Raw genomic sequence first — 57,671 nt, forward strand, 5'->3', positions numbered from 1 at the left:
GGGCTGGGCGATGATGCGGCTGCTGGCCTGGTGGGCGCGGCCTTTAGTGATGCGGCCCAGCGGATAACTGAACGGCTCAGAGTTGACAGCTGCGGGCTGCTGGTAGAGGGGCTGCCCAGCGGCCGTGAAAAAGCTGATGGGGTTGGTGTGGCGGTTGGCTTCCGGGTCGCAGGGGGCGAAACGGCGCACGATACGGGTATCGGTGTAGCCTAATTGCGCCAGACGTTCGTTGAGGGGGCGCTGGCCGAGGGACTCGTAGAGCCGATTGTAGGCATTGTTGTCGCTGACGAGCAGCATCCGCTTGATGTAGTTGCCGACGGTGTTGAGCTGGTCGGAGTCGGCGGCGGGGGTGTAGGGCGCGGCGGTCTGGCAGCGGAAGGCGGTGCCGGTGGCCATGGGGCTGCGCCGGGTGAGGCCGGGCCGGGCCAGCTGGTTGAGCTTTTCGAGGGCCAGTGCGGCGGTGGGCAGCTTCACGAGGCTGGCCGGGTTGAAATACTGGCGGGCGTCAAGCTGGAAGTTGTGCTGGACGAAATGCGGCTGGTTGTGCTCGTCGCGGTTGATCTGGGTGTAGATGATCTGCAGCTCGTATCCGCGGGGGTTGTCGGCGATGCGGGCTAGCTGGGGGTCGGTGTGCAGCAGGCTGTCGAGTAGCGGGCTGTTGGCGGATTGCCGGGTGGCTGAGTTGGGCGCAACTGCGGTTGGCGAGCCGGTAGCGGATTGCGCCAGCGCAAAGCATGGCCATGTGAGGCAGTGCAGCAGCATACAGCACCGGAGTACACCTATTATATAAGAGTGGCTCATCTTCGAAAATTACGCAATCAGTGAGATAGACATTAGCTGCGCGAAAACATACTCTGTATAAGTAGGCCTCATAAGCAGGCTTCTTCTCCCCTACCCCACAGCGAAGCTGGCAATGGAGTGTTGGCCGGTTGGCTGCAGGCGCAACTCAATAACGAAACAAGCCACGGCAATGGCCGTGGCTTGCGTGGGAAAGCAATTTGATGGTTTGCTGGGGCCTGCGCGCTACAGCGTTGTTTTGCGGCGGGCCAGCAGCAGGTTGGAATCGTTCTGGCGCCAGTTGTAGCCGGTGCCGAAAGGCAAGGGGCGCGGCCGGGTGGTGGTATCGGTGTAGACGCGGGTCAGCTCGGGCTGGTAGTGTTTGGCAAAAAGGTTGATGGGGCGCTTGTAGGTGCCGTAGTAGGTGAAGCGCCAGTCAGCGGCCGGAATGTACTTCATGGCAATGCCGGAATCATCCTGGAGTAGATAGTTGCTGCGGGCGAGAATCAGGTTGCGGATTTTGCTGAAATAGGGCTTGTGCATGAGGTAGGTGGCCGATTTCACGTAGGTGGCCAGTGGCCCGAGGCCGGCCACGTACTGCACCACGGCTTCCTTGTTGGTGCCCATTTTCCAGTCGCTGATGTCGGCAGAGAAATACTGCACCTTCTGCTCTTTGCCGGCCGGGCTGAGCATGGTCAGCTCGACGCCGGGAATGACCTTGGGGCCGGGCCGGCGGATAACGGTGCTGTCGGCGGCAGTCAGCTGGCCTTCGGTGGAGAGCTGCACGTAGCGCACCTCCTGAATCTGGTGGCCGGTGCGGGCCGCAAACAGCATGATGAGCGGCAAAGCCCCATCCAGCTCCACCGATTTGAGGTCGACGGCCATGTCGTTGGTGCGGAAGAAGCTGAAGTTCAGCACCGACCACAACGACGCCTTGAGGGCTGGAAACAGCCGGTGGTTGCTGAGCGTGGCGCGGCGCGGCACGGAGCCCACCGGCTCCAGCCCCACCAGCACATAGGTGCTGCTGTTCGGAAACATCGTCACGACGTTGAGCAGGTCGGGGCCGCTGAAGGGGTAGAACACGGAGGGGCTGGCCGTTCGCACTGAATCCAGCTCGGTGGCGGCCCACTGCTCGATTTTGGTGGTGCGGGTGGCGTGGTAGCTGGTCCAGCTCTTTTCCGCATCGGTGGCGAAGGCCTGCCAGGTAGGATGGGCGGCGAGTGGCTGCAAGTCGCTGGATTTGCTGACCGACTGGCCGGCGAGGTAGGCCGCTACGTCGTGCACGTAGGCGGTATCGGGGCGCGCGGGGGTGGCGGGCGGGGTGGCGGGCGGGGTGGCGGCTACGGTGGTGTCAGGGCGCGGCGGGGGCGCGGGGGCTGCGGTTTCGGCGGTTTCGGCGGGGGCTTTCTTCTGCTCGGAGCAGGCGGCGAGGAACAGCAGCGCGGCAGGCAGCAGGAACCGGGGGGCGGGAATTGGCATGAAACAGAGTGGGGAGTGAGGAGAGCGGCAAGATACAGAGCCGGCTTGTCTCAGCGCGAGTGCCCGGGCGCAACGCCGAAACGCTGACGGACCGGCGCTAATTGGCCGTTTCGACGCCGTAGGGATTGTGCTGGCGAATCTCCAGAAACCGGTCGGGGACGGCCAGCGGGGCGAAACCGAACTGCTCGTACAGCCCGTGGGCGTCGAGGGTGGCCAGCAGGCGGCGCCGCAGGCCCTGCAGCTGCGGGTGCGCCCACACCACCTGCATCAGCCATTTTGATAAGCCCTGGCCGCGGTGCGCCGGCAGCACAAATACGTCGCAGAGCCAGGCAAACGTGGCGTAATCCGTGACGATGCGGGCAAAGCCGGCCAGCTGGCCCTCGGGCGTGTAGAGCCCAAACGGCAGCGAATTGGCAATGGCCCGCTCCACGGTATTCAGCGGAATGCCTTTGGCCCAATAGGAGTCGTGGTCCAAGTAGCGGTGGATGGCGGCCACGTCGAGGCGGGCGGGGTCGGTGCTGATGGTGAAGCCGTCGGGGCGGGACTCGGTGAGCAACATGGCGAGGCAGGGGAATGGAAACGGAAAGCCGGCGGAGGCAACCTCAGCCGGCGAGCGGTGTTTTCAAAGCTACAAACCAACAGGCAGCGGCCGTTTAATCCGTAATCGGCCGGGGCGCGTATGGAAATATACCACGTTCACCTTCAGACTCTTTATCATGAAACGCACTGCTACTTTCCTGCTGATTGCCGGCCTGGCGGCTCCGGTCATGGCCCAGCAAAACCCGGCGCTGGCCACCTACACGGTGGGCACCACCACGCTCACGCTGTCGGCCGTCGCTAATAACCTGGATACGCCCTGGGAGTTGCTGTGGGGGCCCGACAACTTCCTCTGGATGACGGAGCGCGGCGGCCGCATCAGCCGCATAAACCCCAACACCAGCCAGGTGCTGCCGCTGCTGACCGTGGCCGACGTGACCGAAACCGGCGAAAGCGGCTTGCTGGGCATGGCCCTGCACCCCGATTTCACCACTTCGCCCTTCGTGTACATCGTGTACAACTACACCGACGGCGGGCTGCTCAAGGAAAAGCTGGTGCGCTACACGTATTCGGCCTCGGCGGGCACCCTGAGCAGCCCGCTGGTGCTGCTGGGCAACATTCCGGCCGTGACCACGCACAGCGGCTCGCGCCTTCTCATTTTGCCTGACCGCACCCTGCTGATGACCACCGGCGACGCCCAGCAGCAGCCCGAAGCTCAGAATCCGGCGTCGCTCAACGGCAAGATTCTGCGCCTGAACCTCGACGGCACCGTACCCACCGACAACCCCACGCCCGGCAGCCTGGTCTACACGCTGGGCCACCGCAACCCGCAGGGGCTGGTGCGCGCCGCCTCGGGCCGCCTCTACAGCTCGGAGCACGGCCCCAACAACGACGACGAAGTGAACCTGATTGAGCCGGGCCGCAACTACGGCTGGCCCAACGTGGAAGGCTTCTGCAACCTGCCCGCCGAGCAGGCATTCTGCACCGCCAACAACGTGCGGCCGCCGCTGGTTGCCTACACGCCCACCATTGCCGTGGCGGGCATCACGGCCTACAACAGCCCGGCTATTCCGCAGTGGGCCAACTCCCTGCTGATGGTGAGCCTGAAGGCTGGTAAACTCACCAACCTGCAGCTCAACGCCGCCGGCGACCAGGTAGCCAGCCAATCCGACCTCTGGACCGGTACCTACGGACGGCTGCGCGCCATCTGCGTGTCACCGCAGGGCAAGGTGTACCTGACCACCAGCAACCGCGACGGCCGTGCCACGCCCGGCGCCACCGACGACCGACTGCTGGTGCTGGAAAACCGGGCCTTTATGCCCAACTCCACCCGCAATGCGCAGTCGGCGGCCCTGAGCGTGTGGCCTAACCCGGCCGCGCAAACCGCCACCGTGCGCCTGCCGGCCCCGGCCAGCGCCCCGCTCACCTTGCACGATGCCCTGGGCCGCCTCACCCAAACCGTACCGATGACGGGCCGCGCCGAAGCCCAGCTGGATTTGCGCCGCGTGGCGCCCGGCCTCTACACCGTCCGGACGGCGCTGGATGGCACGCCGGTGCAGCGCAAGCTGATGGTCAAGTAACGTGCCAGGCCTATAAGCCGGCGGCGGCCCTGGTTTCCAGGGCGGCTGCCGGCTTTGGCGTTTGCAGGGCGCTGATAATCATGTGCCGGGGTTCGGGAAGGAAGCTGAAACATTTTTCGCGTGAAACAGTATTCATGGTGCCTTAAAAATATTTTTAGGCAAGCCTAAAACGTATCTTTACGTTTCATTGCCCTTTTTCCTTTTATGCCTCCAACAGTACAATCTCCTCCCGTACAGCAAAATCCTCCGGTGGCGGAAGCCGGCTGGCGGCGGGCCCGCACGTCGTTGTCGTTGAGCGAAGTGCACGGCAGCATCAAGGTGCCACCCGCCAGCGCCTCGTTCTGGCGCAAGCTGATGGCCTTTTGGGGGCCGGGCCTGATGGTGGCCGTGGGCTACATGGACCCCGGCAACTGGGCCACCGATATTGCCGGCGGCTCGCAGTTTGGCTACACGCTGCTGTCGGTAATCCTGATTTCCAACCTCTTCGCCATGCTGCTGCAGCACCTGGCCGCCAAGCTCGGCATCGTGACCGGGCGCGACCTGGCGCAGGCCTGCCGCGACCATTACTCCAAGCCGGTGGCCATGGTACTGTGGTTTCTGTGCGAAGTGGCCATTGCTGCCTGCGACCTGGCCGAAGTCATCGGCTCGGCCATTGCCCTGAATTTGCTGTTTGGCCTGCCGCTGCCCTGGGGCGTGGTGCTCACCATTCTGGATGTGCTGGTAGTGCTTTACTTTCAGAACAAGGGTTTCCGCATCATCGAAAGCATCGTGGCGGGCCTTACTGTGGTGATTTTTGGGTGCTTCCTGTACGAAATCATCGTCTCGAACCCCGACTATTTCGGGATTCTGGGCGGTCTGGTGCCGCAGCCGGAAGTCGTGACCAACCCCAAGATGCTCTACATTGCCATCGGGATTCTGGGCGCTACGGTGATGCCACACAACCTGTACCTGCACTCCAGCATCGTGCAGACGCGGGCCATCGAGCAGACGGAGCCCGGCAAGCGCATGGCCATCAAGTTCGCCACCATCGACTCGACGGTGGCGCTGTTTCTAGCGTTTTTCGTGAATGCGGCCATCCTCATTACCTCGGCGGCAGCTTTTCACCGCAACGGCCTGCAGGACGTAGCCGACATCGGCGACGCGCACAAGCTGCTGGCGCCGGTGCTGGGCGCGGGCGCGGCCAGCGTGGTATTTGCGGTGGCGCTGCTGGCCTCGGGCCAGAACTCCACGCTCACGGGCACGTTGGCCGGCCAGATTGTGATGGAAGGCTTCCTCGACCTGAAGCTGCGGCCCTGGCTGCGGCGCCTCATCACGCGCGGCATTGCCGTGGTGCCGGCGCTGATTGTGACCATCCTGTACGGCGAGAAAGGCACCGGCGAGCTGCTGGTGCTCAGCCAGGTGATTCTGAGTCTGCAGCTGAGCTTTGCGGTGGTGCCGCTGGTGCTATTCACGAGCAGCAAGGCCAAGATGGGCGTGTTCGTGAACCGGCCCTGGGTGCAGATAGTAGCTTGGCTGGTGTCGGGCATCATCATCGTGCTGAACATCTACCTGCTGTACAAGACGTTCTTCGGCTAGCAAAAAGCGCGGCAGCCACGTCGGCTCCGCGCTTTTTTGTGTTTTCCGTTTTAGATAAGTCTAAAAATAAATAATAGTCTTCACTAAAAATGAAACACTTCTTCCTCTTTCTCTACTTCTGCCTTGGTGTGCTGCTGGCTGCCCAAGCCCAGACCGGCAGCATCCGCGGGACGGTGCGGGCCGAGGGCAAGGTGGTGCCGTTTGCCAGCGTGGGGCTGAAGGGCAGCAGCCTGGGGGCTTCGGCCGATGAAAACGGCGCGTTTGTGCTGCCGAAAGTGGCGCCCGGCAGCTACCGGCTGGTGGCCAGCGCCGTGGGCTATCAGCCCGCCGAGCGCAGCGTAACGGTGGTAGCCGGCCAGCCGGCCACTGTCAGCATTGCGCTGGCGGCCAGCAGCAGCACGCTGGGCGAGGTGGTGGTGAGCGGCACGCTGGGCGAAGTCGTGCGGAGTGAGTCGGCGGTGGCGGTGGAGCTGTACACGCCACGCTACTTCCAGAAAAACCCCAGCCCCTGCTTGTTCGAGAACCTGACGATGGTGAACGGCGTGCGGCCCCAGCTGAACTGCAACGTGTGCGGCACCGGCGACATCCATATCAACGGGCTGGAAGGGCCCTACACGATGGTGCTGATTGACGGCATGCCCATTGTCAGCTCGCTGAGCACGGTGTATGGGCTGAGCGGTATTCCGAGCAGTTTGGTGGAGCGGGTAGAAGTGGTGAAAGGCCCGGCCTCGACGCTCTACGGCTCGGAGGCGGTGGGCGGGCTCATCAACGTCATCACCAAAAACCCGGCGAAAGCGCCCCGCTTCTCGGCCGACATCTTCGGTACCTCGCACCAGGATCTGAATGTAGACTTGGCCACGTCGGCCAAAGTGGGCGCGGCCTCTACCCTGCTCAGCACCAATCTCTACGGCTACAACCAGCGCCGCGACGTGAACCAGGACGGTTTCACGGACGTGCCCACGCAGCAGCGGGTATCGGTGTTCAATAAGTGGAGCTGGCAGCGGCCCGAGCAGCGTGCGGCCAGCCTGGCGGCCCGCTACTACTACGAAGACCGGTTTGGCGGCCAGCTGAACTGGCGGCCCGAGTTCCGGGGCGGCGACAGTGTGTATGGCGAGAGTGTGTACACCAGCCGCTACGAGCTGCTGGGCCAGTACCAGTTGCCGGTGGCGGGCCAGAAGCTGCTGCTGAGTGGCTCCTTCAACCAGCACCGCCAGAACTCGGCCTACGGCACCACGCGCTACAACGCCACCCAGCGCGTGGGCTTCGGGCAGCTGACCTGGGCCAAAAGCCCCAGCATCCGGCACAACCTGCTGCTGGGCGCGGCCTTCCGCAGCACCTGGTACGACGACAACACGCCAGCCACCGGCTCCGAAACCCGCAACCAGCCCGACCTGATTCACCTGCCCGGCGTGTTTGTGCAGGACGAGTTCCGGCTGACGCCCGACGCCACGCTGCTGGCCGGCCTCCGCTACGACTACAACCCGCGCCACGGCAGCATCGTCACGCCGCGCCTCAACTACAAGTGGGGCACCGTGGATGGCAGCCGCGTGCTGCGGGTGGGCGTGGGCAACGGCTACCGCGTCGTGAACCTGTTCACGGAAGACCACGCGGCCCTCACGGGGGCGCGGGAGGTGGTGGTGCCGGAGGCCCTGCGGCCGGAGCGGAGTTGGAACGCCAACCTCAACTACACGCGCTTCTTCAGCACCAAAGCCGGCACGTTTTCGCTGGATGGCAGCGCGTTCTACACCTATTTCACCAACAAAATCAGCCCCGACTACGACACCGACCCCAACCAGATTGTGTACCGCAACCTCGACGGCTACGCCATTTCGCGGGGTGTCTCGCTGAACACCGATGTTACGTTCACGAAGCCACTGAAGCTGCTGGCGGGCATCACACTGATGGACGTTTTCCGGATGGAGCGGCCGGTAGGTGGTGGGGCGCTGCGGCGGGTGGCGCAGCTGCACGCGCCGGTGTTTTCGGGCACGTATTCGGTCAGCTACAGCTTCACGCAGCTGGGGCTTTCGGTGGATTATACGGGCCAGGTGAGCGGGCCCATGCGCCTGCCGGTGCAGCCCAACGACTTCCGGCCCGGCCGCTCGCCGTGGTTTTCCTTGCAGAACCTGCAGGCCACCAAGCGGCTGGGGCCGCACCTGGAGGTGTACGGCGGCGTGAAAAACCTGCTCGATTTCCTGCCCCGCCACGCGCTGCTGCGCGCCTTCGACCCCTTCGACAAAACCGTGGACCAGAACAACCCAAACGGCTACACCTTTGACACCAGCTACAACTTTGCGCCCCTACAGGGCCGGCGCACATTTCTGGGGCTGCGCTACAGCTTGTAGGGCGAGGCCAGCAAACTGGCGTTAGTGTAAGGGCTGCCTGCATCACAAAGCGCTAACTTGCGCGGGCTGCGCTTTTTTCCGCTACTATGCTGCTTACTCTTACGCTGGCTTTGGGCCTCACCGGCCCCGTTACCGCCCCCGACACGCTTAAACGTGCCGGCCAAGCCAACACGGCCGGCCAGACGCCACAGCGGCAGCTACGCCCGCTCAACGCCGACCGGCCCGGCGTTACGGAAAGCCCCAACACCATCGACCCTGGCCATTTTCAACTGGAAACCGACTTGGTGCGGCTCATCAACAGCAAGCCGGGCCAGGAAACCCGTTCCCGGACTCTTCGCCTGAACGCCTTTGCCATCCGGGCGGGTCTCACCGACCACACGGAAGTGCAGGTGTTCGTGGACCCCTACACGGTGGAGAAGCAATGGGCGCCCGGTGAGCCGATGGCGCGGAGCGCGGGCTTCGGCGACATGGCGGTGCGCGTGAAGCACAATTTCATCGGCGACGATGACGAAACCGAAGCGTTGGTAGTAGCAGCCATCGGCTTTGTGCGCCTCCCGACTGGCGGTAGCGAAGGCGCCGGCGGTTTTGAGTACGGTATTCTGGTGCCGGCCACCTACAATTTTCAGCACGAATGGCATGTCAGCGCCCAGGCGGCTTCGTTTCTGAGCTACGACCGGGACGCCAAACAACACGCCGTTGAATTGGCTCCCTCCTTTGCCGTCGACCACGGCTTTAACGACTGGCTGGCGGCTTTCGCCGAATTCTCCACAAGCCGCAATATGAAAACCCGGCAATGGACCTCGGCGGTGAACGTCGGGCCGATTTTCCACGTCAGTGAGCGGGTGCAACTGGATTTCGGCCGGCGCTTTGCCCTCAGCCGCAGCGCCGACCGGGAGTACTACCTGGGTTTCGTGATAGAGCGATGAGTAATGCCACCAACGAACAGCAGCCCGCTGAAACATGGTTTCAGCGGGCTGCTGTGCAGATGCTCTTCGTCTATACCAAGCCTTTCAACCGCTCGAACTGGTTGCCGAGGATGGCTTTGTCGTCGGCTTCCAGCCAGTCGTGCAGGACGGTGGCGTAGAGGCTGCGGAAGTCCAGCTGGTGGCGCAGGTCGCCTTCGAGCAGGTTCTGCAGGTCGGGGGCGTTATTGAGGATGCCGCGTTGTTTGAGGCCGCCGCCCAGCAGCAGCACGTTGTTGGCGGTGCCGTGGTCGGTGCCGTTGCTGGCGTTCTGGCTCACGCGCCGCCCAAACTCCGAAAACACCAGCACCAGCGTATCGTCGAAGTTGCCGGCTTTCTGCAAGTCCTCGGCAAACGAGCCCAGCCCGTCCGACAAATCACCCAGCAGCTTGCCCTGCTGCTCCTGCTGGCGCACGTGCGTGTCGAAGCCCGTGAGCGACACGTAGAACACGCGCGAGCCCACGCCGGAATTAATCAGCTCGGCGGTGGTTTTGAGGTTGCGGCCAAACTCGCTGTTCGGGTACGCCACCGACGACTTGTACACCTTGCTGGTCTGGTACAGATAGTCGGCCGACGATGAGGTTTCGGCCAGCGTCTTGTAGAGGTAGTCCAGCTCCGACACCGCGCCGGCGGGCTGCCGGCCGCTCACCTGCTTGATAAACTGGTTCTGCGTCAGCTGATGAAACTTGTCCGGATTCTTCAGCGCCAGGCCCTTGCGCAGGTCGCCCTTCATGGCCAGGCTCAGCGTGTCGTCCACTTCCAGGCCGTTGTAGGCGGTGGGGCAGCTCGGGCAGTTCGAGTCGAGGTAGCGGCCGAGCCAGCCGGTGCTCAGGTACTGGTCGGAGGCCGAGCCGCTCTGCCAGATATCCATCGAGCGAAAGTGCGACCGGTCAGGGTTGGGGTAGCCCACGGAGTTGAGCACGGCCAGCTGGCCCTGGTCGTATAGGCCCTTGAGGCGCGTCATGGCCGGGTTGAAACCCAGGTCTTTGTCGAGGGCCAGAATGCCGCTCGTCTCCCGGATGCCGAGCGTGGGGCGGGCTTTGTAGTACAGGTCGTTGCGGTACGGAATGACGGTGTTTAGGCCGTCGTTGCCACCGCCAAGCTGCACCACCACCAGCCGACGGCCGCGGGCGTCGCGCAGGTCTTTGAGGCCCTGGCGGTCGAGCGCGTGCAGAAAAGAAGGCACAAACAGCAGGCTGCTGGCCAGCACGGAGGTTTTAAGGAAGTCGCGGCGGGAAGTCATAGTATTGGGGCTTATCTAACCGTCATGCAGAGGCGCAACTGAAGCATCTCGCGTGCCGACGTTGGAATAATTTGATTACTCACGAGCGAGATGCTTCGGCTGCGCCTCTGCATGACGTTCTTTTGGCGTGTTTACATCAACTGATATTCCGGCAAGCTCAGCAGGCTCGTCACCATCGTGCGGAGGCGGCCTTCGACGGGGGCTTTGTCGGCGGCCTGCTGAATGACGGCCAGGTTTTCGGGGCGGATGGGGGCCTGCAGCACGAAGCGGCTGAGCTCGGCGGCCTGCTGCGGGGCCGGCGTTTTGGCGAGTAGGGCCTGCACCGGCGCCAGCTTCACGGTGGTTTTCACCTGCTGCTGAAACGTCCGCTCGGCTTTGGTGAGGTTGGGCGCAATGTCGTTTTCGTCCTGCTTGAGCGCCACATTGAACTCGGCATTCTTCAGCAGCACCGACGGCAGCTGCAGCCGGTACAGCAGCGACGACGAGTCAATCCAGTTGCGGCCCCCGGGCCAGCCGGCCACGTTCGGCGGCTGAAACAGCGTCTGGCCCAGCGCCTTCTGAAACACGATGAGCGGCTTGTCGTCCACCAATTGCAGGCCCATCGTGCGCTTGATGCCCGCCAGCAGCTCCACCGGCGACTTGATGCGCGTGCCCACGTTGGCTGGCTCATAAAACCACTCCGCCGTAAACATCTGCTCCAGCAGGGCGCTGATATCGTAGCCGCTCTTGAAGAACGCCTGCGCTAGCGGCTGAATGTGGGCCGGGTTGGGCGTGTCGTTCACGAAGAAGCGGTAGAGCTTGGTGGCAATGAACTCGGCCGTGCGCGGCTGCTCCAGGATGATGGCCAGCACCTGCTCGCCGGTGAAGTTGCCGGTGCGCCCCAGGAAGGTTTTGGAGCCGTCGTCGTGCTGGTTCTCCCGGAACACGAACTCGCCCTGGGCATTATAGCCCCAGCCCGTAAAGGCGCGGGCGGCCTCCTTCACGTCGGTTTCCGAGTAGTTGCCGCGGCCCATCGTAAATAGCTCCATCACCTCGCGGGCGAAGTTTTCGTTGGGGCGCTGCTTGCGGTTTTGCTGGTTGTTAAGAAACTGCAGCATGGCCGGCTCCTTGCTCACGGCCAGCAGCAAGTCGGAGAATTTACCCAGCGCCAGCTGCCGGATGGTGTTGTTGAGGTGCAGGGCCGCATCGGGCCGGCGCACCCGGCAGGCAAAGTGGCCGTGCCAGAAGAAGGTCAGCTTCTCGCGCAGCTGGGCCGGCGAGTTAGCCATGCGGGCCAGCCAACCGGTATTCATGGCGTAGAAAGCCTGCTGGATGCTTTGATTCTGCATTTTGCGCTGCTGCGCGCTCATGTCCTGGCGGCGCAGCAACGGCGGCTGCGGGCGGCCCTTCTGCGGCCCCGCCAGCACCGAGCGGGCCGGCAGCGCCGCCACGGGCGCCTCCATGCCGGCGCTCATGGCCGTCTGGTCGGGCGTGGTCACCATGTCCGACTGCGGCTTGCCGGCGGCCGGCGCTACCGGCCGGAACTGGGCCAGCGGCTCAGTATAGCGCATCTGCGGGCTGTCGAGCAGCTCCACTTTCTCGGAATCGCGCAGCAGCTGGCGCAGGGCTTTGCGGGGCGTGAGGCCGGTCGCCACATCCTCGGGTCGCGGCCCGAAGCCGGCCCGCCAGTACAGATGCTGGAGCTGTTGTTGCGTCGTCGTCATGGTGGTTGGACGCAGATTGTGGCTCCGGGTTTAATGTTGTCATTGCGAGCGGAGCGAAGCAATCCTTTCTCTTCCTGCTGAAAACGACCCTAAGCGCGAAGCCCTCCGGCATTAGTATAGCATACTACTGCCGGAGGGCTTTTCTGTAAGGATAATGTCTACCACGAGAGGAAGGATTGCTTCGCTTTGCTCGCAATGACAGGTTAGGAGCGTTTAGAAGCGTGCGCCCAGCACCACCGTTTTGCGGTATTCCTGCTTGCTGCCGCCGTTGGGTTTGAACAGCTCAATCTGCAGCACATAGTAACCAATGGGCGCCTTCTGGCCTTTGTCGGTGAGGCCGTCCCACTGGAAAAAGCCGGTGGTGGACAGCGTTTCGTTGCGGGCGAGGCGGCGCGTGAGGCGGCCCTGCGCGTCGTAAATGCTCACGCTGCCCGCGTAGCCGGGGCCATCGAGCTGGTAGTTGAGGGTGGTGAAATCCTGCTGGCCGTCCTCGTCGGGCGTGAATACCTCGGGCACTACGCTCCATTGCTGGCTGCTACCGGCCGCGTCCTGCTGCTGGGAATTGGGGCGGCCGGGCGTGGCGTAGCCGGCGCTGGCCGCCGCCGAGTGGAAGTTAGCAGCCGCGCTGGGCCCCGCGGCCCGAATCCGCTCCAGCGACACGCCGTTCAGGTCGGTGAGCAGCGGCAGGTGCTGGGTTTCGCTGTAGGCGTAGCGGTCTAGGCGGCGACCCTGGCTGTCGAATACGGCCACGATGCCGGCATCGTCCGGGAAGGTGGGGAAGGCAGGCATGGTCAGAAACGCGGCGGGGTCGGAGCTGGTGGGGTACTCGCGCTGCACGATGTCGGGGCGGGTGGTGAGTAGCAGCAGCTGGCCGGGCGCCAGCACGTAGGGCCCGGCGCTGATGGGCTCAGAGTCGGCGGTGCTGTCGGGGCGGATGTTGGCCAGCTGCCAGCCCTGCACATCCAGGTACTTGCCGGAACGGTTGAGCAGCTCCACGAAATCCACGGCGCTTGTGCGCGGATTGAACAGGATTTCGTTGACCACCACGTCGCCGGGAGCCACGGCCGAGGGCAGCCCGAACGTAGCCGAAGTGGCCGGGCCGGCGGCATTGCCCACGCAGTCGAGGGCGCGCTGCACGGTCACGGTCAGGGGCTGGCTGGCCTGCAGCGCCGCGCCCAGCGTGAGGTCTACCACCCGGAAATCGGGCGAGACGGGCGCGGCCCGCGTGACGGCCACTGCGGGCGTGAGCGTGTACAGAGCCGCATTGGCCGCCGTCAGGCTATCGAGCTTCTCCCCGAAAAACAGCCGCACGGTGGTAGCATTGAGGGCCAGGGCGCGCAGCAGCGTGGGCGCGGTGCGGTCGGGGTTGGCGGCGCGCACCGAGTTGGCGCGGCTGGGCGTGCCGCCACTGGCGTCGGTGCTGGCAGTCCAGTTCTCAATACCGCCGCAAGGGTTGGCGGTATCCACCATTTCCAGGCTCCAGCCGCCGTCTTTCTTGCGGCTGTCTTTGTACCAGGTGTCGGAATAGCTGATTTCAAACAGCGTGCGGCCGGTGCGGGTGCGCAGCAGCAGCTGGTCGCCGGCATTGCTGAGGCTGGGGAAATTGCTCAGCCCGAACACCTTGCCGAAGGCCGCAAACTGCGGGACTCGGGTGCTGCCGCACACCACGGCGTACTCGCCGGGCAGCAGCGTGGCCCCGGCCGGAAACACCGCCGGGTTGCCGGTCTGCCCCGGCTTGAGCAGCTGCGTGCCCGCCAGGTCCAGCACGGCCGTGGCCGAGGGGTTGTGGATTTCCAGGTACTCCGAGGCCGGCAGCCCCACCACCGGCGTTTCGTCGGCGAATATTTCGGTGATGACCACTTGGCTGAAACCCGGGGCCACAGCCGTGCCGCTGTAGCTGAAGGTGGCCGTGAGCGGGCCGGCGGCAGTGTTGCCGTAGAGGTCGGGCACGTTGCGGGCTTCCACGGTGCTGCTGCCCAGCGGCAGCGGCCCGGCCAGCGTCAGGTGTACGATGGCGGGGTCGGTAGCGTCGCGCTGGGCGGCCGTGACGGCGGGCGCGCCGGTGGCGGTGAGGCGGTAGCTGGCGGCGCTTTGGGTGGCCGCTACCGGCTCGTTGAACGTCACGTCGAGCTGCTGCGGGCCGGTGGCGCCGGCGCTGATGGCGCGGGGCGGCGCCGTGTCCGTCACCCGGAAATCATCGAAGAGAAACGCCCGGTTGTTGGCCGAGGAATACGTGAGCGTCAGCCCAAACCAAGCCCCGCGCTGGTAGGCGGCATCGGTAGCCGAGCCTTCGCTCACGAACGTCGTACCACCCGTCAGGTCGCGCTCCAGCGTCCAGACGTCGGTGGCGGAGCGCGTGACGCGCACCCGCACGAGGTTGTTGGTGGCGGAGCTGAGTGTAGCATCAACACCATTGATGACGTAGGCGGGGCTGCCGGTGGCATCTTTGCGGAACAGCGCCACCTCGTCGGGAGTGCCCCCGAGGCGCACGAAGTAGCCGCGGTTGCCGCTGGCTTTCAGGTCGGCTTGTTCGGCTATCAGCCACACATCGGCGAAGTTGCCGCTGCTGGTGGCCAGGCGCAGGTTGGCCCAGAACTCCCAGGTGGTGCCGCCCGCGGCGGCCTGGCAGGGCGTGGCCAGCTGCAGCTGGGTGCCCGTGACAGCAGGGCCGTTGCTTTGCAGCTGCTGGGTGGTGGCTTGGAAGGCGGCCGCGTCGCCGGTCCAGGCGGGGTTCTGGGTGAAGTCGCCGTCGGCAAAGGAATCGGTGAGCTGGGCCGCGGCCGTGAACGGACTCAGCAGCAGCAGGAGTAGCAGTTTTTTCACGGGCAATAACGTCGGGAAAGCAGGCGGGGCCTGATAGGGAGAACGATGGCATGAAAGATAACCGCTTTACCTTTATGCCCTAATCCTTGATGCACATGAAAGTAGCCGTAGTAGGTGCCACCGGCCTGGTGGGCACCGAGATGCTGAAAGTACTGGCCGAGCGCAACTTCCCGGTCACCGAACTGCTGCCCGTGGCCTCCGCCCGCTCGGTGGGCCAGGAAATCGAGTTCCAGGGCAAAAAATATAAGGTGGTGAGCATGGACGACGCCATTGCGGCGCGCCCGGCCGTGGCCATCTTCTCGGCCGGCGGCTCCATCAGCAAGCAGGAGGCGCCCCGCTTCGCCGAAGTCGGCACCGTGGTTATCGACAACTCCTCGGCCTGGCGCATGGACCCCACCAAAAAGCTGGTGGTGCCCGAAATCAACGCCAAGGAGCTGACCGCCGCAGATAAAATCATTGCCAACCCCAACTGCTCCACCATTCAGATGGTGGTGGCCCTCAACGAGCTGCACCAGCGCTATAAGGTGCAGCGCATTGTGGTGAGCACCTACCAGAGCGTAACGGGCACCGGCAAACAGGCCGTGGACCAGCTGCTGGAAGAGCGCGCCGGCCAGACGCCCACCAACCCCGCCTACCCCCACCGCATCGACCTGAACGTGCTGCCCCACATCGACGTGTTCGAGGACAACGGCTACACCAAGGAGGAAATGAAGATGGTGAACGAGACCAAGAAAATCTTCGGCGACGACTCCATCCGCGTGACGGCCACCACCGTGCGCATCCCCGTAATGGGCGGCCACTCCGAAGCCGTAAACGTGGAATTCGCCGAGGAATTCGACCTCTCCGAAGTGCGCGACATCCTGCGCCGCACCGCTGGCGTGGAGCTGGTAGACGACGTGAAAAACAACGTGTACCCCATGCCCAAAGACGCCCACGGCCGCGACGCCGTGCTCGTCGGCCGCCTCCGCCGCGACGAAACCCAGCCCCGCACCCTCAACCTGTGGGTGGTGGCCGACAACCTGCGCAAAGGCGCCGCCACCAACGCCGTGCAGATTGCCGAGGCTATGCTGGAAATGGGCCTGCTGACGGCCTAGAACGGCCTTTTCAAGTAGTGAGCATTCAGGCTGTCATTGCCATAAAACCAGCCAATGACAGCCTGAATACTCGCTACCTATCACTCAACGCTTACCCGCTATATCATCTATCCGAGCTTATCCAACTTCCATGCATTCCGCAGTCCGTACCCTTGCTTTTATAGCCCTGTGCGGCCCGGTTTCGGCCGTGGCGCAAACCGCCTCCCCTACCCGCTCCGGTACTGAGCAGGTTACCAACAAAGTCTACACTTACGTGGAGCAGATGCCCGAATTTCCGGGCGGCCAGCCCGCCCTGTTCCGGACGCTGGGCCAGACGATAGTGTATCCGGCGGAGGCGCTGCAGCAGGGGCTGGAGGGCAAGGTCTTTGTGTCGTTTGTGGTGGCCGCGTCGGGGCAGGTGCAGGACGTGAAGGTGAGCAAGAGCGTGCACCCGCTGCTCGATGCCGAGGCGCTGCGGGCCGTGCAGGCCCTGCCGGCTTTTGTGCCGGGCAAGCAAAACGGCCGCCCGGTGGCAGTAGCCTACACACTGCCCATTGCGTTCAGGCTCCCGGCAGAGGCTGCGCCGGCAGCATCAGCCCCGGTGGAGCCTCTGCTCACGGGCCCGCGTCCGGCGGCTAAGGAAGGCCGTAGCCCGCGCCCGCAGGGCGGGCAGGAGGCGTTGGCCGAGTACCTGAAAACCGTTGCGTATCCCGAAGAAGCCCGGCAGGCTCAAGCCTCCGGGCTCATCGTGGTGGATGTAACCGTAGGTGCCGACGGTAAGGTGAGCAAAGTGGGCACCGACAACGGCATCGGCCTGCAGAACGGGCAGGCTACCCGCCTGATGCCCGCCCTGCGCTTCGCCGCCATCAGCCTGCTCAACGACGCTCCCACCTGGGTGCCGGGGCAGCTGAAGGGCAAAAACGTGTCCAGCAACATCCATATTCCGCTACAGTTTGATGCCGCCAGTGGCGCCGTGTCCATCGTGCCCGGGCTGCGGCTGTTTCCCGACGAAGGCCCTGTGGTACCGGGCGGGCCCGAAGCCCTGCTCAGAACCATGTCGCAGAGGCTGCAGTACCCCATGGAAGCCCTCCGCAACCAGCGGCAGGGCAAAGTGGTGCTGTTTCTGCAAGTCAGCGAAGAAGGCCGCCTGGAACAGCCGCTGGTGGTCGGGCCAGTGTTGCCGGAGCTTGATGCCGAAGCCTTGCGCGTAGCAACTCTGCTGCCACCTGTGTTTCCAGCGCTGGAGCAAGGCAAGCCGGTACGCAGCTACTATCTGCTACCGGTGGTATTCGAGATTCGGGAGTGACAAAAACACCTCAGCCATTCTTCTCAGCACACAAAAAAAGCTCTTCCGGATACCCGGAAGAGCTTTTTTGCTATTCAACTTTGAATCGAAACCAACCTACTTGGCCAGCTTCTTCTTCAGGTTCTCGTCCAGCGCAGCCAGGAACTCCTCGGTGTAGAGGTAGTCTTTGCCGTGCTCCACTTTGTTGCCGTGGATGCAGACGGCCAGGTCCTTGGTCATCTTGCCGCTTTCCACGGTTTCGATGCACACGGCTTCCAGCGCGTGGCAGAAGTCAATCAACTCCTGGTTGTTGTCCAGCTTGCCGCGGAACTCCAGGCCGCGCGTCCAGGCGAAGATGCTGGCGATGGGGTTGGTGGAGGTGGGCTTGCCTTTCTGATGGTCGCGGTAGTGGCGCGTTACGGTGCCGTGGGCAGCTTCGGCTTCCATCGTGCCTCCGTCGGGCGTCACCAGCACGGAGGTCATCAGGCCGAGCGAGCCGAAGCCCTGGGCCACGGTGTCGGACTGCACGTCGCCGTCGTAGTTTTTGCAGGCCCACACGAAGTTGCCGTTCCATTTCAGGGCCGAGGCCACCATGTCGTCGATCAGACGGTGCTCGTAGGTGATGCCGGCAGCCTGGAATTTGGCCAGGTAGTCCTGCTCATAAATCTCCTGGAAGATGTCCTTGAAGCGGCCATCGTACTTTTTCAGGATGGTGTTCTTGGTGCTCAGATACAGCGGCCAGCCCTTGCTCAGGGCCTGGTTGAAGCAGGCGTGGGCGAAGCCGCGGATGCTCTCGTCGGTGTTGTACATGGCCAAAGCCACGCCGTCGCCTTTGAAGTTGTACACCTCAAACGACTGCGCCTCGCCGCCGTCCTCGGGCTGGAAGGTCACGGTCAGCTTGCCTTTGCCTTTGGTTACGAAGTCGGTAGCGCGGTACTGGTCGCCGAAGGCGTGGCGGCCGATGCAGATCGGGGCCGTCCAGTTGGGCACGAGACGGGGCACGTTGCTCATCACAATCGGTTCGCGGAACACGGTGCCGTCGAGGATGTTGCGGATGGTGCCGTTCGGCGACTTCCACATCTGCTTCAGGTTGAACTCCTTCACGCGCTCCTCGTCGGGGGTGATGGTGGCGCACTTGATGCCCACGCCGTACTGCTTGATGGCGTTGGCGGCGTCGATGGTTACCTGGTCGTTGGTCTGGTCGCGGTACTCAATGCCCAGGTCGTAGTACTTGATGTCGAGCTCCAGATAAGGCGTAATCAGCTTGTCCTTGATGAACTTCCAGATGATGCGCGTCATTTCGTCGCCATCCAGCTCTACTACCGGGTTTGCTACTTTGATTTTGGTCATGGTCAGAGGGGAATTATGTGATAAACTTTTTCGCGGCCGGAGAGCCGTGGTGGGCGTTTGTGCAGCGCCGAAGCCAGCTAAGCCAGCTCCAGAAACTGCTGCGTCGGTCAGTAACCGCCCCGGGCGGTATTGGTTGCTGGCCGCCGCAAAGATATGGGCTGCCACGACGTACCGCGCCGGTGCCGGTCGGGCCGGCAAAACAGCCGGCGTTTCGGTTAGCTGAACACGCCGCCCGCAAAGTCCAGCACGGCGCGGCGCGTGAGGTCGGGCTCCTCGAAGAAGCCAAGGTGCCCAACGTCGCTCAGCAGCAGGGCGTGGCTCTGGTCCGGCAGCACCAGCTGGGGCAGCAGGCTGTCGGTGGGCACCGCCACGTCGTCTTTGCCGGCAATGAAGAGCACCGGAAACTTTGCGTTTTTCAGTACCTGCGTGCGGTCGGGGCGGTTTTTCATGGCTTCCAGGGCGCCCAGCACCGTGGCTTCGGGCGTGGCCCGGCCGATGTCTTCCAGAAACTCGCGCTGCTCCAGCAGCCGCTCGCGGTTGGCGGGCGCAAACAGCGGCCGGATAAACGACTCCATGAACTTCTCGACGCCGTGGCGGCGCACAAAGTCCATGTTTTTGTCGCGGTTCGCCTTTTTCTCGTCGGTATCGGGCAGGGCGGTGCTGTGGAACAGCACGAGGCCGGCCACCATTTCGGGGTAGCGCTCGGCAAAGGCCAGGGCCACGTAGCCGCCCATGCTGTGGCACACCAGCAGGGCGCGGTCGACGCTTTTCTGGCGCAGCTGCTCGGCCACGTAGCGGGCCTGCGCCTCCATGCTGTAGTCGCGGATATCATGCACGTTGGTGCCGTGGCCGGGCAGGTTCAGGGTCAGCAGGCGGTAGTCGTCGGGGAATTCGCGGGTGAATTCGGTCCATACCTCGCGCGACTCGCCAAAGCCGTGCAGGAACAGAATAGTGGGGTGAGAAGTCATAGAAGAATGCCGCCGCTTGCCAGCGGCCAAGTGGTTGTGGAGCGCACAAGTACGCACATTTACGCAGGTTGGCTGCGGCGCGCCTGTTGCCGAACCATAAAAAAGCCTGTTTCCGGAATCGGAAACAGGCTTTTTCAATAGCAATAACAAAAGGATAGCCTCTGCGCGCCGAGCAGCCCGACTGAACGGGCCGTAGGTGTGCCGACTCAGCGGCCGAGGATACGAAAGGCCGCGCTAGGCCTGCTTGGCGAACTGCAGGCTGGCCAGCAGCTTCACCTCGTCGCTCACCACAATGGAGCCAGCTTCGGTGATGCCGCTCCAGGTCAGGCCGAAGTCTTTACGGTTGATTTTGCCGCTCACTTCAAAACCGGCTTTCTGGTTGCCGTAGAAGTCGCCGGCCTGGCCGCCATACTCCACGTCCAGCGTGATAGGCTGCGTTACGCCGTGCAGCGTCAGGTTGCCGGTGAGCTTGTATTCGCCTTCGCTCTCCTTCACAAACGAGGTCGACACAAACGACAGCTCCGGATACGTGGCGGCGTCGAAGAACTCAGCGCTCTTCAGGTGCTCGTCGCGCTGGGCCTGGTTGGTGTCGATGCTGTCGATCTGGGCCGTGAACTTCACCTGCGCGTTGTCGAACGAGTCGCCTTCGGTGTGGGCCTCTCCCGAAAACTGCTTGAACGAGCCCGTTACGGTGGAAATCACCAGGTGCTTCACTTTGAACTGAACTTCGGAGTGCGTTGGGTCAAGAGCCCACTGGGTAGCTGCCATGCGAATAAGGGAAAAAGAGGGAGAATTATGAACGACGCCTGCGCCGCGGCCACGACACCGTGGCCGCCAGCAACAGGCCAAAGGTATAAACAATGTACATACATACGTGTATCTACACGATTATTTTTTTCTTCGGGCTCTGCGGTGTTTCCGGCCGGCCCCCACGTCGGCGGCGGGGCCGGCCCGCGGGCCGGAAATCGTAAGTTATAGTAACTTACTCCCGTTCCTGACGTGCCCCGGCACGTCACCAATCTGCTCTGCTGCTTCCGTGAATTCCATCCCGCCCAGCTTCCTCTCCGAAACCGGCCGTTCTGCCTTTGCGCTGCTGGAAAGCCTCTTCGACGCCCTTGTTCTGCTGTCGCCTGACGGGCAGGTACGCTGGGCCAGCGCAGGTTTCGGGCGCCTCACGGGCGTGGCCGAGGTGCCCGCCGTGGCGGCTCTGCTGCGGGAAGGCCTGGCCGGCGCCGGTGTTTCCCCGGCGGCGTTTCAGCAGCAGCTGGCCGGCGCGCAGCCGCTCCACTACACGCTGGAGCTGCGGCAGGCCACCGGCAGCCACGTACCGGTGCGGCTGAAACTAGCGCCGCATGAGGCGGGGCTGCTGGGGCTGCTGGAAGTGCTGCCCCCGGCTTCGGCCCCCACCGGCGAGCAGCAGGAGCAGGAAGCCCGCCTGAGCTATCTGGCCGGGCAGGCACCGGGCGTGCTGTTTCAGTGGCGCGAGGGCCAGGGCCCGACGGCGGGCCTGCGCTACGTCAGCGCGCAGCTGGAGCCACTGTTTGGGCTTAACCCGCAGCAGGCCCATATGCTGCCCCACCTGCTGCACCCCACCGACGCGTACCGCTGGCGCCGGGCCGCCAGCCGCACCCGCCGGCTGGGTGAGCCCTTCGCCTTCGAAGGGCGGCTGCTGGTACCGGGGCAGCCGGTACGGTGGCTGCGGGCCAGCGCCCAGCTCTCCGGCACCGACGCCACCGGCGCGCTCTACAGCGGCCTGCTCACGGATATCACCCCGCTCAAGCAGGCCGAAGAAGCCGTGTTCAACCAGGAGCAGCGCTGGCGCCAGGCCATGGAGCGGTTCGGCGATGGGGCCTGGGAATTCGACTACGCTACCGGCGAGGAGTACTTCTCGCAGGCCTACCACGCCATGCTGGGCTACACGCCCGACAGCCCCGAGCCGCTACCGGCCAGCTGGGAGCAGCACGTGCATCCCGCCGACCGCGCCCTGAGCCTGGAGGCGGCCGATGCCTACCTGCGGGGCGAAAAACCCCTCTACTCCGTGGAGCGGCGCCTGCGCTGCCGCGACGGCAGCTACAAGTGGGTGCTCACCCGTGGCCTCGTCACGCAGCGCGACGCCCAGGGCCAGCCCCGCACCATGACCGGGGTGCACACCGATATTTCGGCGGTGAAGGAAACCACGCTGGCGCTGGAAGCCAGTATGCTGCGCTTCTCCACCACCATTGCCAACTTCCAGGAAGGCATTCTGCTGGAAGACGAGCACCAGCAGGTGGTGCTGGCCAACGATGCCCTGTGCCAGATATTTGCCCTCAACACCACGCCCGACCAGCTGGTAGGCTACAACACGCGCCTGCTGGGGCAGCGCATGCAGCACCAGTTCCGGCACCCCGAGGCCTTTGCACAGCGCTACGCCACCATTGTGCGGGAGCGGCAGCTGCTCACGGCCGAGCTGTTTGAGCTGGCTAACGGGCACGTCATTCAGGGCGACTTTGTGCCGATTTATGTGGCGGAGCGCTATATCGGGCACTTGTGGAAGTTTCAGGACATCACGGAGCGCAAGCGCAACGACGACGCCCTGCGCCAGCGCGAGGAAAAGTACCGGGGCATCATCGAGAACATGAACATGGGCCTGGTGGAGATGGACCTCAACCGGCGCGTGCTGTTCGTCAACCAGGCGTTCAGCGACATCACCGGCTACGACCGGGCCTCCTTCACCGAGCACCACACCATCGACCGGCTGATGTCGCCCGAAGATGTGGCCCAGGCCCGCCAGCGCGACCAGCGGCGCCGGCGGGGCGAGTCGGAGACGTACGAAATTTCCATCACCGACAGCGCCGGCGAGCTGAAGTGGCTGCTGGTAAGTGCGGCCCCGCTCTACGACGAAGACCGCCAAGTGTACGGCAGCATCGCCATCGTGCTCGACATCACGCACCAGAAAGCGCTGGAGCTTAATCTGCGGGCCGCCAAGGAGCAGGCCGAGGATTCGGCCCGGGCCAAAGAGCTGTTTCTGGCCAACATGAGCCACGAAATCCGCACGCCCATGAACGCCATTCTGGGCATGGGCCAGCTGCTAGCCAAAACGCCGCTCGACACGGTGCAGCACACCTATCTACAGGCCATCGAAACCTCCGGCGAAAACCTGCTGGTGATTCTCAACGACATTCTGGATTTGTCGAAAATCGGGGCCAGCCAGCTGCACATCGAGAGGATCGGCTTCAGCCTGGCCGAATTGCTGCTGCAGGTAGAGAAAAGCCTGCACTTTAAGGCCGAGGAAAAAGGCCTTGTGTTTCGGGTGGTGCTGGATGAGCGGCTGCCCGCCGTGCTACTCGGCGACCCCTACCGCATCACGCAGGTGCTGCTCAATCTGGCCGGCAACTCCATCAAGTTCACCGAGAAAGGCTCCGTCACGATTACGTGCACGCAGGCCTGCACCGACGATACCCACGTAGAGCTGCAATGGTCCGTGGCCGACACCGGCATTGGCATCGATGCCGAATATCTGGTTGATATCTTCAAGGACTTCAGCCAGGAAGACCCGTCGGTGACGCGCCGCTTCGGCGGCACCGGCCTGGGTTTGAGCATTAGCCGGCAGCTGGTGCAACTGATGGGCGGCGAAATCAGCATCGACAGCCAGAAGCACCGCGGCACCAACAGTCAGTTCCGGCTGCGGCTGCCCATTGGCACAACCCAGGACCTGCCCCGCAAAACGCTCATCACGGCCAGTGTCCGGGAGAAGCTGCGCGGCCAGCGGGTGCTGCTGGTCGAAGACAACCACTTCAACCGCCAGATTGCGAAAGGCTTCCTGCACAATGCCGGCCTGCAGGTGCAGGAGGCCGAAAACGGCGCCGAAGCCGTGGAAATAGCGCGCCACCACTCCTTCGACGCCGTGCTGATGGACGTGCAAATGCCCGTGATGAATGGCCTGGAAGCCACGGCCTATCTGCGCCAGCACCTGCGCCTGCCCACCCCCATCATTGCCCTCACGGCAAATGCCGTGAAAGGCGAGCGGGAAAAGTGCCTGCACGCCGGTATGAACGACTATCTGTCCAAGCCATTCCAGGAAGACGACCTGCTGAAAGTGCTTTGCCTCTGGACGCTGGGCGAGCAGCTGCCCGAAGCAACTGCGTTACCCTCTGCGGCAGCGGCCACTACGGCGGGCCCGGGCACGCTCTACAACCTCGACATCGTGCGCCAAATCGGGCAGAACGACGTGTCGTTCACCATCCTGATGCTGGAGTCGTTTATCGAAAGCTGCCGCGAAGCCGTTGAGGAGCTGCGGACAGCCATTGCCGAGCAGGATATCCTGCAGATCCGCATGGCGGCGCACAAGCTCAAGCCCAGCCTCGACCATCTGCAGGTGTACCGCCTGCTGCCGCTGGTTGTCGAACTCGATACCTGGCGCACCCCGTTCGATGCGGAACACCTGCCGCAGCTGGTAGAGCAGGTAGTAGCCCAGCTGCAGGAGCTGACCTGGCAGATGCAGCTGGAGCTGCAAACGCTGCAGCCGGAACTGGAGTAGGCGCTTTCCCATTAAGTAAAAAAGCCCCGCCGGACGAATCCAGCGGGGCTTTTCTATACTCATTTGGTTGAGGGTTACACCAACACCGGCGCAACGGCTATCACCTTGCCGCTCATCTCGCGCAGGGCGGCGGCAATGCCGGCGGCGTCGAAGCCGCACTCTTTGTACAGTTCGTCCTGGGTGCCGTGCTCCACAATGCGGTCCGGAATGCCGAGGCGTTTTACGGGCAGGGAGTAGCCGTGGTCGGCCATGAACTCCAGCACGGCCGTGCCGAAGCCGCCGGGCAGACAGCCATCCTCCACCGTCACGAGGGCCTTATACTGGCGGCAGATGTGGTGCATCATTTCCTCGTCCAACGGCTTGCAGAAGCGCATGTCGTAGTGACCGGGGTTGAGGCCTTCGGCGGCGAGCTGCTGGGTGGCTTTCACGGCGTAGTTGCCGATGTGGCCGATGCTGAGCACCGCCACGCCTTCGCCCTCACGCACCACGCGGCCCGTACCCACGGTAATTTTCTTCAGCGGCTTGCGCCACTCCGGCATCACGCCTTCGCCGCGGGGGTAGCGGATGCTGAACGGACCGGCATTTTCGGGCAGGGTGGCCGTGTACATCAGGTTGCGCAGCTCTTCCTCGTTCATAGGGGCCGATACCACCATGTTCGGGATGCAGCGCATGTAGGCCAGGTCGTAGCAGCCGTGGTGGGTGGGGCCGTCGGCACCGGCGAAACCGGCGCGGTCGAGGCAGAACACCACGTGCAGCTTCTGCAGGGCCACGTCGTGCAGCACCTGGTCGTAGGCACGCTGCATGAACGAGGAGTAGATGTTGCAGAACGGCACCAGGCCCTGCGTGGCAAGGCCGGCCGAGAAGGTCACGGCGTGCTGCTCGGCAATGCCCACGTCGAAGGCACGGTCGGGCATGGCCTTCATCATGATGTTAAGCGAGCAGCCCGAAGGCATGGCCGGCGTCACGCCCATGATTTTGTCGTTCTGCTCGGCCAGTTCCACGATAGTGTGCCCGAACACATCTTGGTACTTAGGCGGCTGGGGCTTCTCGTAGGTTTTGGTGTGGATTTCGCCGGTTACCTTATCGAACAGACCGGGGGCGTGCCACAGGGTCTGGTCTTTCTCGGCCAGCGCGTAGCCTTTGCCCTTCACCGTCACGCAGTGCAGGATTTTGGGGCCCGGAATGCTCTTGAGGTCCTGCAGAATGGTGGCCAGGTGCTGCACATCGTGCCCGTCCACGGGGCCGAAGTAGCGGAAGTTCAGGGCCTCGAACAGGTTGCTCTGCTTGAGCAGCGTGGCCTTCATGGCCGACTCCACCTTGCGGGCAATCTGCTGGGGGTTGGGGCCGAACTTACTGAGCTTGCCCAGCACGTTCCACAACTCGTCGCGCACCTTATTGTAGGTGCGGGAGGTGGTGATGTCGGTAAGATATTCCTTGAGCGCGCCCACGTTAGGGTCGATGCTCATGCAGTTGTCGTTGAGGATGACCAGCAAGTTGGAGTTGGCCACGCCGGCGTGGTTGAGGGCCTCGAAGGCCATACCGGCCGTCATGGCGCCGTCACCAATCACGGCAATGTGCTGGCGGTCGAATTCCTTTTTATAGTCGGAAGCCACGGCCATGCCCAGCGCTGCCCCGATGCTGGTGCTACTGTGGCCCACCCCGAAGGCGTCGTACTCACTTTCGCTGCGCTTCGGAAAGCCCGACATGCCGTGGTAGCGGCGGTTGGTCGGGAACCGGTCGCGGCGGCCGGTGAGGATTTTGTGGCCGTAGGCCTGGTGTCCCACGTCCCACACCAGCTGGTCGTAGGGCGTGTTGAACACGTAGTGCAGCGCCACCGACAGTTCCACCACCCCGAGCGAAGCGCCAAAATGGCCGCCGTAAATCGAGACGGTGTCCACAATAAATTGCCGCAGCTCCTGGCTCACCTGCACCAACTGGTCGGGGCTGAGCTTTTTCAGGTCGTCGGGCGAGTTGATTTCCGCCAGCAGGGCACCAGGTTCGACAATCATGCTTCGGGGGTAGGAAAAGGGATATTAGTAGCGTGGCAACAGGTAACGGAAGCAGAAGGTTATGGTTTCTGCCTTCCGCAGGGAGTGCCGCAGACAAAGTTACGGGTTTTCCGTTCCGGCGGTTGATGTAGGGAGCAGCGGGCATGGTGAAGCTGAGTAGATAGCTCTCTGGCACGTCATTCCGAGCGGAGCGAGGAAACTCGCGTGCTGACGTTGCAGTGGTAATCCAACGTCAGCACGCGAGATTCCTCGCTCCGCTCGGAATGACGTTCTTTCTTTCCCAGCATCCTTGCCTCTCTCCGCCTCTCCCCTACCCAAATCCGTACCTTTACCTAACCACCCGTTTTCCGTTTCCGATGCCCCAGCTAACCGAAACCCAGTCCGAAGACCAGCAGCTGCTCGACAAGCTTCGCCCCTCGCGGATTGTGCTGCCGGTGCTCATCGGCCTGAGTGTGGTGGGCTTTATGTTCTGGCGCAGCTACAAGCCCGGCGACCTGGCCCCCCTGGCAAACGCCAAGCCGCTCTGGCTGCTGCTGATGCTGGTGGTGCTGGTGGCCCGCGACGCCGGCTACGTGTACCGCATCCGCTACCTCACCCAGCGGGTACTGAGCTGGCGCGCCGCCCTTGACGTGATTATGCTCTGGGAATTCTCGTCGTGCGTGCTGCCCTCGGCGGTGGGCGGCACGGCGGTAGCGCCGGTGCTGCTGCACAAGGAGGGCATTCCGCTGGGCAAATCAGTGGCCTACATCATGGCCACGGCCATGCTCGACAACCTGTATTATGTGCTGGCCGTGCCGCTGGTGGTGCTCATCGGGGGAGATGCGCTGTACCCGCACGAGGCGCTGCAGGGCGGGCTGGTGGCCACGCTGCGCATCGGGTTTATCCTGAGCTACGTGTTCGTGACGGTGTACGCGCTGCTGATGCTGTACGCCATCTTCATCAATCCGCAGTCGGTGAAGCGGCTGCTGGTGCGGCTGTTTTCGATGCGCGGCCTGCGCCGCTGGCGCAACAAGGCCTACAAGATGGGCAACGAAATGGTGCTGGCCTCGGGGGAGCTGCGCAACAACGGCCGGGCCTACTGGCTGCGCGCGGCCCTGAGCACGGCCTTCGTCTGGACGGCCCGCTACCTGGTTATCGGCTGCCTGATTGCGGCGTTTATCGACGTGAGCTGGCCGGAGTTCTGGCTGATTTTCGGCCGTAACCTCACCTACAAAGTCATCCTGCTGATTGCCATTACGCCCGGCGGCGCGGGCATTGCCGAGGGCGCGTTTCCTACCTTCTTCGGCAAGTTCATCGGCACGGCCACCATGACCAACTTCATGGTGCTGCTCTACCGCATCGTCACGTACTACCTCTACCTGGTGCTGGGCGCGGTGTTCCTGCCCCGCTGGGTGACGCGCATCTACGGCAAGCGGATCACAGATGGTGCAGATTAAAGGATGCCACAGATTCCGGCTTTTGTCAGAACGAAAATCTGCGACATCCTTTAATCTGTATCATCTGTGATTTATTTAGTGGCTTCCAGCGTTGGGGCCGGCTCGGCGGGTGTGGGGCGCTGGTAGGTTTGCCAGAACTCGGGGCGGTAGGGCACTTTGGCGAGCTGCCAACGGCCACCACCACCCAAGTCACCCTTTATTTTCGGATTTGGTATCTCGGTGGCGGCTACCAGCTGAGGGGGCGTGAAGTATACCTCGCAGGTGAGCTGACCATGGAATGGGGCCTTGCCCAGCACGCGTCCGATAGAAGCTGCTTGAGCAACGCTGCCAGCCGCGTAGTACCGGCCGCTCTCAGCCTGCTGGTACGTAACTACATGAGCTGTGCGACTTGTTGTATATACCCGGTCGTAGAGGCGGGCAATCGTATTGCCCCGGCCATAGTATTTGCGCGCAATCGAGTTGTTTTGGACAGTATCATCCTGCCAAAGGGATTCGTAGCGCACTACCGCATAATTATCCTGACGCACATAGACCCGGCCAGAGTAGCCTGCCGTCAGATACATACCAGTAGCCCGGTGGCTAGCGCGCTTGGCCGCAAAGCGAATCACGTATACTGATTGCCCGTCACGTTGCTCAATAGTATCCAGGCGCAGCTGGTACTTGCCCAACATACTGCTCTTGAACAATGGCGAAATACGCACCGGATCGAAGCCGCCCGCAAACCCATGGCCGCCTTCCTCAAGAGTGGCAGGTCGCGTAGCGGAAATCACCTGAGCCAGATCGTTCTTCTGCTGCACCTGTTCAATTGGCGTCGGCTCCATCATCAGAAAGCCGCCACCCCAGTTGTGATAACCAGCCGGAGTCCATAGCTGACTGGTATATTCCACGTCGCTTCGTAGCGTATCAAAGTTGATGGCCCGCCGCCGGGTATAGACCTGCTGGGTGTAATCCTGCCGCTCGTAGTTGGTTTTTGCAGCCTCAATCACCTTTTTCATAAGGCGCTTCGGGTCCTGCGACTGGGCACTCACGCGCACATCGGCCAGGGCAAAAGCGGCCGGCGTGAGGCGCACCGCCGCCGCAGTTCCGGCCGTCGCCGTCAGCGTAGCCGGCTCGTAGCCGATGCTGCTGATCTGCACCAGTTCACCCCGGCGCGCATCCAGCCGGAACCGGCCCTGGGCATCCGTCACGGTGCCGGCACTGCGGGCAGGCACGGCTACCGTGGCGAAGGGCACCGGCTGGCCGGTTTTGCGGTCGAGCACCGCGCCGCTGAGAGGGAAAGCCGCGCCGGTTTTGGCAACGGGGCGCTGGGTAGCGGCATTCTGCTGGCCCAGGCGGACCGGTGTTCGGGTGGCAAGCGCGTCTGCTGCTGCGGGCTGTAGGGCCGCTGCTATACTTGCGGCAGCGTGCGGCGGCTCAATAGTTTTCAGGAACAGAAACCCATCCACGGCCTCGCTCCAAGGGCCGGCAACCGGCAGAAACTCGAATGCATGCGTGGTGAGGCGGCGGCCCGGCGCGTCGTGCTTGAGGCTAATGAAGCTGTAGTCCTGCCCCTGGGCAAGCAGGTCGGCTTCCAGAGAACCAGAAGCGGGCGGTGGTACCAGATGGTGCTTGTCCCAGTAGCCGAAGCCGTGGGTACCGCCGCCGGCCAGCGTGCTGAGCACATACACCGCCTCAGGCCCCAGGGCCGCTTTCACCGTCTGGCCCATGGGCTTGAACTCCTTCAGCTCCGGGTATTCCAGCCCGCTTACCTTGCCGGCCAGGTGCCCGATTGCGCCCCAGCAGACCACCTTTTCCTGCGGGTGCTGGCGCAGGTACCACAGCAGGTTGTCAGCCATCTGGGCGTCGCGGGCGTTGCTGTCTTTGGCCTTGAACTCGGTGGAGTCCTTCACGGCCGGGTCGTTGGTGGCGTAATCGTGCGCCAAAGCTTGCAGGCTGCGCACCTGCTGCAGCCAGAAGGTGGCCCGCTCGCGCCGTTTGGCATCGGGGCCGGTGGCTACTTTGGTCAGCAGCTTGCGGGCCTTACCCAGCTGCATGTCAAAGAGCAGAATCTGGTGCGAGGGCGGAAATATGTTATGCTCGCCCATCATGCTCACGCACTCGTCGAGGTAGTCGTAGGCAATGCCATCGGCCCCTTTTTCGGGCTTGAGGAACACTTCCAGCTCCTCCAGCATCTCGTCGTCGTTCCAGCTCACCTGCGAGTCGAAACCTGTGACGCGCAAGCCGCCTTTGCCCAGCAGCGGCAGCATGGCCTGAAACTCCTGCGTCTCAGTCCAGACCGGATACACGGAGGCCGCAATAGCCGCCGGCACCGGCGCGCCCCGCTGGATTTCCCGCTCGGCGCGGTCGAGGGAGTAGAAGCCGCTTTCAAACGCCACCGTCGTAAAGCCCATCCGTTCCTTCAGGAACCTAATCAGCCGGATTTTGGCCTCAGTGGCCGTGCCCACGCCGTGGGTCGGCTCGCCCAGCATCACCACCCGCGCCCGCCCGATTTCCTGGCGCAGAAACTCCAGGTCCGAGAAGTCGGTGTCGGCGGGGCTGATGCTGCGGATGGCGTGGGTGGGCAACGGGGCGGCTGCCGGAGCCGTGGTGGCGGGGGTTGTGGGTTGGGCCAGGGCTGGAGCCGTAGCGGCGGTGAGCAGGCAGCAGGCGGCCAGCAACCGGAAATTCACAGGCATAGCAATCAAGTAATTCAGGGAGTAATAATTCTGCCGCCAAACTACATGAGCCATTCCTAATACTCTCCACTATCAGCCACCTGACTGCTAAGGTGCAGGAGGCCACACCTACGTCTAGCGCACCGGCAACAGCGCCATTCGAAAGGCCTGAAAACACAAAAAGCCCTTCCGCACGGGGCAGAAGGGCTTTTTGTGTTTTCAGACGGCTTTTTCAAACCGGTTGCAGGAGCTTACTCCTTCTCAAGGCGCAGCTCAGCACCGGCGGCGCTTTTCAGCGTCAGCTTGTCGTCGGTGAGGGTTACCACGTTGAACGTGTTGCTCTGGGCAGCGCCATCGGGGGTCATGGTGATGGTTTTACCGGGCTGGTCGAACGTGTATTTGCCGTTTACGGCACCAGCGGGCGAGGTCATGTTGTACTGGCCGTTGGCGAAGAAGGTGATGCGCTCATCTTCCTGGGCATCGGTCTGCTTTACTTTGTCGCCGGCGGCGCTCAGTTCTTTATCTGTTTTCCAGACTTTGCTTTGCGTGCCGTAGAGCATGTTTACGCCTTCTACTTTACCTTCCTTGCTGCCACACGAGGCGGCAAACAACGACACAAGCATCAGGAGGCTGGCCAGGTAGCGGAACGGATGGGAGAGAGTTTTCATGGAATTCCGTGAAATGGTTGAGAGATGAAAAGCGTGTTTTGCCTGAGCCGAAGGGTGCCGGCCGACCACTGGCAACCCCAGTGTTGCGCTTCTTACGGGAGGTTGCGGCAAGATGTTTACAGCTGATATATATGGCCTGATAACTTATTGCGGATCTTGGCGTAAGAAGCCACACGACAGGCCCTGAAGCTGGTAGTCGGCTCTTTTCCCACTCTTCCAACCCAACGCACGACTATGGGACTCTTTGATTTTCTCTCGAACGAAGGCGAAAAAAAACCCGTTGAACCCGTTAAGCCCGCTGCTACCGGCGACACCGACTTCTTCGGCAATGCCAACGCCGCCGCCGGCGAAACCTACACGGTAGTAAGCGGCGACTCGCTCTCCAAAATTGCCCGCAACCACTACGGCGACGGCACCAAATGGAAGCAGATCTACGAAGCCAACAAGGCCATCATCGGCGCCGACCCCGACAAAATCGAAATCGGCCAGGTACTGACCCTGCCCAAAGAATAGCCGTTTCCTTTTCCAGGAAATGTACTAAAAGCCGCCTTGCAAAGGGCGGCTTTTTTTGTGTCTTTCCCTGGCACTTTGGCCGCTGGGCAGGCTGGTTTCGCCCCCGAAAACCGACTGGCCAGCGGCGGCATTTTCAGCTACCACCACCGCTGCAGCGGCAGTAGCCGGGGCCTTTTCGGCCGCTTACAGAAGCCGGCAACTCCGATTAGCCGAATAAGCCATCAATCATACAAATCAAATTATCAGATACATACACACAACCTCCACTACAGATACAGCCATCAGGAGCGCGCAAACGGCGTTCTTTTGCTTGCGCCAAAAAAAATAACCGGCAGCTGTTGCAGATATCAAAACTACGCCTATACCTTTGCAACACCAACCCGGTACTCCCCCGCTCGCGGCGGGGAAGTTTTCATAGGATTTATACAGAAGTGGCGAGAGAATAGGCTCCCCGACCCACTGGCAACCTTCGACCGCGCGAAAGGTGCCAATTCCTACCCGACCAGCCATCCGGCGGCGGGGCATATAACCTCGGAGTACCATGGAAAACACCCTCGCTTTCGCCCCCCAATACCCCACCGCTTCGGCCGCCTTCGGGCCTGCTGCTTCGCCGTGGGGTTTGCGCGTTTCTGCGGCTACGGCCCTAGTTGCCGGCCGAATGCGAATGCGCGGCTGTTGCGGCGCGTGTTGTTGCTGTTGCTAGCCTGAATCCGGCTACGCAGCCCCCCCCTCCCCCTCCTGCACACCTGACCGGTACCGGCCTGCCCTGGCCCCCGGCTCCCTCCTTTGCTTTGGCCTAGCCGGTTCCGTGCGCGGTTCGGCTGGTTCGGCAGAGGACTCTGCTACGCTTCGGCGCGGCATTTCAGCGGTCTACGCTCCCCTTTCCCATACCAAACGCCTTCCAAATCAGCCCTGCCATGTCCACGCAGAACCTCCACTTCGAGACCCTTCAGCTCCACGCCGGCCAGCAGCCCGACCCCGTTACCGGTTCGCGCGCCGTGCCCATTCACCAGACCACCAGCTACGTGTTCAAGAACGCCGAGCACGGCGCCAACCTGTTTGCGCTGAAGGAGTTCGGCAACATCTACACCCGCCTGATGAACCCCACCACCGACGTGTTCGAGCAGCGCGTGGCGGCCTTGGAAGGCGGCGTGGCGGCCTTGGCGGTATCGTCGGGGCAGGCGGCGCAATTCATTGCCCTCAACAACATCCTGCAGGCCGGCGACAACTTCGTGAGCACCACGCACCTGTATGGTGGCACCTACAACCAGTTCAAGGTGGCCTTCAAGCGCCTGGGCATTGAGGTGCGCTTCGCCGACGGCGACCAGCCCGCCAAGTTTGAGGCCCTGATTGACGAGAACACCAAGGCCATTTACCTGGAAACCATCGGCAACCCCAGCTTCAGCATCCCCGATTTTGAGGCTATTGCCGCCATTGCCCGCAAGCACGACCTGCCGCTCATCGTGGACAACACCTTTGGGGCGGGCGGTTACCTGTTCCGGCCGCTGGAGCACGGCGCCAGCATCGTGGTGGAATCAGCTACCAAGTGGATTGGCGGCCACGGCACCAGCGTGGGCGGCGTGATTGTGGACGGCGGCACCTACGACTTCGGCAACGGCAAGTTCCCGCAGTTCACCGAGCCGTCCGACGGCTACCACGGGCTGGTGTTCAACGACGTATTCGGCAAAAACGGGCCGTTCGGCAACATTGCTTTCATCATCCGGGCCCGGGTGGAAGGCCTGCGCGACTTTGGTCCGTCGCAGAGTCCGTTCAACTCTTTCCTGCTGCTGCAGGGCCTCGAAACGCTGAGTCTGCGGGTGGAGCGCACCGTGGAAAACGCCCTGCGCGTGGCTACGTGGCTGGAGCAGCACCCGCAGGTGGAAGCCGTGAACTACCCCGGTCTGCCGAGCAGCCCCTACCACCAACTGGCCCAGAAATACCTGAAGCGCGGCTACGGCGGCGTGCTCACCTTCGCCATCAAAGGCAGCAAGGAAACCGCCACCCAGTTCATCGACAACCTGAAGCTGGTAAGCCACTTGGCCAACGTCGGCGACGCCAAAACGCTCATCATCCAGCCCTCGGCCACCACGCACCAGCAGCTTTCCGACGCCGAGCAGCGCGCCGCCGGCGTAACGCCCACGCTGCTACGCCTGTCGGTGGGCATCGAGCACTTCGACGATATCCGGGCCGACTTGCAGCAGGCCTTCGACGCCGTGCGCAACGCCGCCACGCCAGACCCCAAAGAAACTACGCTGCTGCCCGAGCCGCAGCCCGAACATGCCGCACCGCTGGAGGTGTAAGTGAGAGTGGGGTTATGGGCGGGCTGTTTTGAGAGGGCAGCCCGCCCCGCCTCCAGCCTCGCGGCACGCGGGCAGGACGTCGGTTTTTTTGTGAGAGAGGAAACCGATACTCCCTGCCCGCCCATGGCCGGGGCTGAGCCGGCACTACCGGCTCAGCCTGCGGGCTATGGATATTCTCACGGCCCTGATGGCCGATTTGCACCGTCAGGCTTCGGCTTGGCATACGCGCCGCAGGCGGGCAGCCGGTGCGCCACTTGCGCCAATTGGCGGCCACGCGCTTCGCACGTCGCGAAACTGATTTTCGCGCTCCTTTTTTCTTTCTGATGAGCTCTACCATTTCTTCTGACGCGCCGCACGTGTTCCGGTTGCCCCGGCCGCTGCGGCTGGAAAACGGGGCGCTGCTGCCGCAGGTGGAGGTAGCCTACCAGACCTACGGCCGCCTCAACGCCGCCCGCGACAACGTGGTGTGGGTGTGCCATGCCCTCACCGCCAACGCCAACGTGCTCGACTGGTGGCCCGGCCTGTTCGGGGCCGGCTGCCACTTCGACCCGGCCGACTGGTTTGTGGTGTGCGCCAACGTGGTGGGCTCCTGCTACGGCAGCACCGGCCCCGTATCGCCGCCCGATTCTGCGGCGGAGTCGCTGTACCACGCGTTTCCGCTGCTGACCGTGCGCGACCTAGTGGCGGTGCATGAGGCGCTGCGCGAGCACCTGGCTTTGCGCCAGATCAATACGCTGATTGGAGGCTCGCTGGGCGGGCAGCAGGCCGTAGAGTGGGCCGTGCAGCAGCCTACGTTGTTTGAGAATCTGGTGCTGATTGCCACCAACGCCCGCCATTCGGCCTGGGGCATAGCCTTCAACGAGGCGCAGCGGCTGGCCATCTTCGCCGACCCGACGTACGCGGCGGCCACGCCCGAGGGCGGCGCGGCCGGCCTGCGGGCGGCCCGGGCCATGGCCCTGCTCAGCTACCGCAGCTACGACGCCTACCAGCGCAGCCAGACCGAAACCACCGACGACGCGCTGGACGACTTCCGGGCCAGTTCCTACCAGCGCTACCAGGGCGACAAGCTGGTGGCCCGCTTCAACGCCTACTCCTACGTGGCCCTGAGCCGCACCATGGACTCGCACCACGTAGGGCGCGGCCGCGGCGGCGTACGGGAGGCGCTGGGCCGCATCCGGGCCCGCACCCTCGTCATCAGCATCACCTCCGACGTGCTGTTTCCGCCCGCTGAGCAGCAGCTTTTGGCCCAGCACATTCAAGGCGCCATGTACGCCGAAATGGACTCCCAGTACGGCCACGACGGCTTTCTGCTAGAAACCACCCAGCTCACGCATTTTCTCGAACGATTTTCCGTCCAGACCTATGTCCACTAATCCTGCTCCCGCTTCTGCCCCGCTTCGTATTGGCCTGATTGGGTTCGGCTGCGTGGGCCAGGGCCTCTACGACATACTGCAGCAGCAGCCCGAAGCGGGCTTCGAAATTGCCCGCATTGCCGTCAAGAACCCCACCAAAGCCCGCCCGCTGCCACTAGACCGGTTCGACTTCCGGGCCGACGACCTGCTGCAGGACGCCTCGCTGGACGTGCTGGTGGAGGTGATTGACGACGCCGACGAGGCCTTCAGGCTGGTGCGCGAGGCGCTGCGCCAGGGCCGCCGCGTGGTCACGGCCAATAAGGCCATGCTGGCCCGCCACCTGCCCGAGCTGGTGCAGCTGCAGCAGCAGACCGGCGGCACGCTACTCTATGAAGCAGCCGTGTGCGGCAGCATTCCGGTGATTCGCACCCTCGATGCCTACTTCGGGGCCGAGCCGCTACGCAGCGTGACCGGCATCCTCAACGGCTCGTCTAACTACGTGCTGACCCGCATGGGCGAAGCCGGCGCCGACTACGCCCCGGCGCTGGCCGAAGCCCAGCAGAAAGGCTTCGCCGAAACCGACCCCACCCTGGACATGGGCGCCTTCGACCCTCGCTCCAAAGCCGTGCTGCTGGCCGCCCACGCCTACGGCGCGTTTCTGCATCCCGACGAGGTGCTGAACCTGGGCATCGAAGGCATCAGCGCGGTGGATATTGCCTTCGCCGCCAGCCAGGGCCAGAAAATCAAAGTCATTGCCGGCCTGCAGCGTTTGCCCGACGGCCGCGTGACGGTGCTGGTAACCCCGCAGCTGGTGGGGCCCGAGTCGCCGCTGTACAGCGTAGACGACGAGTTCAACGGCGTGGTGATTGAGGCCGATTTCGCGGGCGAGCAGTTCCTGCGGGGCCGCGGGGCCGGCGGGCACCCCACCGGCTCAGCCGTACTGGCCGATCTGGCCGCGCTGCGTCAGGGATTCGCCTACCAGTACCCCAAAGCCGCCGAAGCCCCGGAGTACGCCTCCGACTTGGAAGTGGAAATCTACCTGCGCACCGACGAGGACCGCATCATCGACCTACTCGATTTCAGCGAGATTTCCGAAGAGGCTGATGAGGACGAATACGTGGTAGGCTACGTGGCCCTGGCCCACCTCATCCGCCACCGCGACACGCTGCGCAAGTACGGCGCCTTCATCGTGCGCACCGGCCGCCTGCGCCCCGTCAGCACCAACGAGCTGTGGCCGAGGCATCGGCGTGATAAACCTGTCATTGCGAACAGAACGACGCAATCCGTCCTGCTCGCAGTTCTCAGCCCTTATGTACATAGAAGCCCCTGACGTTTGCGCAATGTTGGGAGCTTTTGGGTGAAGCAGGAGTGTAGCGCGAAGCCTTTGCTTCGCGTATCGCCCGAACAGCCTCAGCACGATAGTGCCAGCTACACGCGAAGCAAAGACTTCGCGCTACTGCGGCGGCGCGGCTCCGGTAGCCTCCGGAGCGGGCGGCGCCACTTGTTGCACCGAATCAGGCGGGGCCTGCAGCAAATCGGGCTGCCAGGCCAGGGGCAGCGCGGATGGCACCTGCAGGCCGATACGGTGCGGCAGCAGCAGGGCCGTTACCTGCGCGTCGCGGCGGGGGTTGAGGGCGGCGGCCAGCAGCGGGCCAGGCGCGCCACTGCCCAGCAGGGGCCGCAGGAAGTCGCGCATGGCGAAGTAGGCGGAGTCGATGTAGGTGGGCTCGAAGGAGTAGGGCACGTGGCCGGCCCCGCGCAGGCGGCGCAGCACGTTGGGCACACCCACGGCATTGGCCCGCAGGCGCAGCGCCCCGCTGCCGTACACCAGCTGGGCCGGCAGCTGCGCCCCGATGGTGCCCCGGGCGTAGGGCACCAGTCCGTCGCGGGTGCCGTGCACGCTGCACAGGGGCGGGTCGCCGGCTTCCAACCAGCTGGCCCGGGCCAGCGCCCCGCACAGGTTAATCACGCCCCGCGGGCGGCTGCTGTAGCCGGGGTGGCCGCCGCTGCCTTCCAGTCCGCCCAGGGCGGCCAGGTCGAGGTAGGCGGGCACTTCGGCGGGCCTGTTGAGGTAGCCGGTTTGCAGGGCCATGAAGCCGCCGGCCGAGGAGCCACCCACGAACACGTACTGCGGGTGCACCCGAAACCGCTTGGCGGTGGCCGCATCGTGCCGGAAAAACCGCACGGCCGCCCGCATATCCTGAGTGGCCCGGATAGCGGCCCGCCCGATGCCCACGGTGTCAAACGGGAAGAAATACAGCCGGTAGTCGATGGTGGCCGCGACGTAGCCGAGGCGGGCCAGCCGGGTGCACAGGGCCGTCATCACGGCATCGTCGCGGGTGCCGGTCAGGAAGCCGCCTTCGTGGGCCAGGACAACCAGCGGGCGGCGGCGCACGGTGTCGCCGGCGGGCTCGTACACATCCATGAACAGCGTCTGGGGTAAGCCCAGCATGGTCGTGACGTGGGCAAACTCCACATTATGGCGCACCTGCACCTGCCGGAACAGGGGGCGGTGGTAGCGGCCGTGGGTGGTGTCGATGGGCATACGCTGGGCGGCCGCCGGGGCCGAGAGCAGCGTATGGAGCAGCAGCAAAACAGGAAACAGGTAGCGCACAGGCAGAATCGGCGGAAACAGCAGCCACCTCACCCGCAAAGTTCGGGCTAGTTTTCGGGAAGTACGCCGGCACAGTGCGGGCGGCCGTAGCGCGAACTTTGTAGTTCGCGCTACGGCCGACAATCGTTGCAACGGCGCGGGGGCGCCAGCTACAAAGTTCGCGCTACGGCCGCGGGGCCGGCCGGAAATCCGGTGAACCCCTCTAAGTTTGCGGCCATTCCTTTTACTGCTTCCGCTATGCCTACCACTGCCCCTCCTTTCCTGCGTCCTCACGATCAGGTAGCCATTGTTTGCCCCGCCCGCTCGGCCTCGCACCAGGAGCTGGCCGCCGCCGTGGCCACCCTCGAAAGCTGGGGCCTGCGCGTGGTGCTGGGCGAAAGCACCAACGTGGCGCACCACCAGTTCGGGGGCGACGATGAAATCCGCCGCCGCGACTTTCAGCAGCAGCTCGACAACCCCGACATCCGGGCCATCCTGAGCGCCCGCGGCGGCTACGGCACCACCCGCATCATCGACCAGATCGACTTTTCCGGCTTCGCCGAAAACCCCAAATGGGTGGCCGGCTTCTCCGACATCACCACCCTCAACTGCCACCTGCTGGCGCTGGGCCACCAGAGCATCCACGGCGTGATGCCGCTGCTGTTTGGGCAGGCCGGCGGCGAGGAGTCGCTGGAAAGCCTGCGGCGGGCGCTGTTTGGGGAGCCGGTGCGCTACGAGGTGGCGCCGCACGCGCTCAACCGTTTCGGCACGGCCACCGGCGAGCTGGTGGGCGGCAACCTGAGCTTGCTCCAAACCCTCACCGGCACCCGCTCCGACGTGGCCACGGCCGGCCGCATCCTGTTCCTGGAAGACATCGACGAGTACCTGTATGCCATCGACCGGATGATGGTGCACCTGGACCGCACCGGCAAGCTACAGCACCTGGCCGGCCTGCTGGTGGGCCACTTCACCAATCCCCAGGACAACACCATCCCCTACGGCCAGACGCCCAACGAAATCATCCAGCACTACGCCGCCAAGTACGGTTTCCCGGTCGCCCACGGCTTCCCCGTCGGCCACGAGCCCCGGAACATGGCCCTGATCTGCGGCCGCCCCGCCCGCCTCACTGTGGATGCCGCCGGCAGCCGGCTGGAGTATCTGTAACCCGTAAATTTCCGCCCAATGCCTGTCACCCTTCACCTCGTTACGGCCGCAGATTTTGCGGCGCATACCGCTGGCCTTACCGAACTACTGCGCGACGCCGTTGATTCAGGCGCTTCAGTGGGCTTTCTGCCGCCGCTGGCTGCGGCGGAGGCCCGGGAGTTCTGGGCAGGCGTAGAGAAGGACGTGGCCGCAGAAACTACGCTGCTGCTGGTAGCTGCAGAGGCCGGCCAGCTGGTGGGCACTGTGCAGCTGGTGCTGGCCACCAAACCCAACGGCCTACACCGCGCCGAAGTGGCCAAGCTGCTTGTGCACTCCCAATTCCAGCGCCGTGGCATCGGCCGGCAGCTGATGCTGGCCGTGGAAGAGCTGGCCCGCCAGCACCAGCGCAGCACATTGGTACTGGATACGCTGCAGGGTGCCGGCTCCGAGCAGCTGTACCAGCAGCTCGGCTACATGGCCGTGGGCGCCATTCCGCAGTTCGCCCGCGTGGCCGGCGGCGCGCTGGAAGCCACAGTGGTCTATTATAAGCTGCTAGGCTGACAAGGCGGGGCGCAGCAGGTCATGCAGGCCTTCCTTGTCGAAGATGATCCGGCCGATTTTCAGGCCCGACCAGCCGGGCTGCAGGCGGTACGAAAACACGGGTATGCCGTCCTGCAGGACGCATTCAATGCAGTAGGTTCGCAATCCGGCCTGGACAGGCAGCTGGCTTTCCAGCTGCAGCAGGTGCGTGGACACGAAAAAGCAAGAGGCCGGGAAGCCGGCCAGCCCTTGCAGCGTAGCGCGGGTTATGTCCAGCGCATCGTCGACGTTCGTACCCCGAAACAGCTCATCGAACACCGCGAAAACCCGGCCAGCGCCCTGCGCCTGCTGCAGCACGGCTTTCAGCTGCTGGATTTCGGCCATGAAGTGGCTGTAGCCGCTCAGCAAGCTATCCGCCAGATTGATAGTGACCACAATGCTGGAAAAGAACGGCAGCCGACACCCGGCAGCCGGCACGCCCACGCCGGCGTGCGCCAGGTACACACACAGCCCCACTGCCTTCAGCAGAGTGGATTTACCGGCCATGTTCGGGCCCGTGAGAACCACCACATTTTCGCCGGGAAGCAGCTGGAGCGTATTTCTGACCGGCACGGCAAGCAGCGGATGGTAGAAGTCCACCAGGTTCAGCCCGGCTTCCTGGAAAACCGGGAACACCAGGCCGTGCTGCCGCATGCCCCGGGCTATCGACCAATAGGCTTCAAACAAATAAAACGACTCCCAAAACGCCTGCAGCACTTCCGGCGAGACGGCTGATAGCTGCCGGGCAAAACGCACCATGTGGCCGGCGGAAAAAGCATCCTCGCTAATCGCCTTACTGCTCTCGGCGAGGCTGAACCGCTCCAGAAACTGCCGGATTACCATCAGATGCCGTTTGAAAGACTCGGGAAAGGCCTGGGGCTGCACCTGCCTGAAATAGTGCTGCTCCAGCCGCTGCAGAAACAGGATGGTCTGCACGCAGCGGGCCCGGCTGCGGTAGCGCGCCTGCTCCGACACCAGCAGCAGCAGGCCCATTTTCACGCGGTTGGTTTCCAGGATGGTCTGCCTATGGACTACGTCGTGCAGGAAGGAGCGCACCTCCTGCAGCTGGATCTTCGGATAGGTGAAGTCAGCCAGCACCGCCCACTGTTCGGCCAGAGCCTGCAGCGTCTGCTGCTTTTCCAGAATCTGTCCGAGGCTGGGCGGCAGCTCCTGCAGCAGCTGAGTAACTCTCGTTTCGGCTTCGAAACTGTGGGTGTAGTTGAACAGGGGCAGAATCTCGGCCTGAATCCGCAAATCGTCTACGTGCAGCATACCTGAATAGCATAATGGCTGCCATTGAACGCTAAAAATCCCGCCTGCTTATGCAGAAGGCGGGATTTTTCAGAAAAACCATCAAACAGCCTACTCGCCGTACACCGTCTGCAGCACGGTCTGGCCCACGGCCTTGAGCGTGCGTTTGTCGATGACGCTCATGTTGTCGTCGGTGGTGTGGTGGTAGGGCTGGAACTGGCCGGTGGGCAGGTAGTCGATGATGTCGATGGTGCGGATACCGGCCTGGTTGGTGAAGGCGTGGTCGTCGGTGATGCCGGGCGAATCCTGGAACAGGAAGTAGTCGGAGTAGCCGATCTGGGCGGCCAGGTTCCAGACCTTGTTCACTACGTCGTTGGCGTTGTCGCGGGAAATTCCTTCGCGGGTGAACTTGGCATTTTTGGCGCCCACCATGTCCAGCAGAATCCCGAATTCCGGCTTGTAGTTGCCGGGCACCAGGTTTTTGCTCCAATACTGCGAGCCCAGGCACCAGCTAGAGCCGCCCGAGGTTTCCTGGCTGGCCAGCTGGTTGGTCAGCTCGCTCTGAGTGCTGGAGTCGTAGCCGTAGTCTTCGGAGTCGAACAAGATGAAGTCGATGCCGACGGCGGGCGTGAGGCTGTCGGGCTGGGCGGCCAGCACGCGGGCCATTTCCAGGGCAATGCCCACGCCGCTGGCGCCGTCGGAGGCGCCGTCGAGGGGGGCGTTTTTGCGCTTGGTGTCCTTATCGGCAAAGGGGCGGGTGTCCCAGTGCGTGAAGACGGCCACGCGGCGCGCGGCCTGCGGCTGAAACTGCGCGATGATGTTGCGCGACTTCAGCATTTTGCCATCAAAGGCCATGGCCACGAACGGCTGCTCGCGCACCGTCAGGCCCAGCGCCCGAAACTTGTTGATCACCCAGTCGCCGGTGTTTACGTGGGCGGCCGTGTTGGGCACCCGCGGCCCGAAAGCCACCTGCTTGGCCACGTAGGCGTAGGCCGAGTCGGCGTTGAAGGCGGGCGCGGCGGGCAGCTTGGCCGGCGCTTCTACCTCGGTGGTAGCGGGCTTTTTATCGGGGCAGCCGGTGAGCAGCAGCAGCGCGGCCAGAGCAGCCGGCGCAAGGCGGAAGAGTTTCATTAGGCAAGAATAAGGGACGTCATGCAGAGCGGAGCGAAGCATCTCGCCTGCTGACATTGGATTACTAATTGGGAGTCAGCACGCGAGATGCTTCGCTCCGCTCTGCATGACGTTCTAATTTACGTGGCGGGCTGTTTACTCTTCGCTGTAGGTCCAGTCGATGCCGGCTTTGGTGTCCTTCACCACGATGCCCTGGGTTTTGAGGGCCGCCCGGATCTGGTCCACTTTGTCGTAGGCCTTGGTGTCTTTGGCTTCCTGGTAGAACTCCAGCGTGAGGCTGAGCAGGTCTTCGGCGCTGGCGCGGGGCTCGTCCACGAGGCCCAGCACGTCGGCGACTAGCGTCTGGTAGGCGTTGGTGGCTTCCTGCAGCGCGGCGGCGCTAACCGTGGCCAGCGTGGCCGGGTTGGCGTAGAAGCCGTTGAGCTTGCGCAGCAGGTTGAACAGGCTGGCAATGGCGCGGGCCGTGTTCAGGTCGTCGTTCAGGCCCACAAAGCAGTCCTGCACCAGCTTGCGCAACTCGGCGTCGGCGGTGGTGGTGTCGGGCGCCTTGCCCTCGGCCACGGGCGCCACCGTGCGCGCCTTGATAACGTCCGATGAAAGGCTGGTTTCGCGCAGCTTATCTAGCAGGCGCAGACCGTTCATCAGCTTGCGGTAGCCTTTGCGGGCCGCCTGCAGGCCTTCGTCGGTGATGTCCACGGTGCTGCGGTAGTGGGCCTGCAGCAAAAAGAAGCGCACCGTCATGGGCGAGTAGGCCTGCGCCAGCGTGGCGTTGGTGCCCGCAAACAGCTCCGAAATGGTGATGAAGTTGCCGAGCGACTTGCTCATCTTGGCGCCGTTCACCGTTATCATGTTGTTGTGCATCCACACCTGGGCCTCGTTGGTGGGGTGGTTGCAGGCCTGGCTCTGGGCAATTTCGCACTCGTGGTGCGGAAACATCAGATCCAGCCCACCGCCGTGGATGTCGAACTCGGCGCCGAGGTACTTACGGCTCATGGCCGAGCACTCCAGGTGCCAGCCCGGAAAACCGTCGCTCCAGGGCGAAGCCCAGCGCATGAGGTGGCGCTCATCAGCCTTTTTCCAGAGGGCAAAATCCAGCGGGCTGCGCTTTTCTTCCTGGCCGGCGAGGTTGTCGCGCGAGCCGGCCAGCAGCTCTTCTACCACGCGGTTGGAGAGCTTGCCGTAGTTGCGGCCGGCGGCGTTGTAGGCGGGCACATCAAAGTACACCGAGCCGTTGGACTCGTAGCCAAAGCCGTTATCGATGATTTGCTGCACCATCTCAATCTGCTCGATGATGTGGCCGCTGGCGCGGGGCGTAATATCGGGCGGCAGGCAGCCCAGGGCCGTCATGTGGGCCTGGTAGAGGTTGGCGAACTGCTCGGCCACCTGCATGGGCTCCAGCTGCTGGGCGCGGGCGCGCTTGCTGATCTTGTCTTCGCCCTCGTCGGCGTCGCCTTCGAGGTGGCCTACGTCGGTGATGTTGCGCACGTAGCGCACCGTGTAGCCGAGGTGGCGCAGATAGCGCGTCAGCACATCAAACACCACCGGCCCGCGGGCGTTGCCCACGTGGGCCTCGCTGTACACGGTCGGGCCGCAGAGGTACACCCCCACGAAGGGCGCGTGCAGGGGTTCGAACGGGGCTTTGCGGCGGGTAAGCGTATTATAAAGCGAAAGAGGGTGCTGCATAGCCGCAAAGGTAATCAGGTTGGTGAGGTGATGAAGTAATGGGGTGATGAGGTGATGAGGTGATGAGGTGACAGGTGACAGGTAAAGAAAGAACATCATTCCGAGCAGCGCGAGGAATCTCGCCTGCGGGCTAATCCCTAAAACTGCATAACCTGAGCTTATTCGTCAGGCTCCCCCTCTGCACGGGAGAGGGGGACGGGGGTGAGGCCCACGCGAGATGCTTCGACTGCGCCTCTGCATGACGTTCAACCATTCACCTCATCGTCCCATCACCTCATCACTTTTTCACCAACCGATACGTGGCCAGCGTGGGAAAGTGGTCGGAGTACGGAATTTCGTAGTGCACCCAGAACTCATCCACCTGCCACTCGGGGCCGGCAAACTGGTTGTCGATGCGCACGAAGGGCAGCCGGCCGTTGTAGGTGGCGCCTACGCCGTTGCCCACGGTGGCCCAGGCGTTTTGGAAACGGTCGGCCAGCTGGTCGTAGCTGTAGCTGTAGGGCAGGTCGTTGAGGTCGGCGCAGAGCAGCAGCGGATACGGGCTGCGCTCGAAGCGCTGCACCAGCGTATCCACCTGCCAGCTGCGTGCTACCAGCCCGCGCTTGAAGCGGCGCAGCAGCCCCAGCCCCTTCTTCTTCAGGCCCGACTTGCTGGAGTAGCTGTCCACGATGTCCTGCTCGTCCATGCTCATGCTCTGCAGGTGGAAGTTGAACACCCGGATGGTGTCGCCGGAGGGCAGGCGCAGGTCGGCCCACATAGCGTGGTTCTGGCTGAGCTTGCCAAACTGCACGGTGCCGCGCCGCAGCATGGGGTAGCGCGAGAAGATGGCCATGCCGAACTCAGAGCCAGCTCCGTTGGTGAGGGTCTTGGACAGAAACGCCTGCCGCCCGCTCCGCTCCCCGATGCGCTCTACGGCGTTGAACACGTTTTTCTCACGGCTCGTGGACGTGCGCGGCTCGTTGTAGAACTCCTGCAGACACACGATTTCGGCGGGGCTGTCGGCCAGCCACTGAATCATCTTTTTCGAGGAGTTCAGGTCTTTGTCGCGCAGCTGCGGATACACGTTGAAAATGCGCACGTTGGCGCTCAGCACCCGCACCCGCGGGCCGGCCGTGCTGTCGGCCGCCAGCGGGGCCAGGCGCAGCGGATGCACCGCCAGCCCCCGCTGAAAGTGCGGCCACGTGAGCACCGCTATTCCAATAGGCAACGCCGCCACCCGCCAGTTGCGCAGCACCCAGTAGAAGGCCGCCACCAGGTTGAGGGCCAGCGCCACGGGCAGCGTGAGGGCCCCGAAAGCCGCCGGCCAGAAGGTGTAGGCCGGTATCTGCACGCAGGCAATGGCCGCGAGCAGCCAGCCAATCAGGAGCAGGGTGCAGGTGAAAGCAAACGAACGACGCACGGCAGAAGCAAGCCGGCTGAGTGGCCGGGGGTGAGACTACAAAGGTAAGCGGAACCCGGCTAGGCTCCGGGCCCGATTCTTGCGCACGTTTCGGGCCCTGCTTTTCGTTGTACTTTTAGTTTCTGCTTTACCACTACGCTATGCTCCTTTCTACATTCCGGGTTCTTACATTCAGCACCTTACTGGCCGCGCTGCCGGCCCTGGCTGCCCGCCCCCCGCAGGCCGTCCCGACTGAGAAGGCCTCGCTGGAATTCATCGAAAACAAAGGCCAGTGGGACGCCGCCGCCCGCTACGGCGCCCAGCTGCCCGGCGGCCAGCTGTTCGTGGGGCCGGCCGGCTTCACCTACAGCTTCCTCGACCCCGCCGCCCTGCGCCGCCACGCCCACCACGGCACCGAAACCCTGCCCACCGCCACCGACGACAACCTGCGCGGCCACGCCTACTCGGTGTCGTTTGAGGGCGCCAGCCCCACCCCCGACCTGGCCGGCGAAGACGGCACTGCCGCGCCCTACAACTATTTCCAGGGCACCGATGCCCATCATTGGGCCAGCAACGCCCGCGGCTTCCGGCGGGTGCGCTACCAGAACCTGTACCCCGGCATCGGGGCCGTAGTCTACGAAAACACGGAGCAGCAGCTGGAATACGACTTTCTGGTGGCTCCCAACAGCAAGCCGGCCGCCATTCGGCTGCGCTACACCGGCCTCGACAAGCTCAGCCTCAGTCCTGACGGCAGCCTGCTGGTGCAGACGTCTATTGGCCACATAACCGAGCAGGCACCTAAGGCCTGGCAAACCGACGCCCGCGGCCAGCGCGTGGCCGTGCCGTGCGCCTTCGTGCTGCAGGGCACCACGGTCAGCTTCCGGCTGGGCCAGTACGACCGGCGCCGCCCGCTCGTCATCGACCCGACCGTTATCTTCTCGTCGTTTACCGGCTCCACGGCCGACAACTGGGGCTTCACGGCCACCTACGACGCGCAGGGCAACATGTACTCGGGCGGCGTGGTGTTTGCGGCCGGCTACCCCTCCACGCTGGGTTCGTTTCAGACCACGTTTGCCGGCGCCACCGACGTGGGCATTATCAAATACAATACCGCCGTCAGCGGCTCCACGGCGCGCCTCTACGCCACCTACCTGGGCGGCACCAGCATGGACGCCCCCCACAGTATGGTTGTGAATCCGCGCGGTGAGCTGGTGATATTGGGCACTACCGGCTCTGCCAATTTCCCTGTTTCAACCGGCTGCTACGATACCAGCCACAACGGCGGGCCGTCCGTCAGGCCATCCAACATGAGTTCGGCCACTTATTCAAATGGCGTTGATTTGTTTATTGCCAAGCTGTCGGCCAATGGCAGCGTGCTTACCGGCAGCACCTTTCTGGGGGGGTCGGGCAGCGACGGCTACCTAGCGAGCGAGCGGCTTGGCAACTCACCGGTGGTCAACTACGGCGACCCATACCGTGGCGACGTGACCGTAGACAGCGACGGCAACGTGTATCTGGCATCCGTCACGAACAGCCTGAACTTCCCAGCCGGCACCGGCTTCCGCAGCAACTACCAGGGCGGTACCTCCGACGGCATCGTGGCCAAGCTCTCGGCTGATCTGCGCACGCTCGTGTGGGCCACTTATTTGGGCGGCAACAGCGCCGATGCAGCGTACTCTCTGCAGGTAGACGCCACGCGCGGGGTATACGTGGCAGGCGGCACCACCAGCACCAACTTCCCCGTTACACCGGGCGGCTACCTCACCACGTTTCAGGGCGTTACGGACGGCTTCATCACGCACCTGAACAGCACCGGCACCGCACTGTTGCAAAGCAGCTTCGCCGGCAGCTCCGCCTATGACCAAGCCTTCTTTGTGGAATTGGATGCGGCCAACAACGCCTATCTGCTGGGCCAGACCCAGGGCAGCCTGCCCATGACGGCGGGGCTTTACGGCGTAACCAACGGCCGCCAGTTCATCCAGAAACTCAACCCTACGCTATCCAGCAGTCTGTACTACACTCGTTTCGGCAGCGGCCGCACCCTTTTCCCCGACATTTCGCTCACGGCCTTTCTGGTGGATGACTGCGAGCGAATTTACATCAGCGGCTGGGGCGGCTCCGTCAACGACGCCGGCGGCAGCGGCACCACGTTCCTGCCCGTCACGCCCAACGCCATCCAGCCCACCACCGACGGCTCCGACTTCTACCTTGCCCAGTTCCGCCCTGGCATGACGTCTCTGGAGTACGCAACTTTCTACGGCGAGCGGGGCGGCCGTAGCGGCGAGCATGTAGACGGCGGCACCTCACGCTTCGACAAGAAAGGTGTGGTGTATCAGGCCGTATGCGGCGGCTGCGGCGGCTCGTCGGGCTTCCCGATGCCGCCGGGCGCCAACACCTATTCCACCACTAACCGCAGCACCAACTGCAACAACGCGGCCTTCAAAATCGACTTCGGCATCATCACCGCCGACCCCGGCCCGAACCGCTACGTGTGCGTGGGCAGCGCGCCCATCACGCTAGGCGGCAGCCCCGCCGGTGGCACCTGGACCGGTCCCGGCGTCACGGCCCTGCCCGGCGGCGGCTACCAGTTCACGCCGGCTCCGGCCCGATTGGGCGTAAACGTCCTCACCTACTCGGTGGCTTCCACCGGCACTTGCGTAAGCACCCGGCCGTTGCGCGTCACGGTCACGCCGGAGCGCCCCGTTACGGTGGCTCCACTGCCGCCGCGCTGCGTCAACTCGGGCAGTGTGGCTCTCACGGCCACGCCGCTGGGCGGCACGTTTAGCGGGCCAGGTGTGTCGGGTAGCATCTTCAACCCCACCGTGGCCGGCGTTGGCACGCACACCATCCGCTACGCCATTTCCGATACGCTGGGCTGCGGCGTCGGCACCCAAACGGTGGTAGTGAGCCTGGTGCCGGAAGTGCGCGCCGGACGCGACACTATTCTGTGTGCCGACCAGATGGCTCCTTTCCAGCTTCGCGGTATGACCCCGGCCGGTGGTACCTGGAGCGGCACCGGCGTCACGCCGGGCGGCCTGTTCACGCCACCCAACACCAACAACCGCGGCGGCATTTTCCCGCTGCGCTACACTTACTCGCAGAACGGCTGCGAAAACGTGGCGGTCCGGACGGTGCTGCTAGCGCCCACTTCCTCGGCCAATGCCCCCCTCAACCTGCCCGTGTGCTCTGCCTCGCCGCGCTACGCCGGCCTGGCTCCTTTCAACTGCGAGTTTGAGCCTGCCCTGGCTGGTGGCACCTACGACTGGGACTTCGGCGACGGTTCACCGCACGGCACCACCGCCAATCCCACGCACCTCTACGAGCAGCCCGGCACCTACACCGTCCGGCTGATTGCCCGCTATTCCAACTGCGTCGTCGAAACGTCCTTCTCGCCGCTGGAAGTCGGCGAAGTGCAGGTCCCCAACATCATCACCCCCAACCGCGACTCGCTCAACGACACGTTCAAGCCCCTGTTCAGCTGCAAGCCCACCCGCCTGCAGATCTTCAACCGCTGGGGTACGCTGGTCTACGAAACCCAGGACTACCACAACAACTGGGGCGGCGAAAACCTGCCCGAAGGCACCTACTACTACCTGCTGCGCGACACCGATAACCGCCGCGCCAAAGGCTGGGTGGAAATCACGCGGTGAATTCTGGTGATGAGGTGATGAGGTGAAAAAGGAAGGTAGAACGTCATTCCGAGCTTGCGAGGAATCTCGCCAGCGTGGCAACCCGGGTCGTCCCAACATCAGCACGCGAGATTCCTCGCTCCGCTCGGAATGACGTTCGGCACCTGTCACCTGTCTCGTGTCACGATTCACCCCATCACCTAGCCGCTACTTGCTTTCGGCGGTTTATCCTAGTATATTTGCGCAGTATTCTGATTGTGAAGAGGGGACGTAGCGTCCCCTCTTTCTTTTATCACCCGGTTCAAGACCCGATGAATTTCGATCAACACCGCATTGCCGAGATGCTCCAGGACAGCCTCACCGGTTTCGACCTGTTCGTGGTAGACCTGAGCGTATCCGACGCCATCCGGCCCAAAATCACCGTCACTCTTGATAGTGAGCAGGGCCTGGGCATTGATGAGTGCGCCAAAGTAAGCCGCCGGCTGGCCAAGCGCATCGACGAAGCATATGGCGAAGATGCTACCTACTCGCTGGAAGTCACTTCCCCCGGTGCCGACCAGCCCCTCACCGACCCGCGCCAGTACACCCGGCACGTGGGCCGCACCTTCAGCCTGAAGCTGGCTGACGGCACCGAGAAAACTGGTACTCTGGAGGCCATCGAGGCCGAAGGGCTGCAGCTGGCCGAGGTGATTAAGGAGAAAAGCAAAACCAAAACGCTGCCCGCCGCACTCGTGCCGTTTGCCAGCATTACGGAAGCGCGGATCGTCATTTCGTTTAAATAACACGGACTTAATAGCTTGTCAGACCAGCGGTTGCGTTTTTTCGTAGGAGAAAGCCAGCCCCCTTTTCTGCAGCAATTCAACAATTCAACAGTTTAAATCAGATGAACAGCAACGTCCTGATTGAATCGTTTGCCGAATTCGCCCGGAGCAAAAACATCGACCGTCCCACGATGATGAGCATCCTCGAAGACGTGTTCCGGACCATGATTCGCAAAAAGTACACCGATGACGCCAACTTCGACGTCATTCTCAACGTGGACAAGGGCGACCTGGAAATCTACCGCAACCGTGAGATTGTGGACGATGACTCGGAGGATATCTGGGACCACGACAAAATTCCGCTGGCCGAGGCGCAGAAAATCGAGCCCGACTTTGAGGTAGGCGAGCAGGTAACGGAAGAGGTGAAGCTGGAAGACTTCGGCCGCCGCGCTGTGCTCATGGCCCGCCAGACGCTGATTCAGCGCGTGAAGGACCTAGAGCGCGACCACCTCTACCAGACCTACAAAGACCAGGTTGGTGAAATCATCGCCGGCGAAGTCTATCAGGTGTGGAGCCGCGAGGCCTTGATTCTCGATAAAGACGAAAACGAGCTGGTGTTGCCCAAAGGCGAGCAGATCCCGAAAGACCGCTACCGCAAGGGCGACTCCGTACGGGCGGTAGTGCACAAGGTGGAAATCATCAACGGCACGCCCAAAATCATCCTTTCGCGCGCTGCGCCGGCTTTCTTGGAGCGCTTGTTCGAGCAGGAAGTACCCGAGATTTTTGATGGCCTGATCACCATCAAAAATATTGTGCGTGAGCCCGGCGAGCGGGCCAAAGTAGCCGTAGAAAGCTACGACGACCGTATCGACCCGGTGGGCGCCTGCGTAGGCATGAAAGGCTCCCGCATCCACGCCGTGGTGCGTGAGCTGGAAAACGAAAACATCGACGTCATCAACTACACCGACAACTTGGAGCTCTACATTGCGCGGGCCCTGTCGCCGGCCAAGCTCACGTCGATGAAGATAAACGAACAAACCGGCCGGGTTTCGGTGTTCCTCAAGCCAGACCAGGTTTCGCTGGCCATCGGCCGGGGCGGCGCCAACATCAAGCTGGCCTCGCGGCTAGTGGGCATGGAAATCGACGTATTCCGGGATGCCGGTGATTACGAAGAGGACATTGCCCTCGATGAATTCTCGGACGAGCTGGAAGCCTGGATCATTGACGAGCTCAAGAAAATTGGCCTCGACACCGGGCGCGCCGTATTGGCCGTAAGCAAAGAAGATATCGTGCGCCGCACGGAGCTGGAAGAGGAAACTGTAGAAGACGTTTTCCGCGTCATCCGCAACGAATTTGAAGGCGAAGAAGAGAGCACCGACGAAGCAGAAACCTCCACTGCCAGCGACAACGCGCAATGAGCGCGCGGGCTTCGGCCCGGCAAAGGTGTTAAATCGGGCCAGCCGGCCTGCTTTAACACCATAACACCGGCTGGCACCATTTAATATAGTACCTTTGCACCAAGATAAGAGTATCGTTCGCGAGCATAGAATGGCGGAAGCAGCAACCAAACGGCTTAGTCAGGCAGCCAAAGACCTGAACGTTGGCATGTCCACTATAGTGGAAACACTAACGAAAAAGGGATTTCCGGTAGAAAACAAGCCCACAACCAAGCTCACTCCTGAGCAAGTAGCGTTGCTGGACAAGGAATTCGCGTCTTCAGCCCAGGACAAGCTGGAGGCCGCTAAGCTCAGCCAGGCCAAGCGCCAAAGCGAGCTGGAAGCGGCTGCCCAGGCCCGTCCGGCCGAGCCCGTTGCCCCGAAAGCCCCGGCTCCCAAGCCCGTAGAAGCTCCTGCCCCGGCTCCGGTGGCGGCGGCTCCGGTTGCTGCGCCCGTAGCGGCCCCAACTCCAGCCCCTCAGCCTGCCGAGGAAGCACCCAAGGTGCCCGGCCTCAAGGTATTGGGCAAGCTGGAGCTGGACGCCAAAGGCCGGCCTATGGCACCCCGTCCGGCAGCTACCGCCGCTCCGGTTGCCCCTGCGTCAGTATCTCCGGCTGCTGCGCCGGCTCCCGCCCCCGCGCCAAAGCCGGTTGAAGCGCCGGCTGCTGAAGCCAAGCCAGCCCCGGCTGCTGCGCCGGCTCCCGCCCCCAAACCTGCTGAAACCCCGGCCCCTGCACCGGCTCCGGTGGCAGCCACCCCGGCTCCAGCGCCAGCAGCTCCCGAGCCTGTGAAAGCGCCGGTTGCTGAGACGCCCGCCCCGGCAGCTACTCCTAAGCCTACTGAAACGGTGGCTCCGGCCGCCCCTGCTCCGGCAACGCCTGCAGCGGCTCCTGTAGCTGCTGCTTCGGCCCCTGCCGCCGCAGCGCCGACTGAACCTACCGCCGGTACGGAAGAAGCTGCCGGTACCATCGTAGCCAAAGCCGACCAGCTGAAAGGCCTGACGGTACTGGGTAAGATTGAATTGCCGCTCGACTCGTCGCGGCGTGGTGGGCGCGGTGCCCGCCCCGTGGCCTCGTCGGATGTGCGCAAGAGCGGCTTGGCTGCTGATAAGAAGAAACGCCAGCGTCTGCCTGGTCCGGGAGGCGCTACGCAGCCCGGCTCGGCCAACCAGGGCAACCAGCAAGGTGGTGGCTACCAAGGCAACCGTCCGGTAACCGCTCCGGGCCAACGTCCTGGCGGCCCCGGCCAGCGCCCCGGCGGCCCTGGCCAGCGTCCCGGTGGTCCTGGCCAGCGTACGCAGCCTACTGTGCCGCTTACGCCCGAGCAGAACGACAAGCAGATTCAGGAGCAGATCAAGGCCACGCTGGCCAAGCTCAGCGGCGGCCGTGGTGGCAACAATAACAACCGTGCTAAGTACCGCCGCGACAAGCGGGCTGGTGTAGCCGAAGACCGCGAGGCACAGCGCGCTCAAAACGAGCTGGATGCCAAAACCCTCAAAGTAACCGAGTTCATCTCCGCCAACGACTTGGCCTCGCTGATGGACGTGTCGGTGAACGAAATTATCAAGGTTTGCCTGAACATGGGCATGTTCGTGTCCATCAACCAGCGCCTCGATGCCGAAGCCATTACCGTTATTGCCGACGAGTTCGGCTACGATGTGGAATTCCTGTCGGCTGAGGAAGAGGATACGGTGGTGGAAATCACCGACAACGAAGAGGATCTGCAGCCACGCGCTCCAATTGTGACCATCATGGGCCACGTCGACCACGGCAAGACCTCGCTGCTTGACTACATCCGCAACGCCAGCGTAGCCAAAGGTGAAGCCGGCGGTATCACGCAGCACATCGGTGCCTACGACGTGATGACCAAATCGGGCAAGCGCGTAACGTTCCTCGATACCCCGGGTCACGAAGCCTTTACGGCCATGCGTGCCCGTGGTGCTAAGGTGACGGACTTGGCCATTATTGTGGTAGCTGCCGACGACTCGGTGATGCCGCAAACCAAGGAAGCTATCAACCACGCGCAGGCTGCTGGTGTACCAATTGTTATTGCCCTTAACAAAATCGACAAGCCTGGCGCCAACCCCGACAAAGTCCGTGAGGAACTGTCGGTGATCAACGTACTGGTAGAAGAATGGGGCGGTAAGTATCAGAGCCAGGAGGTATCGGCCAAAACCGGCCTCGGTATCGACGACCTGCTGGAGAAAGTCCTGCTGGAAGCCGAGATTCTGGAGCTGAAAGCCAACCCCGACCGCAACGCCGTGGGTACGGTTATCGAAGCCTCGCTCGACAAGGGCCGCGGCTACGTAACCACCATCCTGGTACAGACGGGCACCATGAAAGTGGGCGACATCGTGCTGGCTGGTCCGCACTTCGGCCGCGTGAAGGCCATGACCGACCACCGCGGTAAGAAGATGAAAACCGCCGGCCCGGCTACACCGGTGCAGGTACTTGGTTTGACCGGGGCCCCGCAGGCTGGCGACAAGATCCAGGTGATGGAAACCGAGCGCGAAGCCCGCGAGCTGGCCACCCAGCGTCAGCAGCTGGCCCGCGAGCAGAGCATGCGCACCAAGAAGCACATCACCCTCGACGAGATTGGTCGCCGTCTGGCTATCGGTTCGTTCAAGGAGCTGAATGTAATTGTGAAAGGCGACGTGGACGGCTCGGTGGAAGCACTGGCCGACTCGCTGCTGAAGCTGAGCACGCCGGAAGTGGCCGTGAACATCCTCAGCAAGAGCGTGGGCGCCATCTCGGAATCCGACGTGTTGCTGGCTTCGGCCTCCGACGCCATCATTATCGGCTTCCAGGTGCGGCCGTCGCAGAGCGCCCGCAAGCTGGCCGAGCAGGAGCAGATCGACATCCGCCTCTACTCGATCATCTACAACGCCATCAACGAGGTGAAGGATGCCATGGAAGGCATGCTGGCCCCGACGGTGAAAGATGTAGTGGTAGCCAACGCCGAGATTCGTCAGGTGTTCAACATCACCAAAGTAGGCGCCATTGGTGGCTGCATGGTGACGGACGGTACCTTCACCCGCAAAACCAAAGTGCGGCTCGTTCGCAATGGCATTGTGGTGTACTCGGGCGAAATCAAAGACCTCAAGCGCTACAAAGACGATGTGTCGGAAGTACGCCAGGGCTACGAGTGCGGTATCTCGCTTAAGAATTTCGACGACCTGCAAGAAGGTGACAACATCGAAGGCTTCGAAGAACAGGAAGTAAAACGGACGCTGTAAGCAGCATCTTTAATCATCAAAAGGCCTCTACTGCGTGCAGTAGAGGCCTTTTGCTTTTTCACCTAAAGTTGCGTCACATCATCATGCTATTGACCTCGCCAAGCGAGAAAAGTACTTTAGCATCACCGATAGATTGAATTGCACTAATCGTGATTCAGGGTACAATAAAAGCCCTGCTTCACCTTGCCCTACCTGCCATGAACCGTTTAGGATTCCTTCTGGTCTGCGCCGAACTAGGGTTATTAGCTGCCTGTGGCCAGTTGCAGGAAGCACGCAGCCGCTACAATACAGCAAGTAGCAGCGTACGGGCTGTACGCAATATGGGAGCGGCTATGAGAAAGCAACAGCAGCAACACGCTGCTCGGGTTGCTCACGGCGATACAGCATCGTTGACGTATCAGGAACTGGCGCATTACCTGCCAGCTAAGCTAGCTGGCTTTAACGCGGTGAGTGAGCCAAAAGGCGAATCCATTAGCCTGAATGGCATCAGCTACTCTACGTGCGAGCGGAGTTACAGCAATGGCAGCCAGCGCCTGAAAGTGCAGTTGGTAGACTACAATGGCGCCAACGCCTTGTACGCCGGCGCTACGGCCATGCTATCGGCAGGTTTTGCGCAGGAGGATGATGCGCAGCTGATGCGGAGCTTCGACTTGGGCATGAGCAACATCAGAGGGTGGGAAACGCTACAGAAGAAAGAGCACAAAGCCAGTGTTGCCTTGGGCGTAGGCGACCGTTTTTTTGTAGCCGTGGAATCGGACGGGCAGAACAACACTGATTTTGTAAAGCAAGTCGCCCGCAATATTGACCTGAATGCTTTGGCTAAGCTGTAGTGGCTTTTGCTGTTTCGTGTCCACTTCCTTATTTGTCGCGCTATGCCTGTACACACCTACTCGCCAGCACCTGTTGCCAAACGTCACACTTTTATGCCAGTACCAGTATGCTACCTGTCGCTGAACGGTAACCGCGAGGCTGCTACGCCGGCCCTACCCGGCCCGGGCTGGGACCCCGCCAAACGCCAGCTTTCGTAGCTGGCCGGTTCAATACTTAGTCCTTCTTTGGCTGCATCGGGAGCGAACGGTGGTCTCGAAACAGCTAAAGATGCAAAAAGCCCCGACGCTTTGCGACGGGGCTTTTTTGTGCGGTATCTGCTAGCTACAGGCTTGCTTGCGGCTACTTAGAAAAACAGGAATTTCTTTTTCTTCTTGTGCGTCAATGGCTTGCCTTTAGGGTCGATGCCAGGAGCAGGACGCCCCTGCCCTTTCTTCATCATGGCATTACGGGTGTGCTTGCCAGCTTTGAACTTACGTACTGTGAAGCCGCCGGAACCCTTCTCATACTGGCGGGCGGGCCCGGAGGCACGGCCGAAACTGGTGTTGGCAGAGCCGCCGCCGGCGCGGGCTTCCAGGAGTTCTACCTGCTGGTCGCGCTTGGCGTCGTCTGGGTTCATGTTCATGCGGCGCTGCATGTTGGCAATGTCCGTGGCCGAGGCTTTGCGCTTGCCTTTGCGCTGCATCTGCTCGTTGGGCTGGCGGCCGGGCGCTTCAGGAGCAATAACGGAGCGGGGCGCCTGCGCGGCCGCAGGTTTGCTGAGCAAAGTGGCGGAAGCCAGCAGCGAGGTGGCAATAAGTTTTTTCATGCGCTGTAGCAGAAGAAAATTCAGAGGAAATGGCCGTAATCCGCTAGCTGTCAGCCGCGGAGCTTGCAGCGCGGCAACGGGCCGGCAGGGAAGTTAGTTCAAATTCTCTAAAACTTGTAGGTCAGCCCAATACCTAGGGTTTCCTTGAACTGGATACGTCGCCCGCGGGCCAGCGGATCGCCGTTTTGCTCATCCACGTTGAGGGGCACCAGAATGTCATCGTCGTAGACCAACGTGGCGGCCAAGCTGGCGCTGAAGAACTTGTTCACTTTGAAATCCAGCAGGTTTTCCCAGTTTACGTCTATGTTCTGCGGGTTATGAAAATAGTTGCTGAACAGTTCCAGGCGCGTTTGGTAGGTGATGTTAGCCATCAGGGGTCGGCGGTAGCGGGCGTTGAGGTAGGCGCCCAGTTCTTCGCGCAGCCGTTCGCCGGTGCCGGTTACCGGACGGCCGTCAGGGCCGCGGCGGGCGGCCTTCACTCCAAAGGCGCCGGCATCGGCCAGCCGCTGATCGGCTACGACCGTGAACTTGCCCGTGACCGGGGACAGGAACAGCGAAAAGTTTTCATCGGGCTTATACTCGAAGCCGACCGAAGCCAGGATGTAGGCGGGCGCGAAGAACTTCGACAGCAGCGAATCGGTTCGGATGGCATCGGTGGTGGGCGTGAGTTGGGTTTTGAGGTTGAGTTGCGTGGCGTATGACCACTTTGGCGCGAAGCTGCGGGCGTAGCGGGCATTAAGCTCCAGCCGGTCGTCGTTTTTCCGCACCCGGGCTTTGCCGGCCTTCAACAAGCCATAGACCAAGTTGCCGGCCAGGTCGAAGGCGTGCTTATCGCCTCGGTAGTGCGCGTACAGGTTGCCCAGCCCCAGCAGCGACAGAGAGCTTTGGCCGCCGGGCGCCCAGTTGCTGAGGCTCACCTGACTGAAGTTGAGCGTACCGGCACCGCCGCGCTGCCAGCCTTGGGCCGTGTCTACTTCGGCAGATATTTTGTAGGCTTCCTGCGGGACGGGTGCGCGATTGGGCACGGGTTCCTGCGCCTGCACGTGCCCTGCTGTTAGGAAAACCAGAAAGGCAACGGTTAGGCAGCATTTCCAGGAAACGAGTGTAGTAACGCCCATAGTAACTGAAGGAAGAGGGTAACAAAAGAGCCGGCCCCTGCCCTGCCGTGGTGGAGGGCAAAGGCCGGCTTTGCAAACAGTCAATAAAACAGCCGTGGTGAGCGGACGTGCTAGCTACGGGTGCGCAGCGCGTCGCGAATTTCCATCAGCAGCACCTGGTCTTTCGTTGGGCCGGGGTCGGCCACAATTACTTCCTGCGGCTTTTTGAAGCGGTTAGCCAGCTTCACAATCCAGAAAATGGCGAAGGCCATCAGCAGGAAGGTGATAACGGCGTTCAGAAACAGGCCGTAGTTGATGGTTGCGGCACCCGCTTTTTTGGCGTCTTCTAGTGTTTTGTAGGTGGTGCCGTCAAGGGCCAGAAACCAGTCCTTGAAATCCATACCGCCGGTCAGGATGCTGAGCACAGGCATCAGGATATCATCTGTCAGCGAGGTGACGATCTTACCGAACGCCCCGCCGATAATCACGCCGACTGCTAGATCGAGCACGTTGCCCTTGGAAATAAATTCTTTGAATTCTGAGACGAAGCCCATGAGTAAGAAGGATTTGGTGGAGAAAACGAGAGAATACCGCAGGCAATATAAGATTTTTACGATCTAACCTCCTGCGGACTTTTCTCAAAGGTAGAAGACCGGTTTGCCCAGGGTGCCACGGTTTAGCCGGACAGCCATCGGCAACCGTTGAACCGGGGCGTTGCCACGCCGAAGCCCCGGAACAGGGATGCGGTTTTGCGCTATCTTTGGGCATCATCTGCGGCCCCACCTATCCTTTCCTTCATGGCTTCTTTCGAAAATCTGCTGGTTGAGCTCGACGCTGAAACCGGCATCCAGACCATCACGCTCAACCGCCCCACCAAGCTCAATGCCCTCAACGCCGCCACGATTACGGAAATCGGGCAGGCCATGCAGCAGGCCCTCAACGACAAGGCCGTGCGGGGCATCATCCTGACCGGC

General features: G+C 62.8%; 40 protein-coding genes and 1 riboswitch (2 of these 41 only partly in view). Of the genes, 20 read left to right on the forward strand and 20 right to left on the reverse strand.

Annotation, left to right across the window (positions count from 1 at the left end):
* The 3 genes from N008_RS05530 to N008_RS05540 form a co-directional block, all read right to left on the reverse strand.
* Positions 1 to 762 carry the 5' portion of a serine hydrolase gene (locus N008_RS05530; protein WP_052381227.1) on the reverse strand. The gene continues 528 nt to the left of window position 1, outside the view, so 762 of the gene's 1,290 nt are visible here — the first part of the coding sequence; the start codon lies at positions 760 to 762; the stop codon falls past the left edge of the window.
* Positions 763 to 1,023: 261 nt separating this feature from the next.
* Complete coding sequence (locus N008_RS05535) at positions 1,024 to 2,256, reverse strand: hypothetical protein (RefSeq protein WP_052381228.1); 1,233 nt, start codon at positions 2,254 to 2,256, stop codon at positions 1,024 to 1,026.
* 97 nt (positions 2,257 to 2,353) lie between these two features.
* Complete coding sequence (locus N008_RS05540) at positions 2,354 to 2,815, reverse strand: GNAT family N-acetyltransferase (RefSeq protein ID WP_044014377.1); 462 nt, start codon at positions 2,813 to 2,815, stop codon at positions 2,354 to 2,356.
* Between the two features lie 157 nt (positions 2,816 to 2,972).
* Between N008_RS05540 and N008_RS05545 the strand changes: the two genes are divergently transcribed.
* The 4 genes from N008_RS05545 (at position 2,973) to N008_RS21350 (ending at position 9,216) form a co-directional block, all read left to right on the forward strand.
* Entirely contained in the window at positions 2,973 to 4,373 is a 1,401-nt protein-coding gene (locus N008_RS05545; protein WP_052381229.1) for a PQQ-dependent sugar dehydrogenase, read from the forward strand.
* A gap of 204 nt (positions 4,374 to 4,577) precedes the next feature.
* Positions 4,578 to 5,948: an Nramp family divalent metal transporter gene (locus N008_RS05550; protein ID WP_052381230.1), complete on the forward strand. Its 1,371-nt coding sequence runs from the start codon at positions 4,578 to 4,580 to the stop codon at positions 5,946 to 5,948.
* 89 nt (positions 5,949 to 6,037) lie between these two features.
* The gene (locus N008_RS05555) at positions 6,038 to 8,290 is read left to right on the forward strand and encodes a TonB-dependent receptor (RefSeq protein WP_044014381.1); all 2,253 of its coding nucleotides are present in this window, start codon (positions 6,038 to 6,040) and stop codon (positions 8,288 to 8,290) included.
* A gap of 86 nt (positions 8,291 to 8,376) precedes the next feature.
* On the forward strand, positions 8,377 to 9,216 hold the full coding sequence (locus N008_RS21350) for a transporter (RefSeq protein WP_052381231.1): 840 nt from the start codon (positions 8,377 to 8,379) through the stop codon (positions 9,214 to 9,216).
* A gap of 70 nt (positions 9,217 to 9,286) precedes the next feature.
* On the opposite strand, the gene N008_RS05565 is transcribed toward N008_RS21350, so the two are convergent.
* From N008_RS05565 to N008_RS05575, 3 genes are all read right to left on the reverse strand, one after another.
* Complete coding sequence (locus tag N008_RS05565; RefSeq protein WP_044014382.1) at positions 9,287 to 10,495, reverse strand: DUF1501 domain-containing protein; 1,209 nt, start codon at positions 10,493 to 10,495, stop codon at positions 9,287 to 9,289.
* Positions 10,496 to 10,626: 131 nt separating this feature from the next.
* Complete coding sequence (locus N008_RS05570; protein ID WP_044014385.1) at positions 10,627 to 12,198, reverse strand: DUF1800 family protein; 1,572 nt, start codon at positions 12,196 to 12,198, stop codon at positions 10,627 to 10,629.
* A gap of 213 nt (positions 12,199 to 12,411) precedes the next feature.
* Positions 12,412 to 15,021 carry a lamin tail domain-containing protein gene (locus N008_RS05575; protein WP_197062953.1) on the reverse strand — a complete coding sequence of 870 codons (2,610 nt, stop codon included), beginning with the start codon at positions 15,019 to 15,021 and terminating at the stop codon, positions 12,412 to 12,414.
* Between the two features lie 95 nt (positions 15,022 to 15,116).
* Between N008_RS05575 and N008_RS05580 the strand changes: the two genes are divergently transcribed.
* Both N008_RS05580 and N008_RS05585 read left to right on the forward strand, forming a co-directional pair.
* Complete coding sequence (locus N008_RS05580) at positions 15,117 to 16,115, forward strand: aspartate-semialdehyde dehydrogenase (protein ID WP_044014387.1); 999 nt, start codon at positions 15,117 to 15,119, stop codon at positions 16,113 to 16,115.
* A 130-nt stretch (positions 16,116 to 16,245) separates the two neighbouring features.
* Complete coding sequence (locus N008_RS05585; protein ID WP_081910629.1) at positions 16,246 to 17,400, forward strand: TonB family protein; 1,155 nt, start codon at positions 16,246 to 16,248, stop codon at positions 17,398 to 17,400.
* 96 nt (positions 17,401 to 17,496) lie between these two features.
* Here the strand turns inward: N008_RS05585 and N008_RS05590 are convergent, their stop codons facing one another.
* The 3 genes from N008_RS05590 to N008_RS05600 form a co-directional block, all read right to left on the reverse strand.
* Positions 17,497 to 18,729 (reverse strand): isocitrate dehydrogenase (NADP(+)), encoded by a 1,233-nt coding sequence (locus N008_RS05590; RefSeq protein ID WP_044014391.1) that lies wholly within the window; start codon positions 18,727 to 18,729, stop codon positions 17,497 to 17,499.
* 215 nt (positions 18,730 to 18,944) lie between these two features.
* Entirely contained in the window at positions 18,945 to 19,697 is a 753-nt protein-coding gene (locus N008_RS05595; RefSeq protein ID WP_044014393.1) for an alpha/beta fold hydrolase, read from the reverse strand.
* A 234-nt stretch (positions 19,698 to 19,931) separates the two neighbouring features.
* Positions 19,932 to 20,465 carry a YceI family protein gene (locus N008_RS05600; RefSeq protein WP_044014395.1) on the reverse strand — a complete coding sequence of 178 codons (534 nt, stop codon included), beginning with the start codon at positions 20,463 to 20,465 and terminating at the stop codon, positions 19,932 to 19,934.
* Between the two features lie 268 nt (positions 20,466 to 20,733).
* On the opposite strand from N008_RS05600, the gene N008_RS05605 reads away from it, so the two are divergent.
* Positions 20,734 to 24,213, forward strand: a complete 3,480-nt coding sequence (locus N008_RS05605) for a PAS domain S-box protein (protein ID WP_052381234.1) — start codon at positions 20,734 to 20,736, stop codon at positions 24,211 to 24,213.
* A 74-nt stretch (positions 24,214 to 24,287) separates the two neighbouring features.
* On the opposite strand, the gene dxs is transcribed toward N008_RS05605, so the two are convergent.
* Positions 24,288 to 26,222 carry a 1-deoxy-D-xylulose-5-phosphate synthase gene (dxs, locus tag N008_RS05610; RefSeq protein ID WP_044014396.1) on the reverse strand — a complete coding sequence of 645 codons (1,935 nt, stop codon included), beginning with the start codon at positions 26,220 to 26,222 and terminating at the stop codon, positions 24,288 to 24,290.
* A 356-nt stretch (positions 26,223 to 26,578) separates the two neighbouring features.
* Here dxs and N008_RS05615 point away from each other — a divergent pair, with 356 nt between their 5' ends.
* On the forward strand, positions 26,579 to 27,658 hold the full coding sequence (locus N008_RS05615) for a YbhN family protein (protein ID WP_044014398.1): 1,080 nt from the start codon (positions 26,579 to 26,581) through the stop codon (positions 27,656 to 27,658).
* A gap of 71 nt (positions 27,659 to 27,729) precedes the next feature.
* On the opposite strand, the gene N008_RS05620 is transcribed toward N008_RS05615, so the two are convergent.
* Positions 27,730 to 30,333 carry an erythromycin esterase family protein gene (locus N008_RS05620; RefSeq protein ID WP_044014400.1) on the reverse strand — a complete coding sequence of 868 codons (2,604 nt, stop codon included), beginning with the start codon at positions 30,331 to 30,333 and terminating at the stop codon, positions 27,730 to 27,732.
* 230 nt (positions 30,334 to 30,563) lie between these two features.
* Entirely contained in the window at positions 30,564 to 30,980 is a 417-nt protein-coding gene (locus N008_RS21355) for a lipocalin family protein (RefSeq protein ID WP_052381235.1), read from the reverse strand.
* Positions 30,981 to 31,214: 234 nt separating this feature from the next.
* Between N008_RS21355 and N008_RS05630 the strand changes: the two genes are divergently transcribed.
* The 4 genes from N008_RS05630 (at position 31,215) to N008_RS05645 (ending at position 36,475) form a co-directional block, all read left to right on the forward strand.
* Complete coding sequence (locus N008_RS05630; protein WP_044014403.1) at positions 31,215 to 31,493, forward strand: LysM peptidoglycan-binding domain-containing protein; 279 nt, start codon at positions 31,215 to 31,217, stop codon at positions 31,491 to 31,493.
* Positions 31,494 to 31,911: 418 nt separating this feature from the next.
* Positions 31,912 to 32,025: riboswitch (SAM riboswitch) on the forward strand.
* Between the two features lie 385 nt (positions 32,026 to 32,410).
* A complete protein-coding gene (locus tag N008_RS05635) occupies positions 32,411 to 33,793 on the forward strand; it encodes an O-acetylhomoserine aminocarboxypropyltransferase/cysteine synthase family protein (protein ID WP_044014405.1) in 1,383 nt (460 codons plus the stop codon).
* A gap of 323 nt (positions 33,794 to 34,116) precedes the next feature.
* A complete protein-coding gene (gene metX, locus N008_RS05640; RefSeq protein WP_052381236.1) occupies positions 34,117 to 35,166 on the forward strand; it encodes a homoserine O-acetyltransferase family protein in 1,050 nt (349 codons plus the stop codon).
* Positions 35,156 to 36,475, forward strand: coding sequence for a homoserine dehydrogenase (locus tag N008_RS05645; protein ID WP_081910631.1), 1,320 nt, complete (start codon positions 35,156 to 35,158; stop codon positions 36,473 to 36,475). The genes metX and N008_RS05645 overlap by 11 nt, the downstream gene beginning before the upstream one ends.
* 123 nt (positions 36,476 to 36,598) lie before the next feature.
* Here N008_RS05645 and N008_RS21360 read toward each other — a convergent pair whose 3' ends face one another.
* Positions 36,599 to 37,738 (reverse strand): alpha/beta hydrolase, encoded by a 1,140-nt coding sequence (locus N008_RS21360; RefSeq protein WP_156109036.1) that lies wholly within the window; start codon positions 37,736 to 37,738, stop codon positions 36,599 to 36,601.
* A 258-nt stretch (positions 37,739 to 37,996) separates the two neighbouring features.
* Between N008_RS21360 and N008_RS05655 the strand changes: the two genes are divergently transcribed.
* Complete coding sequence (locus N008_RS05655) at positions 37,997 to 38,902, forward strand: LD-carboxypeptidase (protein ID WP_044014407.1); 906 nt, start codon at positions 37,997 to 37,999, stop codon at positions 38,900 to 38,902.
* Between the two features lie 18 nt (positions 38,903 to 38,920).
* Positions 38,921 to 39,442, forward strand: coding sequence for a GNAT family N-acetyltransferase (locus N008_RS05660; protein WP_052381239.1), 522 nt, complete (start codon positions 38,921 to 38,923; stop codon positions 39,440 to 39,442).
* Here the strand turns inward: N008_RS05660 and N008_RS21365 are convergent.
* The 4 genes from N008_RS21365 to N008_RS05680 all read right to left on the reverse strand — a co-directional run bounded on the left by N008_RS21365 (position 39,434) and on the right by N008_RS05680 (position 44,924).
* Complete coding sequence (locus tag N008_RS21365) at positions 39,434 to 40,732, reverse strand: MutS-related protein (protein WP_052381240.1); 1,299 nt, start codon at positions 40,730 to 40,732, stop codon at positions 39,434 to 39,436. The two genes, N008_RS05660 and N008_RS21365, sit on opposite strands and share 9 nt — an antisense overlap.
* A 90-nt stretch (positions 40,733 to 40,822) precedes the next feature.
* Positions 40,823 to 41,842 carry a M28 family peptidase gene (locus N008_RS05670; RefSeq protein WP_044014408.1) on the reverse strand — a complete coding sequence of 340 codons (1,020 nt, stop codon included), beginning with the start codon at positions 41,840 to 41,842 and terminating at the stop codon, positions 40,823 to 40,825.
* Positions 41,843 to 41,977: 135 nt separating this feature from the next.
* Positions 41,978 to 43,525, reverse strand: coding sequence for a cysteine--tRNA ligase (gene cysS / locus N008_RS05675; protein WP_044014410.1), 1,548 nt, complete (start codon positions 43,523 to 43,525; stop codon positions 41,978 to 41,980).
* Between the two features lie 277 nt (positions 43,526 to 43,802).
* A complete protein-coding gene (locus N008_RS05680; protein ID WP_044014413.1) occupies positions 43,803 to 44,924 on the reverse strand; it encodes an endonuclease/exonuclease/phosphatase family protein in 1,122 nt (373 codons plus the stop codon).
* Positions 44,925 to 45,064: 140 nt separating this feature from the next.
* On the opposite strand from N008_RS05680, the gene N008_RS21370 reads away from it, so the two are divergent.
* From N008_RS21370 to N008_RS05705, 5 genes are all read left to right on the forward strand, one after another.
* Positions 45,065 to 48,553 (forward strand): gliding motility-associated C-terminal domain-containing protein, encoded by a 3,489-nt coding sequence (locus tag N008_RS21370; protein WP_052381241.1) that lies wholly within the window; start codon positions 45,065 to 45,067, stop codon positions 48,551 to 48,553.
* A 290-nt stretch (positions 48,554 to 48,843) separates the two neighbouring features.
* Positions 48,844 to 49,314: a ribosome maturation factor RimP gene (gene rimP / locus N008_RS05690; RefSeq protein WP_231569786.1), complete on the forward strand. Its 471-nt coding sequence runs from the start codon at positions 48,844 to 48,846 to the stop codon at positions 49,312 to 49,314.
* 101 nt (positions 49,315 to 49,415) lie between these two features.
* Positions 49,416 to 50,711 carry a transcription termination factor NusA gene (gene nusA, locus N008_RS05695; RefSeq protein ID WP_052381242.1) on the forward strand — a complete coding sequence of 432 codons (1,296 nt, stop codon included), beginning with the start codon at positions 49,416 to 49,418 and terminating at the stop codon, positions 50,709 to 50,711.
* A gap of 130 nt (positions 50,712 to 50,841) precedes the next feature.
* Positions 50,842 to 53,964, forward strand: a complete 3,123-nt coding sequence (gene infB / locus N008_RS05700; RefSeq protein WP_044014415.1) for a translation initiation factor IF-2 — start codon at positions 50,842 to 50,844, stop codon at positions 53,962 to 53,964.
* 197 nt (positions 53,965 to 54,161) lie between these two features.
* Positions 54,162 to 54,794, forward strand: a complete 633-nt coding sequence (locus N008_RS05705) for a hypothetical protein (RefSeq protein WP_156109037.1) — start codon at positions 54,162 to 54,164, stop codon at positions 54,792 to 54,794.
* A gap of 344 nt (positions 54,795 to 55,138) precedes the next feature.
* Here the strand turns inward: N008_RS05705 and N008_RS05710 are convergent, their stop codons facing one another.
* From N008_RS05710 to mscL, 3 genes are all read right to left on the reverse strand, one after another.
* A complete protein-coding gene (locus tag N008_RS05710) occupies positions 55,139 to 55,600 on the reverse strand; it encodes a hypothetical protein (RefSeq protein WP_044014420.1) in 462 nt (153 codons plus the stop codon).
* A gap of 107 nt (positions 55,601 to 55,707) precedes the next feature.
* Complete coding sequence (locus N008_RS05715) at positions 55,708 to 56,625, reverse strand: DUF3078 domain-containing protein (RefSeq protein ID WP_197062954.1); 918 nt, start codon at positions 56,623 to 56,625, stop codon at positions 55,708 to 55,710.
* 203 nt (positions 56,626 to 56,828) lie between these two features.
* Positions 56,829 to 57,251, reverse strand: coding sequence for a large conductance mechanosensitive channel protein MscL (gene mscL, locus N008_RS05720; protein WP_044014422.1), 423 nt, complete (start codon positions 57,249 to 57,251; stop codon positions 56,829 to 56,831).
* Between the two features lie 243 nt (positions 57,252 to 57,494).
* Between mscL and N008_RS05725 the strand changes: the two genes are divergently transcribed.
* Positions 57,495 to 57,671, forward strand: the 5' end (the start) of a protein-coding gene (locus tag N008_RS05725; protein ID WP_044014424.1) for an enoyl-CoA hydratase/isomerase family protein. It continues 615 nt past the right edge of the window; 177 of the gene's 792 nt are visible here — the first part of the coding sequence; its start codon is at positions 57,495 to 57,497; its stop codon lies off the right edge, out of view.

Source organism: Hymenobacter sp. APR13, assembly GCF_000737515.1.
GTDB lineage: Bacteria > Bacteroidota > Bacteroidia > Cytophagales > Hymenobacteraceae > Hymenobacter.

Coding starts and splice junctions, on each gene's coding strand:
- N008_RS05615 (WP_044014398.1), top strand. CDS start 26,579: ATGCCCCAGCTAACCGAAACCCAGTCCGAAGACCAGCAGCTGCTCGAC.
- N008_RS05620 (WP_044014400.1), bottom strand. CDS start 30,333: ATGCCTGTGAATTTCCGGTTGCTGGCCGCCTGCTGCCTGCTCACCGCC.
- N008_RS05710 (WP_044014420.1), bottom strand. CDS start 55,600: ATGAAAAAACTTATTGCCACCTCGCTGCTGGCTTCCGCCACTTTGCTC.
- N008_RS21350 (WP_052381231.1), top strand. CDS start 8,377: ATGCTGCTTACTCTTACGCTGGCTTTGGGCCTCACCGGCCCCGTTACC.
- nusA (WP_052381242.1), top strand. CDS start 49,416: ATGAACAGCAACGTCCTGATTGAATCGTTTGCCGAATTCGCCCGGAGC.
- N008_RS05655 (WP_044014407.1), top strand. CDS start 37,997: ATGCCTACCACTGCCCCTCCTTTCCTGCGTCCTCACGATCAGGTAGCC.
- N008_RS05550 (WP_052381230.1), top strand. CDS start 4,578: ATGCCTCCAACAGTACAATCTCCTCCCGTACAGCAAAATCCTCCGGTG.
- metX (WP_052381236.1), top strand. CDS start 34,117: ATGAGCTCTACCATTTCTTCTGACGCGCCGCACGTGTTCCGGTTGCCC.
- N008_RS05630 (WP_044014403.1), top strand. CDS start 31,215: ATGGGACTCTTTGATTTTCTCTCGAACGAAGGCGAAAAAAAACCCGTT.
- N008_RS05540 (WP_044014377.1), bottom strand. CDS start 2,815: ATGTTGCTCACCGAGTCCCGCCCCGACGGCTTCACCATCAGCACCGAC.
- N008_RS05670 (WP_044014408.1), bottom strand. CDS start 41,842: ATGAAACTCTTCCGCCTTGCGCCGGCTGCTCTGGCCGCGCTGCTGCTG.
- N008_RS05660 (WP_052381239.1), top strand. CDS start 38,921: ATGCCTGTCACCCTTCACCTCGTTACGGCCGCAGATTTTGCGGCGCAT.
- N008_RS05570 (WP_044014385.1), bottom strand. CDS start 12,198: ATGACGACGACGCAACAACAGCTCCAGCATCTGTACTGGCGGGCCGGC.
- N008_RS05595 (WP_044014393.1), bottom strand. CDS start 19,697: ATGACTTCTCACCCCACTATTCTGTTCCTGCACGGCTTTGGCGAGTCG.
- dxs (WP_044014396.1), bottom strand. CDS start 26,222: ATGATTGTCGAACCTGGTGCCCTGCTGGCGGAAATCAACTCGCCCGAC.
- N008_RS21365 (WP_052381240.1), bottom strand. CDS start 40,732: ATGCTGCACGTAGACGATTTGCGGATTCAGGCCGAGATTCTGCCCCTG.
- N008_RS05565 (WP_044014382.1), bottom strand. CDS start 10,495: ATGACTTCCCGCCGCGACTTCCTTAAAACCTCCGTGCTGGCCAGCAGC.
- N008_RS05645 (WP_081910631.1), top strand. CDS start 35,156: ATGTCCACTAATCCTGCTCCCGCTTCTGCCCCGCTTCGTATTGGCCTG.
- N008_RS05600 (WP_044014395.1), bottom strand. CDS start 20,465: ATGGCAGCTACCCAGTGGGCTCTTGACCCAACGCACTCCGAAGTTCAG.
- cysS (WP_044014410.1), bottom strand. CDS start 43,525: ATGCAGCACCCTCTTTCGCTTTATAATACGCTTACCCGCCGCAAAGCC.
- N008_RS05590 (WP_044014391.1), bottom strand. CDS start 18,729: ATGACCAAAATCAAAGTAGCAAACCCGGTAGTAGAGCTGGATGGCGAC.
- N008_RS05635 (WP_044014405.1), top strand. CDS start 32,411: ATGTCCACGCAGAACCTCCACTTCGAGACCCTTCAGCTCCACGCCGGC.
- mscL (WP_044014422.1), bottom strand. CDS start 57,251: ATGGGCTTCGTCTCAGAATTCAAAGAATTTATTTCCAAGGGCAACGTG.
- infB (WP_044014415.1), top strand. CDS start 50,842: ATGGCGGAAGCAGCAACCAAACGGCTTAGTCAGGCAGCCAAAGACCTG.
- rimP (WP_231569786.1), top strand. CDS start 48,844: ATGAATTTCGATCAACACCGCATTGCCGAGATGCTCCAGGACAGCCTC.
- N008_RS05580 (WP_044014387.1), top strand. CDS start 15,117: ATGAAAGTAGCCGTAGTAGGTGCCACCGGCCTGGTGGGCACCGAGATG.
- N008_RS05535 (WP_052381228.1), bottom strand. CDS start 2,256: ATGCCAATTCCCGCCCCCCGGTTCCTGCTGCCTGCCGCGCTGCTGTTC.
- N008_RS05705 (WP_156109037.1), top strand. CDS start 54,162: ATGAACCGTTTAGGATTCCTTCTGGTCTGCGCCGAACTAGGGTTATTA.
- N008_RS05555 (WP_044014381.1), top strand. CDS start 6,038: ATGAAACACTTCTTCCTCTTTCTCTACTTCTGCCTTGGTGTGCTGCTG.
- N008_RS05545 (WP_052381229.1), top strand. CDS start 2,973: ATGAAACGCACTGCTACTTTCCTGCTGATTGCCGGCCTGGCGGCTCCG.
- N008_RS21355 (WP_052381235.1), bottom strand. CDS start 30,980: ATGAAAACTCTCTCCCATCCGTTCCGCTACCTGGCCAGCCTCCTGATG.
- N008_RS05585 (WP_081910629.1), top strand. CDS start 16,246: ATGCATTCCGCAGTCCGTACCCTTGCTTTTATAGCCCTGTGCGGCCCG.
- N008_RS21370 (WP_052381241.1), top strand. CDS start 45,065: ATGCTCCTTTCTACATTCCGGGTTCTTACATTCAGCACCTTACTGGCC.